This is a genomic window from Leclercia sp. AS011 (genome assembly GCF_037152535.1).
Classification (GTDB): Bacteria; Pseudomonadota; Gammaproteobacteria; order Enterobacterales; family Enterobacteriaceae; genus Enterobacter.
The window spans coordinates 1376006-1433676 of sequence record NZ_JBBCMA010000001.1; the positions used below are offsets into that span (position 1 = coordinate 1376006).

53 protein-coding genes and 1 pseudogene (2 of these 54 running past the window's edge) are annotated in these 57671 nt (G+C 55.4%); 33 read left to right on the forward strand and 21 right to left on the reverse strand.

Annotated features, from left to right (window positions below):
• The 3 genes from bioD to WFO70_RS06405 all read right to left on the reverse strand — a co-directional run.
• Nucleotides 1-368 carry the 5' portion of a dethiobiotin synthase gene (bioD, locus tag WFO70_RS06395; RefSeq protein ID WP_337015225.1) on the reverse strand. It extends 328 nt beyond the left edge of the window, so 368 of the gene's 696 nt are visible here — the first part of the coding sequence; it begins with the start codon at nucleotides 366-368; the stop codon falls past the left edge of the window.
• 125 nt (nucleotides 369-493) lie between these two features.
• Complete coding sequence (mlc, locus tag WFO70_RS06400; protein ID WP_337015226.1) at nucleotides 494-1714, reverse strand: sugar metabolism global transcriptional regulator Mlc; 1221 nt, start codon at nucleotides 1712-1714, stop codon at nucleotides 494-496.
• Between the two features lie 127 nt (nucleotides 1715-1841).
• A complete protein-coding gene (locus WFO70_RS06405) occupies nucleotides 1842-2741 on the reverse strand; it encodes a LysR substrate-binding domain-containing protein (RefSeq protein ID WP_337015227.1) in 900 nt (299 codons plus the stop codon).
• Nucleotides 2742-2863: 122 nt separating this feature from the next.
• Here WFO70_RS06405 and WFO70_RS06410 point away from each other — a divergent pair, with 122 nt between their 5' ends.
• From WFO70_RS06410 to WFO70_RS06420, 3 genes are all read left to right on the forward strand, one after another.
• Nucleotides 2864-4117: an MFS transporter gene (locus tag WFO70_RS06410; protein WP_337015228.1), complete on the forward strand. Its 1254-nt coding sequence runs from the start codon at nucleotides 2864-2866 to the stop codon at nucleotides 4115-4117.
• Nucleotides 4118-4359: 242 nt separating this feature from the next.
• On the forward strand, nucleotides 4360-4689 hold the full coding sequence (locus tag WFO70_RS06415) for a DUF1493 family protein (RefSeq protein ID WP_337015229.1): 330 nt from the start codon (nucleotides 4360-4362) through the stop codon (nucleotides 4687-4689).
• A gap of 494 nt (nucleotides 4690-5183) precedes the next feature.
• A complete protein-coding gene (locus WFO70_RS06420; RefSeq protein ID WP_337015230.1) occupies nucleotides 5184-5720 on the forward strand; it encodes a hypothetical protein in 537 nt (178 codons plus the stop codon).
• A 398-nt stretch (nucleotides 5721-6118) separates the two neighbouring features.
• Here the strand turns inward: WFO70_RS06420 and WFO70_RS06425 are convergent, their stop codons facing one another.
• Nucleotides 6119-6691 carry a tyrosine-type recombinase/integrase gene (locus WFO70_RS06425; protein ID WP_337015231.1) on the reverse strand — a complete coding sequence of 191 codons (573 nt, stop codon included), beginning with the start codon at nucleotides 6689-6691 and terminating at the stop codon, nucleotides 6119-6121.
• A gap of 26 nt (nucleotides 6692-6717) precedes the next feature.
• A complete protein-coding gene (locus WFO70_RS06430; protein WP_337015232.1) occupies nucleotides 6718-7356 on the reverse strand; it encodes a hypothetical protein in 639 nt (212 codons plus the stop codon).
• Between the two features lie 42 nt (nucleotides 7357-7398).
• Here WFO70_RS06430 and WFO70_RS06435 point away from each other — a divergent pair, with 42 nt between their 5' ends.
• The 3 genes from WFO70_RS06435 (at nucleotide 7399) to WFO70_RS06445 (ending at nucleotide 10765) form a co-directional block, all read left to right on the forward strand.
• On the forward strand, nucleotides 7399-8886 hold the full coding sequence (locus WFO70_RS06435) for a carboxypeptidase M32 (RefSeq protein ID WP_337015233.1): 1488 nt from the start codon (nucleotides 7399-7401) through the stop codon (nucleotides 8884-8886).
• Nucleotides 8887-9268: 382 nt separating this feature from the next.
• Nucleotides 9269-9661 (forward strand): acid resistance repetitive basic protein Asr, encoded by a 393-nt coding sequence (gene asr / locus WFO70_RS06440; protein WP_337015235.1) that lies wholly within the window; start codon nucleotides 9269-9271, stop codon nucleotides 9659-9661.
• Between the two features lie 279 nt (nucleotides 9662-9940).
• The gene (locus WFO70_RS06445; RefSeq protein ID WP_337015236.1) at nucleotides 9941-10765 is read left to right on the forward strand and encodes a trypsin-like serine peptidase; all 825 of its coding nucleotides are present in this window, start codon (nucleotides 9941-9943) and stop codon (nucleotides 10763-10765) included.
• A 1-nt stretch (nucleotide 10766) separates the two neighbouring features.
• On the opposite strand, the gene WFO70_RS06450 is transcribed toward WFO70_RS06445, so the two are convergent.
• From WFO70_RS06450 to WFO70_RS22475, 4 genes are all read right to left on the reverse strand, one after another.
• A complete protein-coding gene (locus WFO70_RS06450) occupies nucleotides 10767-12929 on the reverse strand; it encodes a bifunctional diguanylate cyclase/phosphodiesterase (RefSeq protein WP_337015238.1) in 2163 nt (720 codons plus the stop codon).
• An 86-nt stretch (nucleotides 12930-13015) separates the two neighbouring features.
• On the reverse strand, nucleotides 13016-13345 hold the full coding sequence (gene mdtI / locus WFO70_RS06455; RefSeq protein WP_337015240.1) for a multidrug/spermidine efflux SMR transporter subunit MdtI: 330 nt from the start codon (nucleotides 13343-13345) through the stop codon (nucleotides 13016-13018).
• Nucleotides 13332-13694: a multidrug/spermidine efflux SMR transporter subunit MdtJ gene (gene mdtJ / locus WFO70_RS06460; protein ID WP_337015241.1), complete on the reverse strand. Its 363-nt coding sequence runs from the start codon at nucleotides 13692-13694 to the stop codon at nucleotides 13332-13334. Before mdtJ ends, mdtI begins: the two co-directional genes overlap by 14 nt.
• A gap of 114 nt (nucleotides 13695-13808) precedes the next feature.
• On the reverse strand, nucleotides 13809-13976 hold the full coding sequence (locus WFO70_RS22475; protein ID WP_442913356.1) for a protein YdgV: 168 nt from the start codon (nucleotides 13974-13976) through the stop codon (nucleotides 13809-13811).
• A gap of 134 nt (nucleotides 13977-14110) precedes the next feature.
• On the opposite strand from WFO70_RS22475, the gene WFO70_RS06465 reads away from it, so the two are divergent.
• A complete protein-coding gene (locus WFO70_RS06465; RefSeq protein WP_337015243.1) occupies nucleotides 14111-15148 on the forward strand; it encodes an AI-2E family transporter in 1038 nt (345 codons plus the stop codon).
• Here WFO70_RS06465 and WFO70_RS06470 read toward each other — a convergent pair.
• From WFO70_RS06470 to WFO70_RS06480, 3 genes are all read right to left on the reverse strand, one after another.
• Entirely contained in the window at nucleotides 15145-16101 is a 957-nt protein-coding gene (locus WFO70_RS06470; RefSeq protein ID WP_337015244.1) for a zinc-dependent alcohol dehydrogenase family protein, read from the reverse strand. The two genes, WFO70_RS06465 and WFO70_RS06470, sit on opposite strands and share 4 nt — an antisense overlap.
• Nucleotides 16102-16103: 2 nt before the next feature.
• Nucleotides 16104-16667, reverse strand: a complete 564-nt coding sequence (gene smrA, locus WFO70_RS06475) for a DNA endonuclease SmrA (RefSeq protein ID WP_337015245.1) — start codon at nucleotides 16665-16667, stop codon at nucleotides 16104-16106.
• A gap of 346 nt (nucleotides 16668-17013) precedes the next feature.
• A complete protein-coding gene (locus WFO70_RS06480) occupies nucleotides 17014-17922 on the reverse strand; it encodes a LysR family transcriptional regulator (RefSeq protein ID WP_337015247.1) in 909 nt (302 codons plus the stop codon).
• A gap of 175 nt (nucleotides 17923-18097) precedes the next feature.
• On the opposite strand from WFO70_RS06480, the gene WFO70_RS06485 reads away from it, so the two are divergent.
• From WFO70_RS06485 to uspE, 6 genes are all read left to right on the forward strand, one after another.
• A complete protein-coding gene (locus WFO70_RS06485) occupies nucleotides 18098-19408 on the forward strand; it encodes a M20 family metallo-hydrolase (protein WP_337015248.1) in 1311 nt (436 codons plus the stop codon).
• Nucleotides 19408-20853, forward strand: a complete 1446-nt coding sequence (locus tag WFO70_RS06490; protein ID WP_337015249.1) for a M20 family metallopeptidase — start codon at nucleotides 19408-19410, stop codon at nucleotides 20851-20853. The genes WFO70_RS06485 and WFO70_RS06490 overlap by 1 nt, the downstream gene beginning before the upstream one ends.
• Before the next feature lie 41 nt (nucleotides 20854-20894).
• Nucleotides 20895-22421, forward strand: a complete 1527-nt coding sequence (gene abgT, locus WFO70_RS06495) for a p-aminobenzoyl-glutamate transporter (RefSeq protein WP_337015251.1) — start codon at nucleotides 20895-20897, stop codon at nucleotides 22419-22421.
• A 12-nt stretch (nucleotides 22422-22433) separates the two neighbouring features.
• Nucleotides 22434-22949, forward strand: coding sequence for a methylated-DNA--[protein]-cysteine S-methyltransferase (ogt, locus tag WFO70_RS06500; protein ID WP_337015252.1), 516 nt, complete (start codon nucleotides 22434-22436; stop codon nucleotides 22947-22949).
• 182 nt (nucleotides 22950-23131) lie between these two features.
• Nucleotides 23132-23884, forward strand: coding sequence for a fumarate/nitrate reduction transcriptional regulator Fnr (gene fnr / locus WFO70_RS06505; RefSeq protein ID WP_325929305.1), 753 nt, complete (start codon nucleotides 23132-23134; stop codon nucleotides 23882-23884).
• A gap of 135 nt (nucleotides 23885-24019) precedes the next feature.
• Nucleotides 24020-24970 carry a universal stress protein UspE gene (gene uspE / locus WFO70_RS06510; protein ID WP_337015253.1) on the forward strand — a complete coding sequence of 317 codons (951 nt, stop codon included), beginning with the start codon at nucleotides 24020-24022 and terminating at the stop codon, nucleotides 24968-24970.
• 35 nt (nucleotides 24971-25005) lie between these two features.
• Here uspE and WFO70_RS06515 read toward each other — a convergent pair whose 3' ends face one another.
• From WFO70_RS06515 to pntA, 3 genes are all read right to left on the reverse strand, one after another.
• Nucleotides 25006-26121, reverse strand: a complete 1116-nt coding sequence (locus WFO70_RS06515) for a mechanosensitive ion channel family protein (RefSeq protein WP_337015254.1) — start codon at nucleotides 26119-26121, stop codon at nucleotides 25006-25008.
• 111 nt (nucleotides 26122-26232) lie between these two features.
• Nucleotides 26233-27621 carry a Re/Si-specific NAD(P)(+) transhydrogenase subunit beta gene (pntB, locus tag WFO70_RS06520; RefSeq protein WP_337015255.1) on the reverse strand — a complete coding sequence of 463 codons (1389 nt, stop codon included), beginning with the start codon at nucleotides 27619-27621 and terminating at the stop codon, nucleotides 26233-26235.
• 10 nt (nucleotides 27622-27631) lie between these two features.
• Nucleotides 27632-29161, reverse strand: coding sequence for a Re/Si-specific NAD(P)(+) transhydrogenase subunit alpha (gene pntA, locus WFO70_RS06525; RefSeq protein WP_337016629.1), 1530 nt, complete (start codon nucleotides 29159-29161; stop codon nucleotides 27632-27634).
• 536 nt (nucleotides 29162-29697) lie between these two features.
• Between pntA and ydgH the strand changes: the two genes are divergently transcribed.
• The 3 genes from ydgH (at nucleotide 29698) to folM (ending at nucleotide 32979) form a co-directional block, all read left to right on the forward strand.
• Nucleotides 29698-30651: a DUF1471 family protein YdgH gene (gene ydgH / locus WFO70_RS06530; protein WP_337015256.1), complete on the forward strand. Its 954-nt coding sequence runs from the start codon at nucleotides 29698-29700 to the stop codon at nucleotides 30649-30651.
• Nucleotides 30652-30836: 185 nt separating this feature from the next.
• Nucleotides 30837-32219, forward strand: a complete 1383-nt coding sequence (locus WFO70_RS06535; RefSeq protein WP_337015257.1) for an amino acid permease — start codon at nucleotides 30837-30839, stop codon at nucleotides 32217-32219.
• A 37-nt stretch (nucleotides 32220-32256) separates the two neighbouring features.
• On the forward strand, nucleotides 32257-32979 hold the full coding sequence (gene folM, locus WFO70_RS06540) for a dihydromonapterin reductase (protein ID WP_337015258.1): 723 nt from the start codon (nucleotides 32257-32259) through the stop codon (nucleotides 32977-32979).
• Here the strand turns inward: folM and WFO70_RS06545 are convergent.
• The gene (locus WFO70_RS06545; protein ID WP_333849860.1) at nucleotides 32976-33311 is read right to left on the reverse strand and encodes a GlpM family protein; all 336 of its coding nucleotides are present in this window, start codon (nucleotides 33309-33311) and stop codon (nucleotides 32976-32978) included. The two genes, folM and WFO70_RS06545, sit on opposite strands and share 4 nt — an antisense overlap.
• Nucleotides 33312-33439: 128 nt before the next feature.
• Here WFO70_RS06545 and rstA point away from each other — a divergent pair, with 128 nt between their 5' ends.
• The 6 genes from rstA to tus all read left to right on the forward strand — a co-directional run bounded on the left by rstA (nucleotide 33440) and on the right by tus (nucleotide 39496).
• Nucleotides 33440-34156 carry a two-component system response regulator RstA gene (gene rstA / locus WFO70_RS06550; RefSeq protein WP_337015259.1) on the forward strand — a complete coding sequence of 239 codons (717 nt, stop codon included), beginning with the start codon at nucleotides 33440-33442 and terminating at the stop codon, nucleotides 34154-34156.
• A gap of 138 nt (nucleotides 34157-34294) precedes the next feature.
• A complete protein-coding gene (locus tag WFO70_RS06555) occupies nucleotides 34295-35299 on the forward strand; it encodes an ABC transporter substrate-binding protein (RefSeq protein ID WP_442913367.1) in 1005 nt (334 codons plus the stop codon).
• Between the two features lie 17 nt (nucleotides 35300-35316).
• Complete coding sequence (locus WFO70_RS06560) at nucleotides 35317-36348, forward strand: FecCD family ABC transporter permease (RefSeq protein ID WP_337016631.1); 1032 nt, start codon at nucleotides 35317-35319, stop codon at nucleotides 36346-36348.
• Nucleotides 36345-37103, forward strand: a complete 759-nt coding sequence (locus WFO70_RS06565) for an ABC transporter ATP-binding protein (protein ID WP_337015261.1) — start codon at nucleotides 36345-36347, stop codon at nucleotides 37101-37103. Before WFO70_RS06560 ends, WFO70_RS06565 begins: the two co-directional genes overlap by 4 nt.
• Nucleotides 37104-37194: 91 nt before the next feature.
• Nucleotides 37195-38493, forward strand: coding sequence for a two-component system sensor histidine kinase RstB (rstB, locus tag WFO70_RS06570; RefSeq protein ID WP_337015263.1), 1299 nt, complete (start codon nucleotides 37195-37197; stop codon nucleotides 38491-38493).
• Nucleotides 38494-38566: 73 nt separating this feature from the next.
• Nucleotides 38567-39496 (forward strand): DNA replication terminus site-binding protein, encoded by a 930-nt coding sequence (gene tus, locus WFO70_RS06575; protein WP_337015264.1) that lies wholly within the window; start codon nucleotides 38567-38569, stop codon nucleotides 39494-39496.
• On the opposite strand, the gene fumC is transcribed toward tus, so the two are convergent.
• Complete coding sequence (gene fumC, locus WFO70_RS06580) at nucleotides 39497-40891, reverse strand: class II fumarate hydratase (protein ID WP_337015265.1); 1395 nt, start codon at nucleotides 40889-40891, stop codon at nucleotides 39497-39499. It lies immediately after the preceding gene.
• 181 nt (nucleotides 40892-41072) lie between these two features.
• Nucleotides 41073-42719 (reverse strand): class I fumarate hydratase FumA, encoded by a 1647-nt coding sequence (gene fumA / locus WFO70_RS06585; protein WP_307762681.1) that lies wholly within the window; start codon nucleotides 42717-42719, stop codon nucleotides 41073-41075.
• Between the two features lie 199 nt (nucleotides 42720-42918).
• On the opposite strand from fumA, the gene manA reads away from it, so the two are divergent.
• A complete protein-coding gene (gene manA / locus WFO70_RS06590) occupies nucleotides 42919-44091 on the forward strand; it encodes a mannose-6-phosphate isomerase (RefSeq protein ID WP_337015266.1) in 1173 nt (390 codons plus the stop codon).
• Nucleotides 44092-44192: 101 nt separating this feature from the next.
• A complete protein-coding gene (locus WFO70_RS06595) occupies nucleotides 44193-45743 on the forward strand; it encodes a YdgA family protein (RefSeq protein ID WP_337015267.1) in 1551 nt (516 codons plus the stop codon).
• Between the two features lie 39 nt (nucleotides 45744-45782).
• Here the strand turns inward: WFO70_RS06595 and WFO70_RS06600 are convergent, their stop codons facing one another.
• Complete coding sequence (locus WFO70_RS06600; RefSeq protein WP_337015268.1) at nucleotides 45783-46637, reverse strand: alpha/beta fold hydrolase; 855 nt, start codon at nucleotides 46635-46637, stop codon at nucleotides 45783-45785.
• A 15-nt stretch (nucleotides 46638-46652) separates the two neighbouring features.
• Nucleotides 46653-47633 (reverse strand): MBL fold metallo-hydrolase, encoded by a 981-nt coding sequence (locus WFO70_RS06605; RefSeq protein ID WP_337015269.1) that lies wholly within the window; start codon nucleotides 47631-47633, stop codon nucleotides 46653-46655.
• A 108-nt stretch (nucleotides 47634-47741) separates the two neighbouring features.
• On the opposite strand from WFO70_RS06605, the gene WFO70_RS06610 reads away from it, so the two are divergent.
• A complete protein-coding gene (locus tag WFO70_RS06610; RefSeq protein WP_337015270.1) occupies nucleotides 47742-48638 on the forward strand; it encodes a LysR family transcriptional regulator in 897 nt (298 codons plus the stop codon).
• A 2-nt stretch (nucleotides 48639-48640) separates the two neighbouring features.
• On the opposite strand, the gene WFO70_RS06615 is transcribed toward WFO70_RS06610, so the two are convergent.
• On the reverse strand, nucleotides 48641-49669 hold the full coding sequence (locus WFO70_RS06615) for a Mal regulon transcriptional regulator MalI (RefSeq protein ID WP_337015271.1): 1029 nt from the start codon (nucleotides 49667-49669) through the stop codon (nucleotides 48641-48643).
• Between the two features lie 178 nt (nucleotides 49670-49847).
• On the opposite strand from WFO70_RS06615, the pseudogene malX reads away from it, so the two are divergent.
• From malX to WFO70_RS06655, 8 genes and pseudogenes are all read left to right on the forward strand, one after another.
• Nucleotides 49848-50987, forward strand: a pseudogene (gene malX, locus WFO70_RS06620) (PTS maltose transporter subunit IICB); the annotation flags it as partial.
• A 65-nt stretch (nucleotides 50988-51052) separates the two neighbouring features.
• A complete protein-coding gene (locus WFO70_RS06625; RefSeq protein WP_337015272.1) occupies nucleotides 51053-51706 on the forward strand; it encodes a hypothetical protein in 654 nt (217 codons plus the stop codon).
• A gap of 207 nt (nucleotides 51707-51913) precedes the next feature.
• Nucleotides 51914-52270, forward strand: coding sequence for a hypothetical protein (locus WFO70_RS06630; protein WP_337015273.1), 357 nt, complete (start codon nucleotides 51914-51916; stop codon nucleotides 52268-52270).
• A 40-nt stretch (nucleotides 52271-52310) separates the two neighbouring features.
• Nucleotides 52311-53192: a hypothetical protein gene (locus WFO70_RS06635; RefSeq protein WP_337015274.1), complete on the forward strand. Its 882-nt coding sequence runs from the start codon at nucleotides 52311-52313 to the stop codon at nucleotides 53190-53192.
• Nucleotides 53193-53242: 50 nt separating this feature from the next.
• Nucleotides 53243-54949 (forward strand): recombinase family protein, encoded by a 1707-nt coding sequence (locus WFO70_RS06640; protein ID WP_337015275.1) that lies wholly within the window; start codon nucleotides 53243-53245, stop codon nucleotides 54947-54949.
• Between the two features lie 242 nt (nucleotides 54950-55191).
• The gene (locus WFO70_RS06645; RefSeq protein ID WP_337015276.1) at nucleotides 55192-56577 is read left to right on the forward strand and encodes an FRG domain-containing protein; all 1386 of its coding nucleotides are present in this window, start codon (nucleotides 55192-55194) and stop codon (nucleotides 56575-56577) included.
• Between the two features lie 297 nt (nucleotides 56578-56874).
• Complete coding sequence (locus WFO70_RS06650) at nucleotides 56875-57552, forward strand: hypothetical protein (protein ID WP_337015277.1); 678 nt, start codon at nucleotides 56875-56877, stop codon at nucleotides 57550-57552.
• Between the two features lie 60 nt (nucleotides 57553-57612).
• Nucleotides 57613-57671: the beginning of a hypothetical protein gene (locus WFO70_RS06655; RefSeq protein WP_337015278.1), read on the forward strand. Its footprint extends 157 nt past the window's final position; 59 of the gene's 216 nt are visible here — the first part of the coding sequence; it begins with the start codon at nucleotides 57613-57615; its stop codon lies beyond the right edge, outside the window.

Genomic DNA, 57671 nt, shown 5'->3' on the forward strand with positions numbered 1-57671 from the left:
TCATTCATCAGGCTGCGCCAGCCGCCGGTCCCTTCCACCACCACGTGATCGACCTGCTCGCTCAGGCTGGCGAGCCCGTCCGACAACAGGGTGTAATTGACCCGCCCGCTGTGCGCCACGCTGCTCTCATCTTCACTGAGGGCAATCGGGTTGACGGCGTGATAAGGCAGTTCAATCGAGGAGACGCCTTGTAATACCAGCGCATCTTTATTGCGCAATCCCTCTGGCGTCTCTTTACTCCCTTTTGCTACCGGTTTGTACCCTGCAACGCGCTTACCGCTGGCCATCAGGGCTTGCAGTAAGGCGCGGGACACCACCGTCTTCCCGACAGAAGTATCAGTACCCGTTACAAAGAAACGCTTAAGCATCACTCACTCCACCGTTATGCTCTGGAAATATAAATCAAGGAAATAATTCAGTGGAGGAAGTCTAAGGCATGCGCTATCCGCTCAGTTTGAGATAGCGCAATTTTTGGTAAGACTACAGGGATCTGTTAACCCTGTAGCAGACGGATCAGCAGGGAGCCGTTGTACATTGCGTCTTTCACCAGCGCCGCACCGGCCATCGTCCCCTGATTGGTAAACTGGGTGCTCTCCACCACGATATGTTTACTGTAGGCCGGAAGGGACTGCTGGCGGATGGAGTCGGCAATCGCCGGGAAGAGGACATCCGCTGCCTGGCTCAGGGGCGAGCCAATCAGGATCTTTTGCGGATTAAAGAGGTTAACCATGATGGCAAGGATCCGCCCGACGTTGGTGCCGACGCCGGTAATGATATCTTTTGCCAGCAGATCGCCCTGCTGGGCGGCCGCACAGAGCGACTCCAGCGTCAGGGGCTGCCCGTGGAGCGTGGAGCTCATCGACTGGCTGAGACGGAGTTGGGCCAACTCCAGCACGCTATCCACGCTGGCGATGGTCTCCAGACAGCCGTGGTTGCCGCAGTAACAACGCTTGCCGTAGGGATCGACCTGCGTGTGACCAATCTCCACCAGGCTGCTGCTCCCGGCGTGTAACAGGCGACCATCGGTGATCACCCCGGCCCCCACGTTGTGGTCAATCACCACCTGAATCACGTCCCGCGCCCCGCGTGACGCCCCAAACAGCGCCTCGGCCATGGTCCAGGCGCTGATGTCATGCTGAATATAGACCGGCACGCCGGTGTGGTTCTTCAGCACCTCGCCCAGCGGCATCTCTTTGACGTCGTCATAGAAGGGCATCCGGTGGACAATGCCGTTTTCGGTATCGATGATGCCGGGCATGGTGATGGCGATGGCGGTGAGACGCTCCAGCTTCTGCTGGTGGTGAATAAAGAATTGATCGATAAGCGCGGTGATCCGCACCTCAAGGGGCTGTTCGGCCTTCAGCGCCAGCGGGAGTTTATCCTCCACCACCAGCTTGCTGCTGAGGTCGCGCAGCGCCAGGTAGATCTCCCCCCGGCTGATGCGCAACGAGAGGTAGTGCCAGGCTTCGGTTTCCACCACCAGCCCCACCGCCGGACGGCCACGGCTGCCCGGCTCCTGAATTTCCGTCTCCTGCACCAGATGCGCTTCGAGCATTTCTCGCACAATCTTGGTGATACTGGCAGGTGCCAGTTGCGCAAGGCGGGAAAGATCGATGCGCGAGACCGGCCCAAGCTGATCAATCAGGCGATATACCGCACCCGCATTGGTCTGCTTAATCTGATCGATATGCCCAGGCTGACTATCAGCAACCACCACGTACTCCCTTATTTTCGAGCTTCGAAATAAACTGTGGGCTATGGTGAAGCACTTCTACAGTAATCGTCAAATTTTTACTTAGCCTTGTGATTTACAGCACATTTTTACCCGCTTTTTTTGCGGCTTAGCCGCCTGATGCAGCGTTAAGTAAAAGGTTTTTGAAACGTTGTGCCGCGGCGCTGAGCTCGTGGTGCTTCGACCATACCAGCCACATCTCGGAGATCGCGTCCGGTTCGGCTATCGCCACCCAGCGCATTTCGTTCAGCTGCAGGCGCTTGAACGACGCTGGCAGGATCGACACCCCCAGCCCCGCCGCCACCAGCCCGATAATGGTCATCGCCTCGCCCACCTCCTGGGTGATGATCGGCGTGACTCCGTAGCGGCGCAGCAGCCCCAGGATATCGTCATACAGGCCGGTGCCGACATGGGGGTCGAAAAAGACAAACGGCTCATGGGCCAGCTCCGCCAGCGAAACTGCAGGCTTAGCCGCCAGGGGGTGGTCCCGGTGGATCATCGCCAGCAGCGGCTCGCGCAGCACCCGCTGCCAGGCCAGGGTGTCCGGCAGTTGGGTATTCCGCATCAGACCAAGGTCGAGGGAGCCTTCGCTCAGGGGGACGATCTGCTCCCGGGTGTTGATCTCCCGGGTCTGAATATGCACATCCGGCGAGAGGCGGCGAAACGACGACAGGGTTTGCGAGATGGCGCGGATAAAGGGCGCGGAGGAGGTAAACCCAAGGCGCAGCTCCCCGGTTTCGCCATGGTGCAGGCGTTCTGCCCGGGCGGCCGCCTCGTCCACCTGGCTCAGGATCTGGCGACTGTCGGCCAGAAACTGGCGTCCTGCCGCCGTCAGCGCCACGCTACGGTTGGTGCGCGCCAGCAGACGCGCCCCAACCTGCTGCTCCAGAGCCTGAATCTGCTGGCTCAGCGGCGGTTGCGAGATATTCAGCCGCGCCGCCGCGCGTCCAAAATGCAGCTCCTCAGCGACGGCGACAAAGTAACGCAGATGACGAAGTTCGATATTCATACTTTCAACATATCATTTGAGATTATTAATATATTAGACAGAATATTTACATTTTCCTACTCTGATCCCTGTGGTCATACCCGTCACCAGAAATCACGGGGATGTTGAAGCAAGGAACTTACGTGAGTCGTACAACAACGGCTGATATCGCCCCGACAGATGATATCGATCGCTTACCGGCCAAATCCCGGCCGGTGCAGTTAATCAAACGCGGCACCCCGCAGTTTATGCGCGTCACTCTGGCGCTCTTCTCCGCCGGACTCGCGACCTTTGCCCTGCTCTACTGCGTGCAGCCCATCCTGCCGGTATTATCCCAGGAGTTTGGCGTTACGCCCGCCAGCAGCAGTATCTCGCTCTCGATTTCCACCGGAATGCTGGCGGTGGGCTTACTCTTTACCGGCCCGCTGTCGGACGCCATCGGGCGTAAGCCGGTGATGGTTACCGCCCTGCTGCTGGCCTCGGTCTGTACCTTACTGTCAACCATGATGACCAGCTGGCACGGCATACTGATTATGCGTGCGCTGATCGGCCTCTCTCTTAGCGGCGTGGCGGCGGTGGGCATGACCTATCTCAGCGAGGAGATCCACCCCAGCTTTGTCGCCTTCTCGATGGGGCTCTATATCAGCGGGAACTCTATTGGCGGGATGAGCGGACGGCTGCTGAGCGGGGTCTTTACCGACTTCTTCAGCTGGCGGATAGCGCTGGCGGCGATCGGCTGTTTTGCGCTGGCATCGGCGCTGATGTTCTGGAAAATCCTGCCGGAATCACGCCACTTTCGCCCTACCGCGCTGCGGCCCAAAACGCTGCTGATTAACTTCCGCCTGCACTGGCGCGATCGGGGCCTGCCCCTGCTGTTCCTGACCGGATTCCTGCTGATGGGCTCGTTTGTCACCCTCTTCAACTACATTGGCTACCGGCTGATGCTCGCCCCCTGGCACCTGAACCAGGCGCTGGTCGGCCTGCTGTCCGTGGCCTATCTGACCGGCACCTGGAGTTCACCGAAAGCCGGGGCCATGACCACCCGCTTCGGACGCGGCCCGGTGATGCTGGCCTCAACGGCCATTATGCTGGCCGGGGTATTGTTGACCCTGTTGGGCAACCTGTGGGTGATTTTTGCCGGGATGCTGCTCTTCTCCGCCGGTTTTTTCGCTGCCCACTCGGTCGCCAGCAGCTGGATCGGCCCGCGCGCGCGTCGCGCCAAAGGCCAGGCGTCGTCGCTGTATCTGTTCAGCTACTATCTGGGCTCCAGCATCGCCGGGACGCTCGGCGGGGTATTCTGGCACCAGTATGGCTGGAACGGCGTGGGGGCGTTTATTGCGTTGATGCTGTGCGGGGCGTTGCTGGTGGGCAGGAGTCTTCATTGCCGTTTGAAATGAGATCATGGTCTGGTGAGCACCCTTTCCCTGGCTTAAATTACGACTCCGTGCTGGTGCCTAACGAGTCAGGGGTTTATCGTTTTTAATCTTACCAAACTATTTATCAAGCATTATTAAACAATGGCTTAATGCACATTGTTCATTTACTCATTATGGCTTACAGGTTAGGCTTTAAATGGATTCTCCACATTAAACCCAAGGGAAAGAGAATATGGCAATTCCGTCTTATCCCGGGCGACAAGATGATGACCGATGAAGATGTGATTACCTGGTACTGCGAACGCTTCAATAAGCCTGCCCTGATAACCAGGAAGACATGGCCCGTCTCCCTTGAAACAAGCCTCTCCACGGGTAATTACGTCTGGGCAAGTGAGACAGGGGCAGACATCATGAGTGAATATTTTAAACGCTTTGAAGTGGACCCTTCTAACTTCGACTTTTACAAATATTGGCCTGAGGAGACATTTATCCTTTACGCCTTATTTACTAGCGGAAAGGATGATGAAGCAGAACCCCTGACACTTGGCATGCTAGTTGAGTCTGCAAAAGCAGGCCGATGGTTGTATGACTGAAAAGGGGCATTTTTGCCCCTTTTTTATATTCGTGCTCTGGTTGTAGTCAGGTCCGTCATTCTCCTTGTCTAAGAAGAGCTGGCTCTTATGCAATTAAGCGTGTCATAGATGGTGCAATTAATCGTAATCTTGCTGAGACATCTCACATTCTTGAAGACATTGGATTAAAAGACCAAATCTGGAGCAAGGTAGAAGATTTTGCTAATGAACATGGTGGTGAATTACCATCAAAAGAACAGCTTAAATCTATTGTTCACGATGAAATTGATTCCTTCTTTGAAAATGAAGCTCGTACTACTGGTCAGAAAATACAGGATTCTATTAAGGCAAGTGGTAATGTTGCCAAGAAATACAGTAATGCTGTAGCGGCCTACTTCAGTAGCAATCAGAGTCAAAATTAAAACATTCATCAGAGTAATATTAGCCTCCTATCTACTTGGAGGCTATATGATTTGTTTAAATAATGATTTTGTTGTTAATAAGGTGTTAGGACTATGAGCGAATTGTTCCTGTCTGTATTTGGTGTTGCTGCTGCAATAGCTTTCATCTTCTATCGTATGGGCTACACACAGGGTCACAGAGGTGCTCATTGTGGTAATGCCACACGTTCTATGGCTGAGCTTGAAAAAGCTGTTAACAGTGCTTCTATGGTGCTTAAATCAGAACGTGAAACTGCTGATTTCTATAGAACTAGATGTAAGAACTTTGATGAAATAAATGACTTGTTTAATGAGAATATGGAAATCATTGAGAAGAGCCTCAATAATATTAGAGGTGATGTAATTGAAGCTGATACTTTCAATAGAGAGTTATTGGAAAGTATGCATAAAGTTCAGCATTTCATTAAAAGTGTAGTTCTTATGAATGGTGAACAACTTGAACAGGCTGACTTTAGAATCTCCAGAGAAGAATACCAAAGACTCTCTGAAAGTTATCGTTCACACGATAAAGAAGAGATAGAAGGTGATATTCAATCTGCTGAAAGTAGAGGTAAACGTAACCGTGATAGTTTCATGAATGCTTTAGAATAGCATCAATGATGCCTAGAATCGATTTAAATAGTTTCCAATGACTTGCTTGGGTAGTATAGAGAAAACCCCGTAGAGAGCGTTCTGGGTGCCTTAAAATCGATTCTAGAGCATGTTTACTGGCTATTATGAATATATGTCCTCTGAATAGTGCTCGGAAGAATTATATCGGAACTGGTGTACATACCAAGCGTAAGGGTTTCTTATTAAATACTCCCAGAAACAATAAATAAATATATATTTACTATAATACTCTTACTGTATAGGGGAAGGTATACGTTAGTATGCCTCTCCCCGTATAAGTCCTCTCAATTACACAATTCAATTCTTCCAATTTATCGCTGAACTGTTCATGTTCAAGCAATCTAACAAACAATTTAGCAAATCTTTCTCTGTACATATTAAATAAGCTCCAATGCTTTTTTCATTTGTAATAATGGCTTTCTAGTGGCATATACCCTATCAGTGGTCACTGTATTGGCGTGGCCTAATATTGCATATCTCACACTATCTTGTACTTCCAAATCATGTAGACGGTTACTCAGCGACATACGGAAATCATGTGTTGAATGGTCATATCCTAATTGCTTAAATGCGTTAGCTACACGGCTTGCTGCTGCATTATTCTTATTCCAACCCAATACAGCCTTCCCTTCTGGAAGTGCTCTCAGAACGTCGTATAGCTCGTTTAAATGGCTATTAATAGGGATAGCTCGTACACTACTAGCACATTTAACTGTTTTACCATTCTCAGTGTTAATGGAAATACATCTAACACCATCAATCTCTCTGAAGTCTTCAGGACGTAATTGAATAGCCTCCCCTATCCTCATTCCTGTATTCCAGAGAATCATTAGCATCTCCTTCAATCTTCCTTGATAGTTCTGAACGTACAAGCTATTCAGTGCTTCTGTATAAATCTCTGGTTTAATCTCAGTCTTGGTGTTAACAGTTTCAATCTTATTAAACAACATACCCCTCACTGGATTTTTCGCTTCGCTTAGATAGTCACGTTATTAATGCAGAATCCAAACAATGCTTGTAGCTTAATCAATGCATCCTGACGGCTTCTAGGAGCTTCATAGCGTGTCATTGACCATTCTTTATAATCAGCTACCACTTGTTTATTAACGTCCTCTACGTGGCGTATATGCTGCTTATTAGCCCACTCCATAAACAATTCAATACCTTTACGGTTAAGCTTCTCAGTACGTGGTTTCCATTCTGTTCTCATGTCTCCCACCCATTCTTCCAGAACGTCAGAAAGCAGGTGCTTAGGTGAACAAATTTGTTCATCTATTTCTGATTCTCGAATCTGAGCATCAGACTCAATATTTTGACTTTGGGAAACAGTCCCCAAAAGTGGGGAGTGAGACATAGAAACAAGGAACGCTGTATCAACAATCTGATCACGATAAGCCTTTAATGTCCCCTGTATTGCATCCTTACTCAGAGCAAGATGTTTCAATTGAATGAAACGTACTGTCAATGCTGTAGCTCTTGTCAGGGCTATCCCTTTGTATTGTGTTCTCAGTCCTACCCACAATGTCTGTTTACCGTGTCTCTTTCTCCATACATACCCATCCCTTTTGGTGAAGGAAATGTGCAGGATTTGTGCTGCTTCTTTGTTACTATCCACTAATGCTCCTTAGAACATTCCCAACTAGACAGAGAATAAAGAATGGAAAAATCACCCGCCTATCAGTCACTTGTGACGACCTTCCAGCGTCTCTCCCGCTTCTCTCACCTCTCCGCCATCGCCAGCTGGGACATGCTCACCATGATGCCCGCTGGCGGCAGTGCCGCACGTGGCGAAGCGCTGGCGGAGCTGAGCGTCCTGCAACATCAGATCCTGACCGACGTAAAGGTGGCCGAGTGGCTACGGAATGCGGAAAGCGAAGATCTTAACGACGTCGAACAGGCCAACCTGCGGGAAATGACCCGCCACTATCAACAGGCCGCGCTGCTGCCGGAGTCGCTGGTGGAAGCCAAATCGCTGGCGGGCAGTAAATGCGAGCACGCCTGGCGCACCCAGCGTCCCGCGAATGACTGGCAGGGCTTTGCCGCCAACCTGAAAGAGGTCGTGAAGCTGAGCCGGGAAGAGGCCCGCCTGCGCGCCGAGGCCAAAGGCTGTACGCCATACGATGCGCTGCTCGATATCTTCGAGCCGGACATGACCAGCGCCCGGCTTGACGACCTGTTTGGCGATCTCAAATCCTGGCTGCCGGACCTGCTGAATCAGGTTGTCGAGAAGCAGGCGCAGCAGTCCTTCGTGCCGCCGCAGGGTCCGTTCCCGACGGCGATCCAGCGCGAGCTGGGGCTTGAGGCGATGAAGACCTTCGGGTTTGACTTTAACGCCGGTCGGCTGGACGTCAGCGCCCACCCGTTCTGTGGCGGCGTGCCGGAGGACGTGCGCATTACCACCCGTTACGATGAAGACGAGTTGCTCAGCGCCCTGTTCGGCGTGATCCACGAAACCGGCCACGCCCGCTACGAGCAGAACCTGCCGCGCAACTGGCTCGGCCAGCCCATGGCCCTGGCGCGATCCACCGCCATTCACGAATCCCAGAGTCTGTTCTTTGAGATGCAGCTCGGGCGCAGCCAGGCGTTCCTCAACCATCTGCTCCCGGCGGTGCAGGAGCGCTTCGGTAGCCAGGCGGCCTTCACCCCGGAGAACTTTGTCGCCTGGAACCAGCGCGTCAAGCCCGGCTACATCCGCGTGGATGCCGACGAAGTGAGCTATCCGGCGCACGTGGTGCTGCGCTACGAAATCGAGCGGGCGCTGATTAACGGCGAGATCGAGGTGGATGACATCCCGGCGCTGTGGGATGAAAAAATGCAGGCGTGGCTGGGCCTGTCGACCAAAGATAACTACCGCAACGGCTGTATGCAGGATATCCACTGGACGGACGGCGGCTTTGGTTACTTCCCGTCGTACACCCTGGGGGCGATGTATGCCGCTCAGCTATTCGCTGCGGCCAAAAAAGCCCTGCCGGGGCTGGACGATGCCATTGCCGTCGGGGATTTCAGCGCCCTGTTCGACTGGCTGCGCCAGAACATCTGGCAGCACGGCAGCCGCTTCACCACCGCCCAGCTGATCGAGCAGGCGACCGGGGAAGATCTCAACAGCCGCTACTTCCGCGACCATCTCACCTCCCGTTATCTGTAATACCTTACGCCGGAGCCTGATCCGGCGTTCTCTTTTCCCTTTATGCATTAAGAAGATGATTTTGCTCATATCTTCGTGTCGTAACGCGTCAGTCCGCGCTGGCAGACAGGCTGGGCATCAAGGTTACGCCGGTTATGGTGGTGGTCGAGCCCGAAACACGCTCGATTGTAGGCAGTCAGCCACCTGAAGCCATCCTCATAGCGCTGAAGAAATAACGATAACGCGTACGAGCGGGCTTGTTCGTGCGCGTTACGCTCGCCTTTGTACATTGCGTTACACGTCGTCACCAATCACTCACGGAAGCCCCGCAATTTCAGGGATATAGTTCTTTCAACGGCCCCGCAGTGGGGTTAAATGAAAAACCAAATTCGAGGGTAGGATGATGAATAAAGTATTAGCTCTGGTTGTTGCCGCTGCAATGGGTCTCTCTTCTGCTGCATTCGCTGCTGACACCGCGACCACCACCGCTGCACCAGCTGCAACTGCGACCACCACCACCGCAGCACCGGCTGCGAAAACCGTGCACCACAAAAAACACAAAAAAGCGGCCGTACAGAAAGCGCAGGCTGCTAAAAAACACCACAAAAAAGCGGTGAAGAAAGAAGAAGCTGCCCCGGTTGAGCAGAAAGCTCAGGCAGCCAAAAAGGTTCACAAGAAAGAAGTGAAAAAAGCTGAAGCCGCTCCGGTTGCCCAGAAAGCCCAGGCTGCTAAAAAACACCATAAAAAACCAGTGAAACACGACGCTGCAGCCCCGGCAGCGAAACCGGCTGCCTGAGCCGCCTTACCTTAACGTGCCCTGATGGGCACGTTGGTCCCCGGCGCTGAACCGGCATGGTTGCAGCGCCGTTTTTTTATCCGGAGGGCGTTATGTTTCAGCGCTATCGGTTTGAGTTCATTCTCATCACGCTTATTTTGTGCGCACTTGTCGCCAGTGTGTTTTATATTTCCTGAGTGTAGCACGCTGATTTTACTCCCACTTTCGCGCTGTCCCGTCTATAGTTAATAACCAGGGTTCATATTTAATAATCATAATTATCCCCCTTCAGAGTGTGATATGCGTAAATCTGTTGTGGCTGTACTGGGAACGTTTTTTCTCTTTTCTGGGCTGAGTCATGCGGACGATGGCAGCGCCGACGCTGCGACCGTCAAAAAAGAGGTACAAACGCTGTTTTTTGGTCATGACGACCGTACGCGTGTTACCGATCCTGCCCGCTCACCGTGGGATGCCATTGGCCAGCTGGAAACCGCCAGCGGGAATCTGTGTACTGCGACCCTCATCACCCCTCAGCTGGCCCTGACCGCCGGCCACTGCCTGCTGGTACCGCCGAACGGGAAACCGGATACCGCCGTTGCCCTGCGCTTTGTGTCGCAGAAAGGCAGCTGGCGCTATGAGATCCACGGCATTGAGGGGCGCGTCCCGGCGTCGCTGGGCCGACGGCTGAAAGCCGACGGCGATGGCTGGATCGTGCCGCCGTCTGCCGCCTCGTGGGATTTTGGTCTGGTGGTGCTGCGTAATCCGCCGTCGGGGATCACCCCGCTGCCGCTGTTTACCGGCGATAAAGATGCCCTGACCGCCGCCCTGAAAGAGGCCGACCGTAAGGTGAATCAGGCGGGCTACCCGGAAGATCACCTTGACGTGCTCTATACCCATCAGGACTGCATTGTCACCGGGTGGGCGCAAACCGGCGTCCTGTCGCATCAATGCGATACGCTGCCCGGCGACAGCGGCTCGCCGCTGATGCTGAAAACGGCCGAAGGCTGGCAGGTTATCGGCGTGCAAAGCTCCGCTCCGGCGGCGAAAGATCGCTGGCGGGCTGATAACCGCGCCCTGTCGATCACCGGCTTCCGTGACAAACTGGAAGAGCTGGCTCAGCAGTGATTTAACACTGGCGCTGCTGACGTAGCGCCATAATCGCCTCGATCGGCATCGGCTGGCTGTACCAGAAGCCCTGCAATTGATCGCAGCCCGCCAGCCGCAGCAGCTTCATCTGCTTTTCGTTCTCTACCCCTTCGGCCACCACGGTCATCCCAAGGGCGCTGGCGATGCGCACCGTGCCGCTGACCAGAGCCGATGCCTGGGCATCATGATCCACCAGCCCGGCCAGGGACTTGTCGATCTTGATAGTGTCGAAGTTAAAGCGCCTGAGATAGCCGATGCTTGAGTAGCCGGTCCCAAAATCGTCCAGCGCCACCGCGATCCCCTGCGCTCTGAGGTTATTGATGGCCGAGCGCGCCCGCTCCGGATTTTCCAGCACGTAGGTTTCCGTCACCTCCAGCTGCAGGCGCGTGGCCGGGAAGCGGCTGACCTCGAGGGCGCCCTCCACTTTGGCCTCAAACTCCGGGTCGCGGAACTGTGCGGGCGAGATATTCACCGACAGCTTGAGATCCGCGTAGGGCTCCAGATCCTGACAGGCCCGGCGCAGAACAAACTGCCCCAGGCCATAAATCAATCCGCTGGTCTCCGCGACGGTGATAAACAGATCCGGCGGTAGCGGCCCCTCCGGGCGGCGCGGCCAGCGCACCAGCGCCTCCACGCCGACCATCTTCTGGCTGCGCGCATCGATGATCGGCTGATACCAGACATCAAACTCGTCGCGCTCAAGGCCGCTGCGGATCTGGCTCTCAATCGCCATCTTGCGCTCACGCTCGCTGTTCAGCTCCGTGTCGTAGTGCGTCACCCGCCCCTTGCCGGTGATTTTCGAGTGGTACATGGCGATATCGGCGCGACGGAACAGCTCCGAGCTGGGGCACTCCACCAGGGTGCCGCTGGCGATCCCAATGCTGGCACCAATATGGATGGTGCGCTCCCCGACGCGGATTGCATTGTGGAGATAATCGAGCACAAAGCCCGCAAAGGCCGAGGCCAGCGCTTCGCCGTTCTCTCCGCCGATGGTCATGGCAAATTCATCCCCACCCATGCGGGCCAGCATGCCATCTTTGGGCACGTTGTCGCGTAACGCGCCAGCGATGATGACGATCAGCTCATCCCCCACCTCGTGGCCGTAGATGTCGTTAACGTCTTTAAAGCCGTCGAGGTCGATAAACACCACGCTTTTGCGATCGGTATCGCCGCGCAGGCTCACCCGCTCCAGCTCTTCAATCAGCGCCCGCCGGTTCGGTAAATGGCTCAGCCAGTCGGTACGCGCGACCTTGCGTGCCAGGTTTTCACCGCGCGCCAGTTTGTACAGCCCCACGCAGCTGAAGAGGATGAACAGCAAAATCAGCGCCGCGGTGAACAGCACGATCTGGGTGATATCCAGCGAGGCGGCTTTCGCCGCGGCGACGCCCGGCAGGCGCGGCGACCACGACAGATAGCCCAGCACCTCCCCCGAAGCGCTTTTCAGCGGCACGCTAACGTCGCCGATCTTCTCCGGCGTAAAGGTCAAATCGTCGATCTGAAAGGTATTTCCCAGATCGCGTAAAATTTGTGGATTGATATGGCGGGTGATGACCAGAAAGCGCCGGGCGCTGTCCCCCGGCGGCAGGTTGCCAATCGTCGGGCGGATCAGACCAACGCCCACGAAGGCAATCCCCGCGCGGGTGCGGGTGATCCCGGCGTAGATGTTTTTTTCCGACCTGAGAGCGCTGCCGTGCAGCTGGATCAGCGACGTTAAGCCCTCGCCAAAGAAGTCGAGGCTTTTTTCTGCAAAAGGCTGGCTTTTGAATGACCCCCACAGCACCTGAAAACGTTCGTCGAGCACAAAGGTGCCGTCATAGAGATTATTGACCTTATAGCCCGCCCCCCAGGTGTTGTAGAGCCAGTCCACGTCCAGCGCCGGACGATAGGCTTCGCGCACCGCGTCATCCCAGACGGCATTGTCGATGACCAGCGACCAGACCCGGTTTATGGAGGTCTGAACGGCACCCTGCACCGAGAGGGCCGTGCGCTGCTCGTCGATTTCATTGGCTTTACTGCTGATGAGGTTCAGGGAGAGGTACAGCAGGGTGACAACAGAGAAAATTAAGCCGATCCCTGCCATAAAAATCATGACAAACAGGGTCTTAGCAGAAGGGATTTTACGCCAGCTTAAAGGGGTATGCATTCATTCCTCATCTTTTTTAATACCTTCAGTCTAAGCGTAATACAGGAGATGAATTTCGCTGCCTGGAATGGCAGGCAGCGACGTTATCAGGCCAGTTTTATCATAATCATCCCGGCGAGGAGCAGCAGCAGGCCGATCCAGCCCTTGCGGTTCAGCCGCTGACCGAACAGGATCCAGCCCGCCGCCAGCGTTGCCGCAATCCCGAATCCGCCCCACAGAGCATAGGCCACCGACAGCTCAATGCCTTTTACCGCCTGCGACAGGGCGCTGAACGCGCCGAGTACCGCGGCAATCGACAGCAGACCATAGGTTTTGCGGCGAAAACCGTCAGAAAACTTCAGCAGCACGTTGGCCGCAATCTCAAGGACGATCGCCAGCGTCAGCCAGGCACCATGAACCCACTCAAACTGTTGCATGGGTCACCTCCTTGCGCGGCTTCGCCGGTTTGCGGGTACCGGATTTGATAAATATTATTCCCGCAACCAGCGTGGTCAGTCCGGCCATTTTCATCAATGACAGGGACTCATCAAACAGTAACACGCTAAAAAGAGTGATTAAGAAAATACCTATCCCTTCCCATAATGCATAGGCTACGCCCAGCGCGATTTTTTTAACCGCAAATGACAAGAAAATATAGGACAGGGCAATCATCGACAGCATTAAAATATAGCCGGTGTGGCCGCCGCTGACGCTGGCCCATTTCATTGAGAGGGTACCGGTTATTTCAGCAACGATAGCCAGGGCTAAGAGGATCCAGTAAAACATGTTTTTCTCCTGCTTGAGAATATAATCCTTCGCGGCTCGCCAGGGTTGGCAGCCGGGTAAAAACGAATGAAAAATCAGCCGGGCGCAAGGCGCCAGCTCAGGCAGAGAGAGGGTCTACAGCGCGTTGCGCCAGTGCTGCTCGCCAGACGGCAGGCAAAAAGAGGAGAGTGAAACAGAGAGGTTTGAAAAATAGGTCCTGAACAGATTGTCCATAAAATTACAATTATCTGCGGTGTTGCTTCTCGTCAGTGCAGATGAACATTGTCTCCGGTAGTTAAACACAGCTGATTTTTACCATACGCCAGGATTTTACTCAAAGCCTTTTCATTTCTTTACCCTTCCCGTTTGCGTTTGGTTAATTTATTCAACGCGCAGCGCCGTTAGAATATATAAAACGGACGATATCAGGAGCCAGCGTGGCCAAACCCATTATTACCCTTAACGGATTAAAAATAGTCATCATGCTCGGCATGCTGGTGATTGTGCTGACGGGGATCCGCATTGCGGCGGATATTATTGTGCCCTTTATTCTGGCGCTGTTTATCGCCGTGGTGCTGCACCCGCTGGTGCGCTGGCTGGTGCGCCTGCGTCTTCCCCGGGTGCTGGCGATCGTCCTGCCGATCCTGCTTATCGTGGTCTTTATGGCGCTGCTGGTGGCTTATCTGGGTACCTCGCTGAATGAGCTGGCGCGCACCCTGCCGCACTACCGCTCCTCGCTGGCCGTGCCGCTGCTGCATCTTGAACCCTGGCTGCAGCGGGCCGGGATTGAAGTGTCGATGGAGGAGCTGCTGAAGTACATCGACCCCAATGCCGCCATGACGCTGGTGACCGCCCTGCTGGCCCAGCTCTCCAGCGCCATGACCGCCATCTTTTTACTGCTGCTGACGGTGGTGTTTATGCTGCTGGAAGTGCCGCAGCTGCCGGCCAAGATCCGGCCCCTGATGTCCCGCCCGGAGGAAGGCATGGCCGCCATTCAGCGTGCCCTCGACAGCGTCTCGCACTATCTGGTGCTGAAGACCGCCATCAGCCTGGTGACCGGGCTGGTGGTCTGGGGAATGCTGGCGGCGCTGGAGGTACGGTTCGCCTTCGTCTGGGCGCTGCTGGCCTTTGCCCTGAACTATATCCCCAACATCGGCTCGGTGCTGGCGGCTATTCCGCCGATTGCCCAGGTGCTGGTGTTCAGCGGCTTTTACCCGGCGCTGGTGCTGCTGGCCGGATATCTGGTCATCAACCTGATCTTCGGCAACATCCTCGAACCCCGGTTAATGGGGCGCGGGCTGGGCCTCTCTACGCTGGTGGTCTTCCTGTCGCTGATCTTCTGGGGCTGGCTGCTCGGGCCGGTGGGGATGCTGCTGTCGGTGCCCCTGACCATTATCGTCAAGATTGCCCTCGAGCAGACCGCGGGCGGCAAAAGCATTGCCCTGTTGCTGAGCGATATGAGCCGGGCGAGCTAAGGATTGTCCCGGGTTAAGTCCAGTAGCGGCTTATGGGTTCGCCCCGCCTGGCGGTAGTCGGCCAGGGCCGACAGCCAGGCGCTAAAGGGTAACTGCCGGGCGCTGCTGTACTGGCTCTCCATCAGCAAAGGCCAGATGTCGTGAAACGCCGCATGCCACGCCTGTGGGGTAAGCGAATCGAAATGGTTACGAATATGGAACCAGTGCATCGGCGGAAAGTGACGTTGTAACGCGAAAGGTTGACCGGAAAGCAGCCCGTAGCAGATAAAGCGGGCGCTGCTGCGCATTGCGCTGAGGATAGCCTGCGCCAGTTCTCCCCCGGTGGCGTCGTAGACGATATCGCTCGCCGCAGCGGCCGCGCGCACGCTATCGCTGTCCTGCTGCGCAACCGGGACGATCCCCATCCCCCGCAGCCTGTCGGCATGGATGGCCGAGCGGTGAATGCCCACCACCTCCGTTGCCCCCCGCCGCAGCGCCCACTGCCCGAGCAGAATGGCGCAGTCCGATCCGGCGGCGGTAAGAAGCACCCGTTTTCCCTGCACAGGCCAGAGGTTGAGCATCAGCCAGGCCGCCAGCGGATTGATAAATGCCCGCGCCGCCAGGGTAGTCTCAATGGCATCCGGAACCGGGATCGCCATCGCCGCCGGGCAATCAACGTATTGCTGCCAGGTTCCTTCCCCGCGCAGGGGCAAAACCCGCCTATCCAGCAGATGGGCGGCGTCTTTCGGGGCGGCAATCACCCGCCCCACGCCCTCATACCCGGCGATGGCAGGCAAGGTGATGCGGTGGCGATAGGCACCGGTAATGGGGATCAGATCCGAGGCGTTGACCGGGGAAAGCAGCATCTGCACCCGCAGCATTCCCGGCTGCAGGGCTGCTTTTACGGCGGTTTCCCGGTGCAGAACAGACTCGGGTTCACCAAACTGGCGGTAGCATAAGGCGGTGTTGTCCATGTTCAACGGCTGCGTTTGGCCAACCGCTCGCGGGTTTCGAGCTTCGCCTCGCTGGACTTGCGCAGCGCCACATAACAGGCCCCGCTGCCGCCGTGGTGCGGTTGGGCCGCGCAAAACGCCTGCACCGCCTCGAATTCTGTCAGCCAGCGCGCCAGATAGCTGCGCACAATGTTGGCGTGAGACTTATCGTCGCGCCCCTTACCATGGATGATGATCAGGTTACGCAAGCCGTCGCGTTCCGCCTGATTGATGAAACTGAACAGCTGCTGGCGACACTGCTCCACGGGCTGGCGCAACAAGGTCAGGCTCGCCTGGCGGGGATATTTACCCGAGCGCAGCTTGTCGAACACCCCCTGCTGCACCCCGTCCCGCTGAAACGCCAGCGGCTCTGCCAGGGGAATGACATCCAGAAAACCGGTGGTAAGAAAGTTATCGAGCTGGCTGGTGTCCACAGACTGGCGGGTACGCGGGGTTGAGGCGGGCTGCCAGTGGACGTCGCTACAGCGCCTGAGAGGCTGGACATCCTCCATCGCGTCGAGAAAAAGCGATTTATCTTCGGGGTTCATGGCATCCTCCTGCTTAACTGACAGGGTACTATACCTGCCCCTTTCACCGGGCTCAATGCGGGGTTGTGCCCCCGGTCGATCATTTCAAAAACAATAATTAATAAACTAAATTTAATTGATAATGTATGCGAGCTTACATTAATTTTTATTAAGGTTTAACTTTATGACTTACATTAAATTTTTATGATCCCGTTACGTTAATTCCTTTATTTATCGCTAAAAGGTGTTATATATGAAGTTATCTGCAGAATGGAAATAATAAGCAGAGTTGCATGTGGAGCAATGCTGTGTGTACTGTGGAGTCTGTTGGATGTCGACGGGCTCCATTTTTTTATCTCCATCCTGCTTAATAAATAACCTGCCGGGCCTCGCGTCTGAATTGTGTGATTAATGAGGTGGTCAGGGGAGTTTGTCGGGAATCCCTTCTTTGAATAAGGTAATAGGTCGCCTTCGGTAATGGCTCTTTCACCGGCAACATCACCAGCCTGTTGGCCAGAAGCGGGTCGCAGCCCAGCTCCTGCGGCAGAATGCTGAGAAAATCACTCTGCGCCACCAGACTAATACAGGACGAAAAGGTTTCGCATACCACGCCAATATGGGGGATCTGATCCCGGTGGGTAAACATCTCCTCCAGCTGCTTATAATAACTGCCTCGCGGCGTCGGCATCGTCCAGCTATATTTCAGTAATTCATTAATAGTAGTAGCCCCTATTGCCGGATGATTTGCCCGACAAAATATCGCAAAAGGCTTCTCAAACAATTTTTCGAACGTGAATTCATGATCATAGGGACCCTGGTAATAGGTATTGATGGTAAAATCAAGTTCCCCCTGACGTAATTCATTAATCATCGACACTAATTGCCCTTCCATAATACGCACCTTGACCTGCGGATGCTGCTGGTGGAAGCGGTTAATAACCGCGGGCATTAACAGGCGGGCGATACTGGCTCCCATACCGATATTAATCTGCCCGGCCTGTTGCCCTTGCCGCTGGCGGATATCGTCCTGGGCGCTGCGTAACTCTTCGAGGATCAGCCTGGCGTGCTGGTAAAAACTCTCGCCACACTCGGTTAAAGTCACCCCTTTGCTGCGGCGGATAAACAGCTGTGCCGCAATACCCTCTTCCAGCTCTTTAATCGATTTGGTCAATGCCGGTTGCGACAGGTTCAATACCCGGCCCGCCCCGCGGATGCTCCCCTGCTGTGCCACTTCTACAAAGGCCCGCAGCTGATGAAATTTTACCTGGAATGTCATGTCGGCACCGATAACCGTTGTTTATCAGAGTAAAGAAACTGTCATCTACTGTAATGGAATTGATTGTGCCAGGGTAAGCCGTGAACGGTTAAATCTGTGAAAAAACGGTTAGTGATAAGTAAAAACTATCACAGTGTGAAGGAGTTCACATATTCTAATGATGACAGGAAACGATATGCATACACTGGCGCAGGACCTGAAAACCCTCTTCCCGCAACTCACCGCCTGGCGACGTGATTTCCATCACTTTGCCGAATCCGGCTGGGTGGAGTTCCGCACCGCGGCAAAGGTCGCAGAGGTGCTGGATCAACTGGGCTACACGCTGGCAATGGGCCGCGACGTGGTCGACGCTGACAGCCGGATGGGCCTGCCTGACGAGGCAACCCTGGCGCAGGCGTTTGACCGGGCACGTCAGCAAGGCGCGCCGGAAAAATGGCTCAGCGCGTTTGAAGGCGGTTTCACCGGCATTGTCGCCACCCTCAATACCGGCCGTCCGGGGCCGACCCTCGCCTTCCGGGTCGACATGGACGCGCTGGACCTGGATGAATCGACCCAGAATGATCATCTGCCTGCCCGGGAAGGCTTCGCCTCCTGCAACAGCGGCATGATGCATGCCTGCGCCCATGACGGGCATACCACCATTGGCCTCGGGCTGGCGCACCTGCTGATGCAGCACCGCGCGCAACTGAACGGCACCATCAAACTCATCTTCCAGCCTGCCGAAGAGGGCACCCGCGGCGCACGGGCCATGGTTGCCGCTGGCGCGCTTGACGGCGTGGACTATTTTACCGCCATCCACATCGGCACCGGCGTGCCGACGGGCACCGTGATTTGCGGCAGCGATAACTTTATGGCGACCACCAAATTTGACGTGCGCTTTACCGGCGTGGCGGCGCATGCGGGCGGCAAACCCGAAGAGGGTCGCAATGCCCTGCTGGCCGCCGCTCAGGCCGCCATTGGCCTGCACAGTATCGCCCCGCACAGCGAAGGCGCGTCCCGCGTCAACGTCGGCGTGATGCAGGCGGGCAGCGGCCGTAACGTCGTCCCTGCCAGCGCGTTGCTGAAGGTGGAGACCCGCGGCGAGAGCGAAGCCATTAACCGCTATGTGTTTGAGCGCGCAAAAGCGGTGATTGACGGCGCGGCGACGATGCACGGCGTCAGTGCCGAGCTGCGTCTGATGGGGGCGGCGACCTCCAGCGCGCCCTCTCCGGCGTGGGTGAACTATCTGCGCGAGCAGGCTTCCCGGGTGGCCGGTGTTGAACAGGCCATCGACAAAGTGAAAGCTCCTGCCGGGTCAGAAGACGCCACCCTGATGATGGCCCGGGTTCAGCAGAACGGCGGCCTCGCCTCCTATATGGTCTTTGGCACTACCCTCAGCGCCGGACACCACAACGAAAAATTCGATTTCGACGAGTCGGTGATGCTGATCGCTATCGAAACCCTGGCGCGTACCGCGCTTAACTTCCCGTGGACGCGAGGTGTGTAATGGAGAGCATTTACCGTTTTGTTGAGGACGCCATCGACACCCGATGTCAGGAATTTACCGACATTGCCGATGCGATCTGGGATCACCCGGAGACCCGTTTTGAAGAGTTCTGGTCCGCCGAGCGGCTGGCCAGTGCCCTGGAAGAGGCCGGTTTTAGCCTGACCCGCGAGGCGGGCGGCGTACCGAATGCCTTTATTGCCAGCTACGGCGAGGGTAAACCGGTGATCGCCATTCTGGGGGAGTACGATGCCCTGGCAGGCCTGAGTCAGCAGGCGCACTGCGCCACCCCGCAAACCGACACGCCGGGGGCCAACGGCCACGGCTGCGGGCATAACCTGCTCGGCACCGCCGGGCTAGCGGGCGCGGTGGCGGTGAAAAACTGGCTGGAGCAGCACGGCGGCAGCGGCACCCTGCGCTTTTACGGCTGCCCTGGTGAAGAAGGTGGCTCGGGCAAAACCTTTATGGTGCGCGAAGGGTTGTTCGACGACGTGGATGCCGCCGTTACCTGGCACCCGGAAGCCTTTGCCGGGATGTTTAACGTCAGCACCTTAGCCAACATACAGGCGGCGTGGCGTTTTTACGGCACCGCCGCCCATGCCGCCAACTCCCCGCATCTGGGGCGCAGCGCGCTGGATGCGGTCACGCTGATGACCACCGGCACCAACTTCCTCAATGAACACATTATTGAAAAAGCCCGCGTCCACTACGCCATCACCGATACCGGCGGGATCTCCCCGAACGTGGTGCAGGCCCAGGCGGAAGTGCTGTATCTGATCCGCGCCCCGGAAATGGCCGATGCGCAGCAGATCTACGAGCGGATCGAAAAGATTGCTCAGGGCGCAGCGCTGATGACCGAAACCACAGTCGAACGCCGCTTCGATAAGGCCTGCTCCAGCTACCTACCCAACCGCACCCTGGAGGCCGCCATGTACAGTGCCCTCCAGCATTACGGCACCCCGGCATGGAGCGATGAAGAACGCGCCTTTGCTGCGGAGATCCGCGCCACCCTGACCGATAACGATCTGCAAAACAGCCTGAAAAATATCGCCGCTACCGGCGGGGAAGACGGCAAGCAGTTTGCCCGTCGGCATCAACAGACCCTGCTGGTGGATGAGGTGGCCCCGTACGCCGTCACCGATAACGTGCTGGCGGGCTCTACCGACGTGGGCGACGTCAGCTGGAAAATGCCGGTCGCCCAGTGCTTCAGCCCCTGCTTTACCGTCGGCACGCCACTGCACACCTGGCAACTGGTGGCCCAGGGCCGTACCACCATCGCCCATAAAGGGATGCTGCTGGCCGGTAAAGTGATGGGGGCTACCGCCCTGGCGCTGTTGCAGGATCCGGCGCTGCTGGCCGCCTGCCGCGAGGAATTTACCCAACAGATAACCGAAAAACCGTACCTTTGCCCGATCCCTGATAACGTGACACCGTCACCTTTAAAATAATAAAACACAACATAACAACATAACACTCCCGAGGAACGCCCATGAGTATGTCATCCATACCTTCGCATTCCCCATCCGGCAAGCTCTATGGTTGGGTTGAAAGGATCGGCAATAAAGTGCCGCACCCTTTCCTGCTATTCGTCTATTTGATTGTGATCCTGGCCGCGGCTACCGCCGTGCTGTCGGCTTTTAACGTCAGCGCCCGCAATCCGGCCGACGGTAGCATGGTGGTGGTGAAAAACCTGCTGAGCGTTGAAGGTCTGCACTGGTTTTTACCCAATGTGATTAAAAACTTCAGCGGCTTCGCCCCCCTGGGGGCGATCCTGGCCCTGGTGCTGGGTGCCGGTCTGGCCGAACGTTCCGGCCTGCTGCCTGCCCTGATGGTGAAAATGGCGTCCCACGTCAGCGCGCGCTACGCCAGCTACATGGTGCTGTTTATCGCCTTCTTCAGCCATATCTCGTCCGATGCGGCGCTGGTGATCATGCCTCCGATGGGCGCGCTGATCTTCCTCGCCGTCGGGCGTCATCCGGTGGCGGGCCTGCTGGCCGCTATCGCCGGGGTGGGCTGTGGTTTTACCGCCAATCTGCTGATCGTCACCACCGACGTGCTGCTCTCGGGTATCAGCACCGAAGCGGCCAAAACCATTGATGCCGCGATGCACGTCAGCGTGATCGACAACTGGTACTTTATGGCCAGCTCGGTAATTGTGCTGACGATTGTCGGGGGGCTGATCACGGACAGGATCGTCGAGCCGCGTCTGGGCAAGTGGCAGGGCAGCAGCGATGAGAAGCTGGATGCGTTGTCGCCGGAGCAGCGCCGCGGGCTGCGGGTTGCCGGGGTGGTATCGCTGCTGTTTATCGCCGCCATTGCCCTGATGGTGGTGCCGGAGAACGGCATCCTGCGCGATCCGGTGCTGCACACCGTGCTGCCTTCGCCGTTTATCAAAGGCATCGTGCCGCTGATCATCCTCTTCTTCTTCGTCGTCTCGCTGGCCTACGGTATTGCCACCGGGAAAGTGCGGCGTCAGGGCGATCTGCCCCAGCTGATGATCGAGCCGATGAAAGAGATGGCCGGGTTTATCGTGATGGTGTTCCCGCTGGCGCAGTTTGTCGCCATGTTTAACTGGAGCAACATGGGCATGTTTATGGCGGTGGGCCTGACCGACCTGCTGGAAACCGCCGGGTTAAGCGGCGTACCGGCATTCGTCGGCCTGGCGCTGCTCTCCTCCCTGCTGTGCATGTTTATCGCCAGCGGCTCGGCTATCTGGTCGATTCTGGCTCCTATTTTCGTGCCGATGTTTATGCTGCTTGGTTTCCATCCGGCGTTTGCGCAGATCCTGTTCCGCGTGGCGGATTCGTCGGTGATCCCGCTGGCCCCGGTGTCGCCCTTTGTTCCGCTGTTTTTAGGTTTCCTCCAGCGCTACAAGCCCGAGGCCAAACTGGGTACCTACTATTCGCTGGTGTTGCCGTATCCGCTTATCTTCTTAGGAGTATGGTTGCTCATGCTGGTGGCATGGTATCTTGTCGGCCTGCCCATCGGGCCGGGCGTGTACCCGCGACTGAATTAAGGAAGAGCACCAATGCTGAGATTACTCGAAGATAAAATTGCCACCCCGCTGGGGCCGCTGTGGGTGATTGCGGATGAGCAATTTAACCTGCGCGCCGTCGAGTGGGAGGAGCACAGCAACCGGATGGTGGAGCTGCTCAATATCCACTACCGGGCGCAGGGCTACGAGCGTATCAGCGCCAGCAATCCGGGCGGGCTTAGCGACAAGCTGACCGCCTGGTTCGAGGGCGATCTCAGCATTATCGACACCCTGCCGACCGCCACGGCCGGCACCCCTTTTCAGCGTGAAGTGTGGCAGGCGTTGCGCGCCATTCCCTGCGGTCAGGTGATGCATTATGGTCAGCTGGCGGAACAGCTCGGACGTCCGGGCGCAGCGCGTGCAGTGGGTGCCGCTAACGGCTCCAATCCGGTCAGTATTGTGGTGCCCTGCCACCGCGTGATTGGCCGTAACGGCACCCTGACCGGCTATGCGGGCGGGGTGCAGCGCAAGGAGTGGTTACTGCGTCACGAAGGGTATTTACTGCTGTAGCTCCAGGCTTTTAGTGCTTAATTTTCCTTAAGTTAGTGATAAAGTCCGTAGCTAATTTGTGGAATTTCAAGAAGATGCTAGCGCATTCACGGTTCTTGTCCTGATTGATGGTTTACCAGGCTTACGCAGGGTCCAAAAAGATGTTAAAATTGACCAATATCAATTAAGGCTTGAGCAAACCTATGATCCCGGAAAAGCGAATTATTCGACGCATTCAGTCTGGCGGTTGTGCTATCCATTGTCAGGACTGCAGCATCAGCCAGCTCTGTATCCCGTTTACCCTGAATGAGCACGAGCTTGACCAGCTTGATAATATTATCGAGCGCAAAAAGCCGATTCAGAAAGGGCAGACGCTGTTTAAAGCGGGAGACGAACTGAAATCGCTGTACGCTATCCGTTCTGGCACCATCAAGAGCTATACCATCACCGAACAGGGCGACGAGCAGATCACCGGCTTCCACCTGGCGGGTGACCTGGTGGGCTTTGATGCCATCGGTACCGGTATCCATCCGAGCTTTGCTCAGGCGCTGGAAACCTCTATGGTTTGCGAAATCCCCTTCGAAACCCTGGACGATCTGTCGGGCAAAATGCCAAACCTGCGTCAGCAGATGATGCGTCTGATGAGCGGGGAGATCAAAGGCGACCAGGATATGATCCTGCTGCTCTCCAAGAAGAATGCGGAAGAACGTCTGGCGGCCTTTATCTATAACCTGTCCCGTCGTTTCGCCGAGCGCGGATTCTCACCGCGTGAGTTCCGTCTGACCATGACCCGTGGCGACATCGGTAACTACCTGGGCCTGACCGTGGAGACCATCAGCCGTCTGCTGGGTCGTTTCCAGAAAAGCGGGATGCTGGCGGTGAAAGGCAAATATATCACCATTGAAAACGGTGAAGCGCTGGCGGTGCTGGCGGGCCACTCGCGTAACGTGGCATAACCTCCTCTGATTCCCCTGCCAGATCGATAATTTTACTGATTTATTGATCTGGCAAATCTTCCCCTCTGTTTCATTTCAGATATATAGGTTACTCTTTTACTTACAGACTGTGGTGACAGTAGTAAGGAGACCTGTATGGCAAAGTATCAAAACATGCTGGTGGCCATCGATCCTAATCAGGACGATCAACCGGCGTTACGACGAGCTGTCTATTTACATCAACGGATTGGTGGCAGGATCAAAGCGTTTCTGCCGATATATGACTTTTCTTACGAAATGACCACCCTTCTGTCGCCTGACGAGCGCACCGCTATGCGTCAGGGAGTGATCAGCCAGCGTACCGCCTGGATCCGCGAGCAGGCAAAATTCTATCTTGAGGCCGGTGTCCCCATTGAGATCAAAGTGGTGTGGCACAACCGTCCGTTTGAAGCCATCATCCAGGAAGTGGTGAGCGGCCAACACGACCTGCTGCTGAAGATGGCCCACCAGCACGACAAGCTGGAAGCGGTGATCTTCACCCCAACCGACTGGCACCTGCTGCGTAAATGCCCGTGCCCGGTGTGGATGGTGAAAGACCAGCCGTGGCCGGAAGGCGGTAAAGCGGTGGTGGCGGTGAATCTCGCCAGCGAAGAGAACTACCACAACGCCCTGAATGAAAAGCTGGTGAAAGAGACCCTTCACCTTGCCGAGCAGGTTAACCATACCGAAGTCCACCTGGTGGGCGCCTACCCGATTACCCCCATTAACATTGCCATCGAACTGCCAGAATTTGATCCGAGCGTGTATAACGACGCCATTCGCGGCCAGCACCTGCTGGCGATGAAAGCGCTGCGGCAAAAATTCGGTATTGACGAGAAGTTGACCCACGTTGAGAAAGGGCTGCCGGAAGAGGTGATCCCGGATCTGTCAGAGCATCTGCAGGCGGGCATTGTGGTGCTGGGCACCATCGGCCGCACCGGTATCTCTGCCGCCTTCCTCGGCAACACCGCGGAGCAGGTCATCGATCACCTGCGCTGCGACCTGCTGGTGATTAAGCCGGACCAGTACCAAACCCCGGTTGAGCTGGACGACGACGAAGACGATTAACAGCGAAAAAGCCCGCCATAAAGGCGGGCTTTTTTTTAGCTCTGCGTGACGGGCTGAGGCGACTGTTGCGCTCTCTCCCCCTCTTTCATCCAGGGCGCATGCAGCACCATGCTCGGCAGTGCCAGCTTGACCCCCTCATCATTCAGACTCTCCAGAATACGGATATTGATCTCCTGCTGGATATCCATGTACTTGTTGTAATCCGCCGTGTTGACGATATGCACCACTTCAAAGGTGAGCCTGTCCTTATCAAAGCCAAGCAGATGGGCACGGTCGAAGCGCGTTTCGCCAATATCGGTGATGATTTTCTTCACGTTATCGCCAATGATCCGCAGCTTTTCCGGCGGCGTATCGCTGGCAACACCAAAGGTAAAGACGATACGACGGGTCTGCATCCGCTTGTAGTTATGCAGCGTCTGCTGAAGCAGGATAGCGTTGCCACAGACAATCTGCTCCCCGCTCAGGCTGCGGATACGGGTGGTCTTAAGACCGATATGCTCTACCGTCCCGGCAACGTCGTTAAACACCACGAAATCGCCGATCTCAAAGGGCTTGTCGAAGCCAATGGAGAGCGAGGCAAAAACGTCGCTAAGGATGGTCTGTACCGCCAGCGCAATGGCAATACCCCCTACCCCCATGCTCGCCACCAGCGCCGTGATGTTGACCCCTGCGTTGGCCAGAATCGACAGCAGCATCACCGACCAGACGATGGCCCGCAGGATCATCCCGGTGATCACCAGGGTAACCGGGTTTTTATGACTTCCCGGCGCGAGCATCACGTGCCGCAGCCAGGAGACCACCCCCTGATCCATCCACAGCGCCACCTGGATCGCCAGCACCAGGAACCAGGCGTGGCTCAGGGCTCCGTAGAGGCGATCCGGCAGTTCGACAAAGCGCAGGCTAAAAAGAAAAGCGACCACAAACAGCAGCACCCGGCTGGTTCTGTTGAGTATCTCCGTGAGGATAAAATGCATTTTGTGGGTAGCGGGATGTTTGTCACCCCAGCTGGTAATGCCCTTATGGACAAAGGTGATGAGGCGTTTCAGTAGCCAGTAAATCAGCAGGGTCATCACCGTCACGGTGGCAAAGCCGATCCAGAATCTGGGGGTCATCATTAACGTCAGAACATTAAAATGCGACAAGAACTGCATTCTCCCTCCTCCCTTTACGCAAAAAAGGAAAGTATAGACAGTGAGGGTGAGTAGCCTGCAGAAATGAGAAAACCGCCCAGATGGGCGGTTTTATTAGAGTGCGTTGTCGAATTACAGCGCTTTCAGGATCGCATCCACGCTGGCTTTGGCGTCGCCAAACAGCATGTGGGTGTTCTCTTTGAAGAACAGCGGGTTCTGCACGCCCGCGTAACCGGTGTTCATGGAGCGTTTGAAGACGATAACGTTCTGCGCCTTCCACACTTCCAGAACCGGCATACCGGCGATCGGGCTCTTCGGATCGTCCTGCGCCGCCGGGTTAACGGTATCGTTCGCGCCAATCACCAGCACGGTATCGGTATCAGAGAAGTCGTCGTTGATCTCGTCCATCTCCAGCACGATGTCGTAAGGCACTTTCGCTTCCGCCAGCAGCACGTTCATGTGGCCCGGCAGACGCCCGGCAACCGGGTGAATACCGAAGCGCACCTTGATGCCGCGAGCCCGCAGACGCTCGGTGATTTCCGCTACCGGATACTGAGCCTGCGCCACCGCCATGCCGTAGCCCGGGGTGATGATCACCGAGTGGGAGTTTTTCAGCAGGTCAGCGGTATCTTCGGCGTTGATCTCACGATGCTCACCCACCTCTTCGTCGCCGTCGGACGTTTGTCCGTCGGTACCAAAGCCCCCGGCAATCACGCTGATGAACGAGCGGTTCATCGCCTTACACATGATGTAGGAGAGGATCGCACCGCTGGAGCCCACCAGCGCACCGGTGACGATCAGCAGGTCGTTGCTCAGCATAAAGCCCGCCGCCGCTGCCGCCCAACCGGAGTAGGAGTTCAGCATCGAGACCACCACCGGCATATCCGCACCACCGATGGAGGCCACCAGGTGCCAGCCGAAGGCCAGCGCGATGATGGTCATCACCAGCAGCGCCAGCACCTGCATCCCCACGCTGTCGGTACGCACGAACACCACCAGCAGCACGAAGGAGACGACCAGCGCGGCCAGGTTCATTTTGTGACGGTTTGGCAGCATCAGCGGCTTAGAGGAGATCTTGCCGCGCAGTTTGCCGAACGCCACGATGGAGCCGGTAAAGGTCACCGCACCGATGAAGATCCCAAGGAACACTTCGGTCAGGTGGATGTTTACCAGAATCGGCTCCATCCCCGGCTCGTGATACAGGTAGCTGTTAAAGCCCACCAGCACCGCCGCCAGACCCACGAAGCTGTGCAGAATCGCAACCAGCTCCGGCATCTCGGTCATTTCGACACGTTTCGCAAGACGGATACCAATTGCACCGCCGATGATCATCGCCACCAGGATCCACGCAACGTTGCCGGTGTCCGGCCCGAAAATCGTGGCAATCAGCGCAATCGCCATCCCGGCGATACCAAAGTTGTTACCCTGCTGCGACGTTTCATGCTTTGAAAGCCCCGCGAGGCTGAAAATAAACAGGACCGCGGCAACGATGTATGCAGCTGTAACTAATCCTCCAGACATAGGTTACCCCTTATCCCTTACGAAACATTTTCAGCATGCGCTGAGTCACGGTGAAGCCACCGAAGATATTGATACTGGCGATCAGTACCGCGATAAAGCTGAGGAAACTGACCCAGCCGCCGTGACCAATCTGCAACAACGCCCCGACCACGATGATCCCGGAGATGGCGTTAGTCACAGACATCAGCGGCGTATGCAGCGCATGGGAGACGTTCCACACCACGTAGTAACCCACTACGCAGGAGAGCGCGAAGACGGTGAAGTGGCCGAGGAACTCTTTTGGAGCCACGTCTGCCAGCCAGCCGAACAGGATGATTGCCAGCGCCATAAAGGCAAACTTGCGCCACGGCGAAGCGGGTTTTTCAGGCTCTTTCGGGGCCGGAGCGGCTTTGGCTGCCGCCTGCGGCTGAGCGGAGACCTGAATTGGCGGTGCCGGCCAGGTGATTTCACCTTCGCGAACCACGGTCACGCCGCGCACCACCACGTCGTCAAAATCAACGGTGATGGTGCCGTCTTTCTCTTTACACAGCAGCTTCAGCAGGTTGACCAGGTTGGTGCCGTACAGCTGGGAAGACTGGGTCGGCAGACGGCCCGGCAGATCGGTGTAGCCGATCACCTTCACGCCGTTAGCGGTGGTGGTGACCACGCCCGGGACGGTGTATTCGCAGTTGCCACCGTTTTGCGAGGCCAGATCGACGATCACGCTCCCGGCTTTCATGGAATCGACCATTTCACGGGTGATCAGCTTCGGTGCCGGTTTACCCGGGATCAGCGCGGTGGTGACAATGATGTCCACCTCTTTCGCCTGGGCGGCGAACAGCGCCATCTCGGCTTTGATAAAGGCCTCGGACATCACTTTTGCGTAGCCGTCGCCGCTGCCTGCCTCTTCTTTGAAGTCCAGCTCAAGGAACTCGGCACCCATACTCTGGACCTGTTCTTTCACTTCCGGACGGGTATCAAAGGCACGAACGATAGCACCGAGGCTGTTTGCCGCGCCGATGGCGGCCAGACCGGCAACGCCTGCCCCGATCACCATCACCTTCGCCGGAGGGACTTTACCCGCCGCGGTGATCTGCCCGGTAAAGAAGCGACCAAATTCGTGCGCGGCTTCGACGATGGCGCGGTAGCCGGCGATATTCGCCATCGAGCTCAGGGCATCCAGCGACTGCGCACGCGAGATGCGCGGCACGGAGTCCATCGCCATTGCGGTGACGCCGCGCGCCGCCAGCTTCTCCATCAGCTCCGGGTTTTGCGCCGGCCAGACGAAGCTCACCAGCGTGGTGCCCGGATTGAGCAGCGCGATTTCATTCTCTTCCGGTGCGTTGACCTTCAGAATGATGTCCGAATGCCAGACGTTAGCGCCGTCTACAACCTCTGCGCCAGCCTGAATAAACGCCTCGTCATCGAAACTTGCCAGCTTGCCCGCGCCGCTTTCAACCGCGACGGTAAAACCCAGTTTGAGCAGCTGCTCCACCGTTTTTGGTGTCGCCGCTACGCGGGTTTCATTGGCAAACCGTTCTCTTGGTACCCCAATACGCATAGTAATCCCTTCCATCGGTTTTTGATGATGGTTTGTCGAACATTCATCACGGGTAGACGCCAGCTGCGGCATGTCGGAACGTGCCACTGGCGTTTACCCGCAGAAAATAAAACGGTAACAAACTTTCTATAACCTACTGAAAATACCGCCTGTGATCCACAGCAAGAAAACACTATTTATGACTTTAACTGTCAAAAATAAGCGATCGGCGTCTCAGACAGGCATATCTGCCTTTATTTACCCGCCAGGGCCGATATTTAGCTCAGTCGAAGCGGCAAAAACACGATATAGCCCCAGCCAGAAACAACTTATTAACATTAAATCAACCAGTGGAAGTTATATGCTTTATGAGTTTTACTGGTCAAACGCGTGTTTTTTCAACATATCACTAAATGTTATATATTTTGGCGACTTACTTCCCACCCGCCGCAAAAAATGCCGCAGACAGCAGCGGGTGTTAAATGCCATAATCGACGACGTTTTCAAATTAACAACTACACCAGTACCTGGTTTGCGTAAGGCGAAGGATTATTTTTATGAAGCTTAAGAACACTCTCCTGGCGTCCGCACTCCTTGCTGCGACCGCCCTGTCTGCCAATGCCGCGACAGAGTTAACGCCGGAGCAAGCGGCTGCAACGAAACCTTACGATCGCGTGTTGATCGTAGGTCGTTTTAACGCAATTGGCGATGCGGTTGCTGCCGCCTCCAAACGCGCCGATAAAGAGGGCGCCGCCGCCTTTTACGTCGTGGATAACTCCGATTATGGCAACAGTGGCAACCAGCGCGTGCTCGTTGCGCTGTATAAAGACAATGCCCCGAAAGCGGATGAGCAAAAAAACCGCGTTATTAACGGCGTAGTTGAGCTGCCGAAAGACGAGGCCGTTCTGCTTGAGCCGTACGATACCGTTACCATCCAGGGCTTCTACCGCAGCCAGCCGGATGTGAACGAAGCCATCACCAAAGCCGCGAAGGCGAAAGGGGCTGACGCCTACTACATCGTTCGTCAGATCGATGCCAACGATGGCGGCAACCAGCGCATCACCGCTTATATCTACAAAAAAGACGCCAAAAAACGCGTTCTGCAGAGCCCGGATGCCATCCCGGCTGACTCTGATGCCGGTCGCGCAGCCGTTGCCAAAGGCGGCGAAGAAGCGAAGAAAGTGGAGATCCCGGGCGTGGCCACCAGCGCCGCACCAGGTGCTTCCGTTGCCGGTGTGGGTCGTTTCTTTGAAACCCAGACCACCAAAGGTGGCCGTTACAGCGTGACTCTGGCTGACGGCACCAAAATTGAAGAGCTGAACAACGCCACTGCCGCGCAGATGGTGCCGTTCGACAGCATCAAATTCACCGGTAACTACGCCAACATGACCGAAGTCTCCCACCAGGTGGCGAAGCGTGCGGCGAAGAAAGGGGCCAAGTATTACCACATCACCCGCCAGTGGCAGGAACGCGGTAATAACATGACCATCAGCGCCGACCTGTACAAATAAGTCAACAGTTACCCAGAGGCGGCATCATGCCGCCTTTTTTTCGCTTTTTACGCAGAATTCCGCCCTTCCTGATTGCATGCCTTCGTGACACTCCGTAAAATCCCGCGCCTTAGTGTGATCCACCATTTTTATGCGTTTCGACAAAATAATTATTCTGGATCTGACCCTTTTTAAAAAGGAAGCCAATGGAAAAGAAACTTGGCCTGAGCGCTTTGACTGCGCTTGTTTTGAGCTCCATGCTCGGCGCGGGTGTATTCAGTCTGCCGCAGAATATGGCCGCCGTTGCCAGCCCGTCCGCGCTGCTTATCGGCTGGGGGATCACCGGTGCCGGGATCCTGCTGCTGGCCTTCGCCATGCTGCTGCTGACGCGCATCCGTCCCGATCTCGACGGCGGCATTTTCACCTACGCCCGTGAAGGCTTTGGTGAGCTGGTGGGCTTCTGTTCCGCATGGGGTTACTGGCTGTGCGCGGTGATCGCCAACGTCTCTTATCTGGTGATCGTCTTCTCAGCGCTGAGTTTCTTTACCGATACCCCTGAACTGCGCCTGTTTGGTGATGGCAATACCTGGCAATCCATCGTGGGCTCCTCGGTGCTGCTGTGGTTCGTCCATTTCCTGGTGCTGCGCGGCGTGCAGACCGCGGCGAGCATCAACCTGGTCGCCACGCTGGCGAAGCTGGTGCCGCTGGGGCTGTTTATCGTGCTGGCGTTTATCGCGTTTCGTCTCGATGTCTTTAGCATGGACTTTACCGGCGTGGCGCTGGGCGTCCCGGTCTGGGAGCAGGTGAAAAACACCATGCTTATCACCCTGTGGGTGTTTATCGGGGTGGAAGGCGCGGTAGTTGTCTCGGCCCGGGCGCGCAATAAACAGGATGTCGGTCGCGCCACGCTGCTGGCGGTGCTGGCCGCGTTGGGGGGTTATCTGCTGGTCACCCTGCTCTCCTTAGGCGTGGTGGCGCGTCCTGAGCTGGCGGAGATGCGTAACCCGTCGATGGCGGGCCTGATGGTGAAAATGATGGGGTCCTGGGGCGAAGTGGTGATTGCCGCCGGTCTCATCGTCTCGGTGTGCGGGGCCTATCTGAGCTGGACGATTATGGCGGCAGAGGTGCCGTTCCTCGCTGCCACCCATAAAGCCTTTCCACGTCTGTTTGCCCGTCAGAACAAAAACAGTGCGCCTTCCGCCTCGCTGTGGCTGACCAACATCAGCGTGCAGGTTTGCCTGGTGCTGATCTGGCTCACAGGTTCGGACTATAACACGCTGTTAACCATCGCCTCGGAGATGATTCTGGTACCCTATTTCCTGGTGGGCGCATATTTGTTAAAAATAGCCACCCGCCCGATGCACAACGTCGTGGGAATGGGAGCCTGTATTTATGGCTTATGGCTGCTGTATGCCTCCGGTCCGATGCATCTGCTGCTCTCTGTGGTACTTTATGCGCCGGGGCTGCTGGTGTTTATTTACGCCCGTCGCACGCACCAGTTGGATCACGCGCTGAAACGCCGTGAAAGGGTGTTGATTGGAATGTTACTGGTTGCCGCATTACCGGCAACGTGGATGCTGATGGGATAAGTCGCTTTCCCATCGTCGAACGGTTAAGGAGATTACGATGGGACACGCAAAGCCGCACCCGATCCTGATTACTGGCGGAGGCCGACGCATCGGCCTCGCGCTTGCCCACCACTTTCTGAATCTTCACCAGCCGGTGATCGTCAGCTATCGCACCGATTATCCGGCAATCGCCACCCTGCGCGAGGCGGGCGCGGTCTGTATTCAGGCCGACTTTGCCACCGACGATGGGATTCTGGCCTTTGCTGAACGGGTGAAAGCCGAAACCCCGGCGTTACGCGGCATCATCCATAACGCCAGCGCCTGGATGTCTGAAACCCCGGGGACCTCGCTCAGCGAAACGCTCTCCTGCATGCTGCAGATCCACGTTCACGCCCCCTATCTGCTGAACCATGCCCTGCAGGATCTGCTCCGCGGGCACGGCCATGCCGCCAGCGACATCATCCACTTTACCGACTATGTGGTGGAGCGCGGCAGCGATAAGCACATTGCCTATGCCGCCAGCAAAGCCGCGCTGGATAACATGACCCGCTCGTTTGCCCGCAAGCTCGCGCCGGAAGTGAAGGTGAACGCCATTGCCCCGTCGCTGATCCTGTTTAACGAGCACGACGATGCCGACTATCGCCAGCAGGCGCTGAATAAATCGCTGATGAAGATCGCCCCCGGCGAGAAAGAGGTGATCGACTTAATCGACTACATTCTGACCAGCTGCTACGTGACCGGCCGGTCGTTTGGCGTCGACGGCGGGCGTCCGTTACGTTAGTGGAAACGGCTCCAGCAGAAGATTAATACCCAGGCGCTGAGGCACCAGCAGACCACCGCCCCGCCCAGCGCCAGGGGCAGACGCATCACCCCGACGAAGTACCAGAGCGAGAGCAGATAGAGGAAGTACGGAATAATCGCCCACATGCCGAAGATGATGGTGGTGCGCAGGGCCTCGATGCCGCGCTCGGAGGCGACAATATAGTGGGCAATCAGGGCAAAGGTCGGAAACAGCGGGAGCAGCCCGGCTATGTAGTAATTTTTCGTTTTTGCCAGTATCCCAATCAGTAATACCACCAGCGCGCCAATCGCCGCTTTAATCAGCAATCCCATCCCTTTTCCCTTAACAACAAAATAACAATGCCAGGCAGCATAACGGAACGGCAATTATTTGCGAATGATTAATGGAAGGTTAAGGTTTCGCGGTGTATGTTGGCCTTTTCCGCAGACACAGTCGTGCTATGAACAAGATCGTATACGTTGAGGATGAACCCGAAGTTGGCCAGCTGATTGCGGCCTATCTGGGTAAACATGATATGGAGGTCATCGTCGAACCGCGCGGCGACCGGGCTGAAGAGGTAGTAGCGCGGGAAAAACCCGATCTGGTGCTGCTGGATATTATGTTACCCGGAAAAGACGGTATGACCCTGTGCCGCGATCTGCGTGCCCGCTGGCAGGGCCCGATTGTGCTGCTGACCTCTCTCGACAGCGATATGAACCATATCCTGTCGCTGGAGATGGGTGCTAACGACTATATTCTTAAAACCACACCCCCGGCGGTCCTGCTGGCGCGCCTGCGTCTGCATCTGCGCCAGCACGTCGTCTCTTCCAGTGACACTCCCGCTCCGCTGCTAACCCCGCACAAAGCCCTGCGCTTTGGCACCCTGTCCATCGACCCTGTGAATCGCCAGGTGCTGTTATCTGGCGAGCAGGTGGCGCTGTCGACCGCAGATTTCGATCTGCTGTGGGAGCTGGCGACCCATGCCGGACAGATCATGGACCGTGACGCGCTGCTGAAAAACCTGCGCGGCGTCAGCTACGATGGCATGGATCGCAGCGTCGACGTGGCCATCTCTCGCCTGCGCAAAAAACTGCTGGATAACGCCACCGAACCCTTCCGCATTAAAACCGTGCGTAACAAAGGTTATCTTTTCGCGCCGCACGCCTGGGATATCTGAATAGCTCGGCCCGCACTGCGCCAGGCGCTGCGGGCAACTCCCTGCCGTTTTCACCCCTCTGTTAATTAATCTTTTGCTCCCGCCCGCACAGCATGTATTATGTTATAACATAACAATTACGAGGATGGGATTGTGTTAATCAGAAATTGGGTACTGGCGTCAGGGCTCGCGGCCCTCGCGAATTCGGTTGTTGCAGCACAGACTTATCCGCTGACGGTTGAGAACTGTGGCGTCAAGGAGACCTTTACGCACGCCCCGCAGCGGGTGGTAACTGTCGGGCAACACGAAACGGAACTCATGCTGGCGCTGGGGCTTGAAAAAAGAATCAGCGCGACCTCCGTCTGGTTTGGCCTGCTGCCCGATGCGCTGGCTGAGCGCGGCAAAGGGTTAAAAAAGCTGGCAGATAACGCCCCTTCCTTTGAGGCCGTCACCGCTCAGAATCCCGATCTGGTGCTGGCGCAATATCACTGGCATATCGGGCCGCAGGGGGAAACCGGCACCCGCGAGCAGTTTGCTTCGCTCGGCATCCCGACATGGGTATCCCCGGCCGACTGCATCGGCAAAAGCGTTACCGACAGTTCGAATGGTGACGGGGCGCGTAGCACGCCTTTCTCCATCGCAGAGATCGCGCGTGAGATCAGCGAGCTGGCGACCATTTTCGATGTTCAGCCGCAGGGGGAAAAACTCAACGAGGCACTGAAGCTGCGTATCCAGAAGGCTCAGGCACGCTCGCAGCACGCGAGGCCACTGAAAGTGGTGTTCTGGTTCTCCAGCAGCCGTCTGCAAGGCGATCCCTGGGTGGCAGGTGATTATGGCGCGCCGGGCTGGATCAGCCACACCCTGGGACTCAAAAACATTATTGATTCCCATGACGAATGGCCTGCCGTCACCTGGGAACACATCGCTCAGGCGCAACCTGACATCATCGTGATTGCGGAGATGTCCCGACGGCTTTACCCCGCAGATGATGTGGCAGTTAAAAAAGCCTTTTTAAACAACGATCCGGTGACCAGAAACCTGCCCGCCGTAAAAAACGGGCACATCATTGTCGTCCCGGCGATGTCACTGAACCCCTCATTGCGTAATGTCGATGCCGTCGAGGCGATCGGCGACAAACTGGCGACGTTCCAGGCTGAACCATGAGCTTACTGACTCTCCGTATGCCTTTGACGCTGCCGCGATGGCGGCAACATAGCCTGACGGTGGTCGGCTTACTGACCCTGCCGTTAATGCTGGTGTTTGCCGCCACCGTTGGTGATATGCCGGTTTCATACACGAATGCGGGTAAAGCCATTCTCAACGGCCTGGGGCTGGGCACCTGGCCGCTGCCGCAGGTTGAGGAAGGTATTGTCTGGCAGTACCGCATGAGCCGGGCCCTGATGGCAGCCTGCAGCGGAGGGGGGCTGGCGCTGTGCGGCCTGGTGATGCAGGCGATCCTGCGTAACCCACTGGCTGAACCTTATCTGCTGGGGATCTCCTCCGGTGCCTCGCTGGGCGCGGTCTGCGTCATGTTGTTGGGGATAGGTGGCAGCACGCTGGGCATCAGCGGCGGTGCCTTTCTGGGAGCCTGCTGCGCCTTTGGGCTTATCATGCTGATCACCCACGGTATGACCGACAGCCCGCCACGCATATTGCTGGCGGGCATCGCCGGCACCCAGTTGTTCAACGCCATAACCGCGTACATTGTCAGCACTTCCGCAAATGCAGAGCAGTCGCGTAGCGTGATGTTCTGGCTGCTGGGCAGTCTGAGCGGCGTGCGCTGGCCGGATGCGATCCTGGCCCTGGGTGTGGTACTGGCCGGATTTATGGTGATATTCGCCTTTTCACGATCCCTTGATACCTTCACCTTTGGCGATGAGGTTTCAACCACCCTCGGGGTGCCGGTCACCCTGGTGCGCATTATCCTGCTGCTCACCTGCGCCCTGGTGACGGCAGTAATGGTCAGTATCATCGGTGCGGTAGGGTTTGTCGGACTGGTGATCCCGCATGTGACCCGGATGCTGTGCGGCCCCGGCCACCGACGCTCTATTCCCCTGACCTTTTTGATCGGCAGTCACTTTATGATCCTCGCCGACGTGGTTTCCCGCACCCTTATCACTTATCAGGTGCTCCCCATCGGCGTGGTGACCGCGCTGGTGGGCGCACCTGCTTTTGTCGTCCTGCTGTATCGCAGCCGGGCGAAAAGAGTATGACCCTGTCATTAAGCGGACTGCAGGTCTCCCTGCAGTCCCGAAAAGTGCTGCACGATATCGATCTGGAGCTGGCGACGGGTGAAGTCGTCGGCCTGCTGGGTCCGAATGGTTCCGGTAAATCCACCCTGCTGCGTTGTCTGGCGGGGTTATTTCCACGTCATGCGCACCATATCCGCCTTGACGGCACCCCGCTCAGTGAGATCTCCCTGCGGGAACGGGCCAAACAGCTGGCGTTTGTTCCCCAGCATGCCGAGGTCGACGGCGATCTGTGCGTTGAGCAAATCGTCCGACTTGGGCGGACTCCGCACCGCCGCGGCCTTTTTGGCTGGAACGAAACCGACGATAGTGCGGTTGAGCACGCGATCCGACTGATGAAACTCTCCAGCCTGCGTCGGCGGCTGTGGCGACAGCTTTCCGGCGGCGAGCGGCAGCGCGCGCAAATCGCCCGCGCCCTGGCCCAGCAGCCAGGACTGCTGATCCTCGATGAGCCCACCAACCACCTGGACATTGAGTATCAGCTCGAGCTAATGGCCTTAATTACGCAGCTGCCCGTTACGGTGGTGGTGGCGCTGCACGATCTTAATCTCGCGGCCAACTACTGCCAGCGGCTGGTCCTGCTGAAAGCCGGAAAAGTGATGGCCAGCGGGCCGCCTGCTGCTGTGCTTACTCCGGATCTGATCGAGAGTGCCTGGCATGTTAAAGCGAACGTCATAAAGCGAGGCAACACCTTAAATATTCGCTATGCCATGAGGTAGCCGATTGCGTAAAGTGTGCCATGCCCCGCCGGAGAATGTGAATTGTCTGGCGGAGCTGCATCATTAACGCGTGGTATTTGGGTGATATGTAATGAAAAAACTGTTCGTGCAGTTTTACCTCCTGCTGTTTGTCTGCTTTCTGGTGATGACCATGCTGGTCGGGCTGGTCTATAAGTTCACCGCCGAGCGGGCGGGCAGACAGTCGCTGGATGATTTGATGAAAAGCTCGCTCTATCTGATGCGCAGCGAACTGCGTGAGATCCCCCCTCACGACTGGGCGCGCACCATTAAACAGCTGGATCTGAACCTGTCATTCAAACTGCGCATCGAACCGCTGAAAAAGTACGACCTGGACGAGCCAACTATGCAGCGTCTTCGCGGGGGTGACATCGTGGCGCTGGACGAGCAGTACACCTTTATCCAGCGCATTCCGCGCAGCCACTACGTGCTGGCGGTCGGCCCGGTGCCCTATCTCTACTTCCTGCACCAGATGCGCCTGCTGGATATCGCCCTGCTGGCCTTCATCGCCATTTCGCTGGCCTTCCCGGTGTTTATCTGGATGCGCCCGCACTGGCAGGACATGCTGCGCCTCGAGGCGGCCGCTCAGCGCTTTGGCGACGGGCACCTGACCGAGCGGATCCACTTCGACAGCGGGTCCAGCTTCGAGCGACTGGGGGTGGCCTTTAACCAGATGGCGGACAACATTAACGCCCTGATCGCCAGCAAAAAGCAGCTGATCGACGGTATTGCCCACGAGCTGCGCACGCCGCTGGTGCGCCTGCGCTACCGGCTGGAGATGAGTGAGAACCTGACAGCGGCCGAGTCGCAGGCGCTGAACCGCGATATCAGCCAGCTTGAGGCGCTGATTGAGGAGCTGCTGACCTATGCCCGCCTCGACCGGCCGCAGAACGAGTTAAAGCTCACCACCCCGGACCTGCCGGCCTGGCTGCGCAGCTACGTGGAGGATGTGCAGAGCGTTAACCCGCAGCGCACCCTGCTGATCGACAGCATGAACGGCGACTATGGCGCGCTGGATATGCGTTTAATGGAGCGAGTACTGGATAACCTGGTTAATAATGCCCTGCGCTACAGCGATAACACCCTGCGTATCTCGCTGCAATTGAACGGCAGCCGCGCCACGCTGGCGGTAGAAGATGATGGCCCGGGCATCGCGCCGGATGCGCGCCAGCGGGTGTTTGAGCCCTTTGTCCGCCTCGATCCGAGCCGGGACCGCGCCACCGGCGGTTGCGGCCTCGGGCTGGCGATCGTCCACTCTATCGCCCAGGCGCTGGGGGGCGATGTCCGCTGCGAAGCGAGCGACCTCGGCGGGGCCCGGTTCTGCTTCAACTGGCCCGTCTGGCATCATATCGCCCTGCCCATCCCTGACTGACCTAAACCGCACGCTGGCCTTACCCGGCGTGCTGTGCTATATATTGAGTATGTTGTAACTAATGTGGTGCACTATGGCAACTTACGACCTTATCGAACGCTTAAACTCAACCTTTCGCCAGATGGAACACGAGCTGGCGCAACTCACGGACGATCTGCAAACCTGCCGGTTGCTGGCGGGCCGCGTCTTTTCCCTGCCGGACGTCGCCAAAGGGGCCGAACACGATCCGCTCAACGCCATCGCGGTGAAGCAGCACCTCGGCCAGGAGGCGCTGACCATGGCGCTACAGCACTATCGTCACCTGTTTATTCAGCAGCAGTCGGAAACCCGCAGCAGCAAAGCCGCCGTGCGCCTGCCGGGGGTGATCTGCCTGCAGAGCGATGCCGCCCATCGGGCACGGCTGACGGACCAGATCGCCAGCATTAACGCCTTAAAAGCGGAATTTGAGAAAATCGTCACTGAGGAGTCAGGCCTCGCCCCCGCCGCCCGCTTTGAGTGGGTGCACCACCAGTTGCCGGGTTTGATCACCCTCAACGCCTATCGCACCTTAACGGTGATCAACCATCCCGCCACCCTGCGCTTCGGCTGGGCCAATAAGCACATCATCAAGAATTTCACCCGCGATGAGGTGCTGGCGATGCTGGAAAAAAGCCTGAAGTCGCCGCGCGCCGTCGCGCCCTGGTCCCGGGACCAGTGGGTGGAGCGGCTGGAAGCAGAATATACCGCCATCCACGCCCTGCCCGCGGAGGCACGGCTGAAGATCAAACGGCCAGTGAAGGTGCAGCCTATTGCCCGGGTCTGGTATGCCGGACAGCAAAAGCAGGTGCAGTACGCCTGCCCGACGCCGCTAATTGCCCTGTACGATGCTGACCAGGGGGCGGTGATCCCGGACATCGGTGAGCTGTTGAATTACGATGCTGACAACGTTCAGCACCGTTATAAGCCGCAGGCGCAGCCGCTGCGCTTAATCATCCCGCGGCTGCACCTGTACGTGGCAGAGTAGCTATTTCAGACTGCCGACCATCTCTTCCGGGCGGACCCAGGCGTCGAACTCGGCTTCGGTGAGATACCCCAGCGCCAGGGCAGAGGCTTTCAGGGTCAGCCCCTCTTTGTGCGCTTTCTTGGCGATTTCCGCCGCCTTGTCGTAGCCGATATGGGTATTGAGCGCTGTCACCAGCATTAACGACTCGTTAAGCAGCTGGCTGATGCGCTGGCGATTCGGCTCAATGCCCACCGCGCAGTGCTCGTTAAAGCTCTCCATGCCGTCCGCCAGCAGACGCACCGACTGGAGGAAGTTATGGATCACCATCGGGCGATAGACGTTGAGCTCAAAGTTGCCCGAGGCACCGCCCATGTTCACCGCCACGTCGTTGCCCATCACCTGACAGCAGAGCATGGTCATGGCTTCGCACTGGGTGGGGTTGACCTTGCCCGGCATGATGGAGCTGCCCGGCTCGTTCTCGGGAATGCCGATCTCGCCGATACCGCAGCGCGGCCCGGAGGCCAGCCAGCGTACGTCGTTGGCAATTTTCATCAGCGAGGCCGCCAGCCCTTTCAGCGCCCCGTGGGCGTGCACCAGCGCGTCGCAGGTCGCCAGCGCCTCGAACTTGTTCGGCGCGGTGACGAACGGCTGCCCGGTGAGGGTCGCCAACTCTTCCGCCACCCGTACCGCATACTCGGGATGGGTGTTGAGCCCGGTGCCCACCGCGGTCCCGCCCAGCGCCAGCTCCGCCAGGTGCGGCAGGCTGTTGTCGATATGGCGCAGGTTATGCTCGAGCATTGCCACCCAGCCGGAGATCTCCTGGCCGAGGGTCAACGGTGTGGCATCCTGCAGATGGGTACGACCAATTTTGACGATACCGGCGAAGGCCTGGGCTTTGTCGTCGAGGGTCTGCTTCAGCACGTATAGCTGGGGGATCAGCTGCTCGCGCAGGGCAATCACCGCCGCCACGTGCATCGCCGTCGGGAAGACGTCGTTGGAGCTCTGGCTTTTGTTGACGTCATCGTTGGGGTGGATTTTGCGCTCCATTCCGCGCACGCCGCCGAGCAGCTCGCTGCCACGGTTCGCCAGCACCTCATTCATGTTCATGTTGCTCTGGGTGCCGGAGCCGGTCTGCCAGATGGCGAGGGGGAATTCATCAGGATGCTTGCCCGCCAGCACTTCATCAGCGGCGCTGATAATCGCGGTGGCCTTTTCCGCCGCCAGCAGGCCGAGATCCTGGTTGACTTTGGCGGCTGCACGTTTGGTCAGCGCCAGGGCCTGGATCAGCGAGACCGGCATTTTTTCAGTGGAAATACGGAAATGTTCCAGCGAACGCTGGGTTTGCGCGCCCCAGAGTTTGTCCTGCGGGACGTCGATGGCACCCATCGAATCTTTCTCACTGCGTGAGGTGGTCATTACTTTCTCCTTGATAACACTGAAGTGGATTGCTCACAGCTCAAAGAAACAAGTATTGATGAGAACGGGGAAAGGGTATGGCGCTTTGTGCGCTCTTTTTGGTGTCGGGTGGCGCTGACGCTTACCCGACCTACCGAACACGTAGGCCGGGTAAGGCGCAGCCGCCACCCGGCTGTTTAGCTTACTTCACACAGGCCGAGCACTGGGAAGACTGGATCTGTTTGAAGAAGTCGTTGCCCTTGTCATCCACCAGGATAAACGCCGGGAAATCTTCCACTTCAATTTTCCAGATAGCTTCCATACCCAGCTCCGGGTACTCCACGCACTCGAGGCTCTTGATACTGCCCTGGGCCAGGACCGCAGCCGGGCCGCCGATGCTGCCGAGGTAGAAGCCACCGTGCTTGTGGCACGCGTCGGTGACCTGCTGGCTGCGGTTGCCCTTCGCCAGCATGATCATGCTTCCGCCGTTAGCCTGGAGCTGATCAACGTAGGAGTCCATACGCCCGGCGGTGGTTGGGCCTAAGGAGCCGGAGGCATAGCCGTCAGGCGTTTTCGCCGGGCCTGCGTAGTAGATCGGATGATCCTTGATGTACTGCGGCAGCCCTTCGCCGTTATCCAGACGCTCTTTCAGCTTGGCGTGCGCGATATCGCGGCCAACGATAATGGTGCCGTTCAGAGAGAGACGTGTAGAAACCGGATACTGAGACAGCTGGGCGAGGATCTCGCTCATGGGACGGTTCAGGTCGATACGTACCGCCTCGCCCTCGCCCGCTTTACGCAGCGCTTCCGGGATGTATTTGCCTGGGTTGTTTTCCAGTTTTTCGATCCAGATGCCGTCGCGGTTGATTTTGGCCTTGATGTTGCGGTCTGCCGAGCAGGAGACGCCCATGCCCACCGGGCAGGATGCACCGTGGCGCGGGAGACGGATCACGCGGATATCGTGGGCGAAATATTTGCCGCCAAACTGCGCGCCGAGGCCGAGATTCTGCGCTTCCACCAGCAGTTCCTGCTCCAGCTGCACGTCGCGGAACGCCTGGCCGTGCTCGTTACCTTCGGTTGGCAGGCCGTCGTAGTATTTGGTGGATGCCAGCTTGACGGTTTTCAGGGTGCTTTCCGCCGAGGTGCCGCCGATAACAAAGGCGATGTGGTACGGCGGACAGGCCGCAGTGCCGAGCGTGCGCATCTTCTCCACCAGGTAGTTCTTCAGCTTGCCCGGAGAGAGCAGCGCTTTGGTCTCCTGGTAGAGATAGGTTTTGTTGGCTGAACCACCACCTTTGGCGATGCAGAGGAATTTGTATTCGTCGCCATCGACGCTATAGAGGTCGATCTGCGCCGGCAGGTTGGTGCCGGTATTCACCTCTTTGTACATATCCAGCGCCGCGTTTTGCGAGTAGCGCAGGTTATCTTCGATATAGGTGTTATACACGCCGTGGGCCAGAGCCGCTTCATCGCCGCCGCCGGTCCAGACGCGCTGGCCTTTTTTACCGGTAATGATGGCGGTGCCGGTGTCCTGACAGGTCGGCAGAATGCCTTTTGCCGCGATATCAGAGTTACGCAGGAACTGCAGGGCGACGTATTTGTCGTTCTCACTGGCCTGCGGGTCGCTCAGGATATCGGCCACCTGCTGCTGGTGCGCCGGGCGCAACATAAAGGAAGCGTCGTGGAAGGCCTGTTGTGCCAGTAAGGTCAGCGCCTGCGGCTCGACTTTGAGGATCTCCTGACCTTCAAACTCAGCAACGGACACGTGATCGCGGGTTAACAGATAATATTCGGTCTGATCCTTCGCCAGCGGGAAAGGATCCTGATAATGGAAGGGTTTATTCGACATTGATCTCTCACTTACTGCCTTGGTCTGATTATGTAGAGCAGATGTTCCGCTGCTCCGATTAAAAGCGAGTTGGCTTATCCTACACAATTTTTTAACAAAAACTGAGACTAGTACGACTTTTTCCGTGCGCAGGTTACTTCCGCGCGGTTTATTGCTTTAATACGGGCAGTTAATTCCACATTTGAAACAGGGCTTGATAATGCAAAAACTCATCAACTCAGTGCAGAACTACGCCTGGGGAAGTAAAACTGCGTTAACGGATCTCTACGGTATCGCCAACCCGGACAACCTGCCGATGGCAGAGCTGTGGATGGGCGCGCATCCGAAGAGCAGCTCAAAAATCGACGATGCCCAGGGCGTGCGCTCCCTGCGGGACGTTATCGACGGGGATAAGGCCGGGCTGCTGGGCACGAAAGTCGCGGATCGTTTTGGCGAGCTGCCGTTCCTCTTTAAGGTGCTGTGCGCCGATCAGCCCCTGTCGATTCAGGTTCACCCGAACAAACAGGCCTCCGAAGCGGGTTTTGCCAAAGAGAATGCGGCCGGTATTCCACTGGATGCCGCCGAGCGTAACTATAAAGATCCCAACCATAAACCGGAGCTGGTCTTCGCGCTGACGCCGTTCCTGGCGATGAATGCCTTCCGCGAATTCTCTGAGATTGTCTCCCTTCTGCAGCCGGTGGCCGGGGCTCACAGCGCCATTGCCCACTTCCTCGAAAAACCGGATGCCGATCGCCTGAGCCACCTCTTTGCCAGCCTGCTCAATATGCAGGGCGAGGAGAAATCCCGCGCGCTGGCGGTGCTGAAAGCGGCGCTCAACAGCCAGCAGGGCGAGCCGTGGCAGACCATTCGTCTGATCTCGGAATTTTATCCGGACGATAGCGGTCTCTTCTCGCCGCTGCTGCTGAACGTGGTGAAACTGGCGCCGGGCGAAGCGATGTTCCTGTTCGCCGAAACTCCACACGCCTACCTGAAGGGCGTGGCGCTGGAGGTGATGGCTAACTCCGATAACGTGCTGCGTGCAGGCCTGACGCCGAAGTATATCGACATTCCGGAACTGGTAGCTAACGTCAAATTCGTTGCCAAACCGGCGGCAGAGCTGCTGACCCAGCCGGTGAAAAACGGCGCGGAACTGGACTTCCCGATCCCGGTAGATGATTTTGCCTTCTCGCTGCACGACCTCAGCAGCGCGGAAACGCAGGTTGCCCAGCAGAGCGCGGCGATCCTGTTCTGCGTCGAGGGCGAAGCGGTGCTGAGCAAGGGCGACGAGCGTCTGGTCCTGAAGCCGGGCGAGTCGGCGTTTATTGCTGCCAGCGACTCCCCAGTCAGCGTCAGCGGCGTCGGCCGTCTGGCCCGGGTTTTCAACAAGCTATAGTGACCTGCTGAATTTTTTAACAATTATTGCTAAGCTATTGGTAATCTTATGACCTCACCGGGCGGTTTTCACCGCTCGGTTTCATTTTAGGGATAATCACGATGAAGAAATCGGTTATAGCTGCAGGCGTTATTGTTGCATTAGGGGTGGTCTGGACGGGAGCTTCCTGGTACACCGGGAAACAGCTGGAGAGCCATCTGGCAGAGATGGTGGCGCAGGCGAACAGCGAACTTAAGCGCAGCGCACCGGAAGCCGGGCTGGAGTTGAGCTATCAGGATTACCAGCGCGGTCTGTTCAAAAGCCATCTGCAGCTGGTACTTAAACCGGTTGCTGGCACCCAGAACCCGTGGCTGCAGCCAGGACAGAGCCTGGTGCTGAACGAGGTGGTGGACCATGGTCCCTTCCCTCTGGCACAGCTGAAGACCTTCAACCTGATCCCGTCTATGGCCTCGGTAAAATCGACGCTGGTGAACAACGAAGCCTCTAAACCGCTGTTCGATCTGGCGAAGAATGAATCCCCGTTCGAAGCCAATACCCGTATCAGCTATGCCGGTGATACCAGCACCGATCTGGCGCTGAAGGCGTTGAATTACGAGAATGGTGACGAGAAAGTGGCCTTCAGCGGCGGTAATTTCCAGCTGGACGCCGATCGCGATGGCAAGAGCTTCTCCCTGAAAGGTGAAGCGGCCAGCGGCCTGGTGAATGCGGTGAACGAGTACGGTCAGAAGGTGCAACTGACCTTCAACAACCTGAAAACCGACGGCAACAGCCGCCTGACCGACTTTGACGAGCGGATCGGCGATCAGAAGCTCACGCTCGATAAGCTGGCTATCGCCATTGAAGGCAAAGAGATGGCGGTGCTGGAAGGGACAGATTTGAACGGTAAGGCTGAGCTGTCGAAAGACGGCAAAAGCGTTAACAGCCAGGTGGATTACAGCCTGAAGAGCCTGAAAGTGCAGAATCAGGATCTGGGTACCGGCAAGCTGACGCTGAAAATCGGCAATATCGACGGTCAGGCGTGGCACCAGTTCAGTCAGCAGTATCGCGCCCAGAGCCAGGCGCTGCTGGCGGATAAAACCCTGATGGAAAACCCGGCCCTGTATCAGCAGAAAGCGGCGGAAGCCTTCTTCAGCAACCTGCCGATCCTGCTCAAAGGCGAGCCGGTGGTTACTCTGGCACCGTTGAGCTGGAAAAACAGCAAAGGCGAGACCAACTTTAACCTCTCCCTGTTCCTGAAGGATCCGGCCACCGCCACGGGTGAAGCCCAGACTCTGGCCCAGGAAGTGGATCGCAGCGTGAAATCGCTGGAGAGCAAGCTGACCATCCCGATGGACATGGCGACCGAGTTCATGACCCAGATTGCGAAGCTGGAAGGTTATAACGAGGATGACGCCGGTAAACTGGCCAGCCAGCAGGTGAAAGGCCTGGCGGCGATGGGCCAGATGTTCCGTATCACCACCGTGGAAGATAACGTCATCAGCACCAGCCTGCAGTACAGCAACGGTCAGGTGACGCTCAACGGCCAGAAAATGCCGCTGGAAGAGTTTGTCGGCATGTTTGGTGTTCCGACGCTGAACCTTGCTGTCCCGGACGAGCCTGCCGCACCGGCGGTGCCGGCTCCTGCGCCAGCGCCTGCCGTTCCGCAGCAGTAAACAGCAAAACCCCTCTGCGGAGGGGTTTTTTATTGCCAATCATCCTTTCCAGCCGGTCAGGAAATCCATCAGCAGGGCGTTTACCTTCTCAGGCTGTTCCTCCTGGGGCAGATGACCGCACTCTTCGATGGCATAAGCCCGGAGATCGTCCGCCATCTCCGCCCAGACGCTCTGCATATCGAACAGCTTACCCACGGCGTGGAAGTCATTGCCCCACAGGGACAGCACCGGGCAGGCGATTTTAACCTCCGCGTCGGCCAGATCCTGCGCCACATCCTCGGCGTTGGCGCGATAGTCCGCCATCGCCCCGCGCACGGCACCGGGGGCCTGATAAGCGCGGACATAGGTATCAAACGCCTCGCCGCTGATGGTCGAGGGATCGAAGGTCCAGTCTGAGAAGAAATGGCGCAGCCAGATATGCTCCCGACCTGCAATCAGGGCTTCCGGCAGATCCGGCACCAGATGGAACAGGAAGAACCAGTAGGCGCGGGCGATAGAGGCGTTCAGATCCCGCGCCACGATACGGGTGGGCACGTTATCCATCACCACCAGGCGATCCACCAGCTCGGGATAATCTTTCGCAAAGCGGGTGGCGACACGCGCGCCGCGGTCATGCCCCACCAGCACTACTTTGTTCAGCCCCAGGGCGCGCATCAGCTCCCGGATATCCCGCGCCATGTTGCGTTTATCGTAGCCGGAGGCGGGCTTATCGGTCTCGCCGTAGCCGCGCAAATCCGGCGCAATTACCCGGTAGTGTTTAGACAGAACCGGAATTTGATAGCGCCAGGCGTAATTGGTCTCCGGGAAACCGTGGAGCAGGATCACCGGAGCACCTTCCCCCTCCTCAACCACAAACTGACGAATGCCATTAGCCGTTACAGTGTAACTTTTCATTGTGCTTTCCTCGTCTTATTTCAGCAGCGGCACATTGGCTGCACGTTGATACGGGCCGTAGATCGCCGGGTTCCAGCTGTAGCCCTGAGACTCAGGGGTAATGTGTCCGATACCCGGGAAGGCCAGGTGCGCTGCCGCCATCCACTCGCCATCTTTCGCCAGGGCATTAAATTCCTGGCCGCGGGATGAGGTGGCTCTCTTCGCATCCACGTCAAAGCGAATCGACACTTCCGGATGCGGGAACTGCACGGCCGGGGCGTGGATCAGATCCCCGATAAAGTTGATGGCCTCTCCTTCTGAGGCAAACCGATACACCGTGCTGCCAGGGGTGTGGCCGACGGCATAGGTGGTCTGGACTTCGGGGATCGGCGAGGCCGGCGGCACGAAGGTTTTCAGCTTTCCGGCTGCTTTATAGGCGGCCAGGGCGTGCCGGGCGATAGCAAAATACTCTTTTGCATTGGCCGGGGCGCTGGCCTCTTTGGCCGGATCCAGCCAGTAATCGGCTTCCCCCTGCGGCACCCAGACGGTGGCATTGGGGAACAGCGCCTTACCCAAGGCATCGCTCAGGCCGCAGACGTGGTCCAGGTGGAGGTGGGTCAGGAAGATGGTATCCACCTGCTCAGGCCGATACCCGGAGGCCTCCATGTTGGGAATTAACTGCCCTGCGGTTTGCGGCACGCAGTGGCCCGCCCCGCTGTCAATCATCACCAGATGTGTACCGGTATTCACCAGAAAAGCGTTAAAGGAGGTGGGCATGCGCTCGGCATCAATCTTATGTTGCGCCAGCAGTTCGCGGATTTTGTCCGCGGAGAGCCCTTTTAGCAGCCCAGGCGAGAGATCGTTGTAGCCATCGAAAAGCGCCGTCACCTCATTTTGCCCTACCGCCAGGCGGTAATACCCTGGCACCTGCTGGCGCACCTGCGCGGGGGCATCAGCCCAGACGTTGCTCACTAAAAACAGGCTGCTGAGGGCTAACACCGTGGTCATCTTTTTCATCGTCACTCCGAATTCACTGTTTATCAGGATGTGAAGTGACTATGGCGCTATAACGATAATTAGTGTAGATGTGTAATTTGATACGCCAGTATAACGGGAAGCGAGATAATGCGGCTGGAGGATGTGGAAGTGTTCGTTGAAGCGATAAAAGCGGGTAGCCTGGCGGGAGCCGCGCGTCGGCTCTCGATGAGCGCTATGGCAGCGTCGCGATGCCTTAATAACCTGGAAGCGGAGCTGGGGGTCCGGCTGGTGCATCGCACCACGCGCTCCCTGTCACCCACCAGCGACGGCGAGGTCTTTTTGCCCCATGCCCAGGCGCTGCTGGAAGATAAAACCAATGCCCTGGCCGACCTGTTTCCCGATGGTGCCCACCTCTCCGGGCGGCTGCGTATCACCGCCTCGGCGGCGTTTGGCCGCAAGATCGTCGCCCCGCTGCTGCCCGACTTTATGCGCCAGCATCCGGCCCTGCAGGTCGATCTGCTCGCCACCGATGAGCAGGTGGATATTGTCGGGAAAGGCATCGACGTGGCGTTACGTATCGCCCCGCTGCGGGACAACCGGCTGGTTGCCCATCGCCTGTGTGACAATCCCCGCGACCTGTGCGCCAGCCCTGACTATCTGGCGGCGAACGGCTATCCGCAAACGCTCAGCGATCTGGCAACGCACAGCTGCCTGACCACCTCTGATACCACCCACTGGTGGTTTGAGCAGGCCGGGCAGCGGAGCAGAAAAAAGGTATCCGGGCGATTTTCAGCGAATTCCATTGAGGCGATCTTTGAGGCCTGCCAGGGGGGAATGGGGATCGCCAACTTATCCCGCTGGTACGTGGGTCCCGCTATTGCCCGGGGCGAGCTTAAGCGGATTGTGCTGGCGGACGCCGAACCGGAAGCCCTTGCCGTCTGGGCCGTTTATCCGACTTCGCGGCTGATCCCGGCTAAGGTGCGTAAGTTTGTCGAGGCGCTGGAGGCGCGGCTGGTGCAGAACCCGCTCACGCCAGGAGCCTGAGGCTATTTCACCGTGACTAAGCGGGCGGAGACAATCTGATGCCCGGCCTGCACGTCTGATTTCTCAATCCGCTGCATAATGCGATCTGCCAGGGTGTAGCCCATCTCCCGTGCCGGAGTGGTCGCCCAGACGATAGGCAGATCGTCCAGCGCGTTTTCTGACACATCCGCAAAGGCACCAAGGGCCACCTGATGGCCAAAGAAGGTTTCAACCCCGCCTTCGCCGCTCTGACGTCCGGCGCGGATCAAGCCAAACCAGGCCCCCATGGCAATCACGTCGTTATAGCAAATCACGGCGCTGATGGTCGGGCTGGCGCGGAGTAAGGCCCCGATCGCCTCTGCCGCCTGCTTCTGGCTGGAGCCACACTCCACCACCCATTCACTGTGGAACGGCAACCCGTATTTGATCAGCGTCGAACAGTAGCCGCCCACCCGCTCGGCGCGGGTCAGGGACGAGCTTTGCCCGCCCAGCCAGGCGATCCGCTGATGGCCGCGACGGATAAGATGTTCGGTCAGCATTTGTGCCGCCTGCATGTTGTCCGGGCGCAGGGTGTCGGCTTCGTCGAGATAGCTGGCGCGGGAGGCAAACACCAGCGGGACGCCCTTCTCCGCTGCCCGCTCGCAGAGTTCATTGCTCACCCCGGAGGCCCCGGCAACGATCACCCCGTCCACTCCCTGGGTCAGGAGCATGTCGAGGCGCTGAAGCAGCTGATCGGCCTCGCGACCGCCGTGCAGTAAAAAGACCATCCGCCCCTGGGCTTCCAGCGCCTCCGTCAGGCCCGCGGTCAGTTCTGCGTAGAACGGCGAAGTGAGGTCGCGGACGATCAGGCCAATCACCCCGCTCTGCCCGCCGCGCAGCGCCGAGGCCTGGCGATTACGCACAAAACCCAGCTGCTCAACCGCCTCGTTAACCCGCTGACCGGTTGCGGGCGAGATACGCCCTTTCCCGCTCAGCACCAGAGAAACGGTGCTGACGGAAACGCCCGCCGCCAGGGCGACGTCATTGATAGTGATCTTTTTCGCTACAGCCATGTGGTGGCGTGTCTCCCTGATAATGAGATCGGTAAAACGTTTTATCAATACGTTATCTTTATACTCTTTGCCAAAGCCTGAGAATGTGATTTAGCGCGCACTAAACTTTGATAAAACGTTTTATCTTCTCGCAGCACTGAGGCAGGTAAACCTATTTTAACAATAAAGGAGTCGTTTTATGACGGCGAAAGCAGCACAAAAAATCTCGCTATGGGAATTTTTCCAGCAACTGGGTAAGACCTTTATGCTGCCCGTGGCTCTGCTCTCCTTCTGCGGGATCATGCTGGGGATCGGCAGCTCCCTCAGCAGCCACGATGTCATTACGCTGATCCCGTTCCTCGGCAACCCTGTGCTGCAGGCGATCTTTATCTGGATGAGCAAGGTCGGCTCCTTTGCCTTTAGCTTCCTGCCGGTGATGTTCTGTATCGCCATCCCGCTGGGGCTGGCCCGCGAAAACAAAGGCGTGGCGGCGTTTGCCGGTTTCGTTGGCTACGCGGTGATGAACCTGGCGGTTAACTTCTGGCTGACCGCGAAAGGCATTCTGCCCACCACCGATGCGGCGGTGCTGAAAGCCAACAACATCCAGAGCGTGATCGGGATTCAGTCTATCGATACCGGGATCCTGGGCGCAGTGATTGCCGGGGTGATCATCTGGATGCTGCACGAGCGTTTCCACAATATTCGCCTGCCGGACGCGCTGGCCTTCTTCGGCGGCACGCGCTTTGTGCCGATTGTTACTCTGGTGGTGATGGGTCTGTTTGGCCTGGTGATCCCGCTGATCTGGCCGGTCTTCGCCATGGGCATTACCGGCATTGGCCGGATCATTAACAGTGCCGGTGATTTTGGCCCGATGATTTTCGGTACCGGCGAACGTCTGCTGCTGCCGTTTGGCCTCCAGCATATTCTGGTGGCGCTGATCCGCTTCACCGAAGCGGGCGGCACCATGGAGGTGTGCGGGCACGACGTGAGCGGCGCGCTGACCATCTTCCAGGCGCAGCTGAGCTGCCCGACCACCCACGGCTTCTCCGAGAGCGCCACCCGCTTCCTCTCTCAGGGTAAAATGCCGGCCTTCCTCGGCGGCCTGCCGGGAGCCGCGCTGGCGATGTACCACTGCGCCCGTCCGGAAAACCGTCATAAGATTAAAGGCCTGCTGATCTCCGGCGTCATTGCCTGCGTGGTGGGCGGCACCACCGAACCGATCGAGTTCCTGTTCCTGTTCGTCGCCCCGGTGCTGTACCTCATTCACGCCGTGCTGACCGGGCTGGGCTTCACCGTGATGGCGGTGCTGGGCGTGACCATCGGGAACACTAAAGTAAATTGGCCCTCATTGAACGGGGGATAACAATTTAATCCCCTGAATCTTAATTTAATCAAGGGGTTAACATGAACACTGTCACTCTCAGCAACGGCAAAACCTACCGCAAAACCTCCGCTAACATCTACGAAGTTAAAACTATCCGTGTTCACGCTGAAACTGGTTTAGCGATTTGGGCGCGTGTTACCTCTGAAAAAATCAAAGCAGAACTCGAAACTGTTTTAGCTATAGAAGCTGTTGAAATCGATAAAGCGTTTGTTGCTTTCTGGCGTGAGTGCGAAACCACTGATGTGCTTAAAGCCGCTACTTTATACGCACAGATTCTTGATGAAGCGACCGCTATCAACAACGAAATTGATTCGATTGTTTCTTACGCTGGCAACACCTCCCCTGTTCAGATCGACGGTGATATTAACTGGATTTTCGATGCCGCTGTTTCTGTGTGGCACCGTCATCAGGGAATTGAAATCGTTCACACGGTAGAAACGGTTGTAACCACTACCACAACCACTATTACCGAGATCAAGCCTGTAATCGCTTCTACTAACGATTACGACAACCTGGTTAAAACGGTTGAGGAATCCACTCACCAGAACAAGGTAAAGCTGTTCTGTGAGGTTACAGGCCAATCCTCCGAAATGGCTGAACTGATGCTTTCCCGTTCTGATGGGTTCCTTCTGGGGGCAATCAAAAGCTTTCAGGGGGTGCGGGATGCAGGCTAAACGACGGGCGGTGATGGTTCCCCGTTACCAACTGATTCTTCTGGTACTCCTGATTCTGATGGCCTGCACCGATCTGGTGTAAACAAAAGCTGTTGAAGTACGTAAATAATTAATGGTCAAACTCATTAAACAGAATAATAACCAAACTCGATATCTCTAGCGCCGTTTTAATAACATGCACGGCAAAATTACATAAGGTACATTAAAGTGAATAAATTCAAATTATCCATTCTGTTGGCGGCTGTTGTTTTGTCTGGTTGCGCTAATACAGGTAAACATTTTACTGGGAAAATGGAAGAAACTAGCGTTATCTGTACTGCTAAATTACCAACTAAAGCATTAGGTACAAGTGTTGATACTTATTACAACGCAAAAATTAAACGTGTTCGTGTTGACCACAACGGGGTTATTTGGGTTCGTCCTAAATCAGATTTTACTTTGCACTGGCAGAGTGGATGGCAGAAAGCTGAAATCTTCCGTGATATTAAATGTGACGGATTCGATTTTGAAAAAGAAACCCAATCAGCGATTAATAAAAATTGGGTTAATGGAGAGTGGAAGTAATTAAATCCGTTCACCCCTGATTGTTTTCAGAGAAAAAAATATGAAAATGAATAAACTGATGCAGAAAGCACTGAACGAAATTAACCAGAAATATGCTGTTCCTCTGGATAACCTCAATATCAACTTGACCAATCATGTACACCGCAAGCTGTTGAATCTGATCGGGTCTGTAGATAAAAACGCGGTAATGAGTACGCAAGAAATAGCGCAAATGGCTACCGAGTTTAATGAAGAAGGTAAATCTATCGGCGTGTTTACTATTAACCGTTCTGTTCATTCCATGATCAAAAACAATTACGGGATTGTTGTTGCCGAACTTGATGAACTGTTATCAAAAGGTTATCAGCATACCTTACAGTATGCTGATAACATCTCGTTCACAATCGACACAAAATATAAACTTATTGAAGGTGTCGAGTTCTCGTATAACTCACGTGGATTTATTACGTTTTACCTGGATCAGGTTCATACAATGTTCGTTATTACGAACTACTCCGACCGTGTGAAAATGGCAATCCTTCGAACGTTCCAGATGGTGAAGGAGATCAACGAAGAGTATCAAGCGTTACTCCTAGAACATTCTAACCGGGTGATTGGTGCTTATCGGGTGTTCGCAGGTCATAACGATTGGCTCCGGGTTAACGACCGTATGCGCCAGGCTATGAAGGTTTCGCGTAAAACTTTTGGTTCGGTGTTACTGGATATCGGAACGAGTCCAACATTGAAAGATTTCAAGTTTAACGAGAAAGTGATCGGGTCTACTCATGCACGAATGCTCCCGCAACACGCGAGTTATGGAAACGATGCAATGGTTTCGGTTGGTATGAATCCTTATATTTCGATTGAATTGTTTAATGCATTACAGCGAAAATATCCAGAAGAAACCGTTGATATCGACGCGGGTGAATTGATCGGGATTTGATTATCAGAGGGGTTAATGATAACCCCTTTTCTGATTCGGTAGGTTTAATTATGCAAAAACCACGATTATATAGTTACGTCCGATTCAGTTCGGAACGGCAGGCAAAAGGGCAATCGGTTGAACGTCAGAAATCGAACATCGACCAGTTGGTTAAAAAGATAGCACTGGAACACAATCTTGAAATCTTCGAAGAATATCAAGATTTCGGCGTATCAGCTTTCAAAGGGAAGAACGCAACCGAAGGGGCTTTATCCGAATTCATCCAGCATGTTGATTCTGGCAAAATTCCCCGTGGTTCGTACCTGTTGATCGAATCCTTAGACCGTTTCTCCCGTGCTAACGCAATGAGAGCGGTTAACATGTTCACTAGCCTGTTGCTCAAAGGAATCGTTGTTATCACTGGTATTGATAACCAGATCTACAAAGAATCCGATGTAAACAACGATACCCTGCAACAGTTGATGTTTTCGGTGATGCTGTTCAGCAGGGCAAACGAAGAATCAGCAACTAAATCACACCGAACTGTTGCTAGTGCGTTGAGCAAGATTAAACGCCACCAGCAGCGGCAACCAGGGGATCCGGTCGTAGCGATAAAGGAACTAGGTCAGGATAAATGGTGGATTGATTCGTCGTCTGGGTTCGTTAAACCTCACCCGGTTTACTACCCTATCGCGCAGAAGCTGATCGAACTGAAACAGAAAGGTTATTCGAACCGGTTGATCCTGGCTTACCTGCATGAAAATCACCCTGCCCCGAACGAAGGACGTTCACGCGGTAAGTGGAACATGCAACACGCATCAAGGATCATCGAGCCAGCGATCCACGGCCAGAAGGTGATAAACGTTAATGGTGAAACGTTCACCCTTGATGACTACTACCCGGCTATTGTGACAAAGGACGAATACGAGCGGTTGAAGTTCCAGATCGGAAACAAGTCATTCGCCCCGCTCAGAGAGAAGAACCCAGAGATCCCTTTGTTATCGGGTATCGGGATTCTGTACTGCAAACATTGCGGTTGTCACATGTTCAAGCAGAAATCCACGTTGAAGAACCATCCTTATGCTTACAGGTACGTTTGTTCATCGAGGGATTCACACCGGGATTGTAATAAATGGGGATTCAGGGCAAGTACCTTAGAAATCGCCCTGTTGCAGTTGTTAGCGGATCGGGTGTTCGTTGAATCCTCCCCGGTACAGTCAGGCGTTGAACACCTGATCGCTGAAATCGATGAACAGATCCAGAACTACATGGTTGCTATCGGTTCTGCGAAATCAGCCCAGATGATCAACAAGCTAACTGAAACCATTGACCAACTGGAAACCCAGAAAGCTGATTACCTCAAACAGAAACAGATTCACGATGATCAAATGGTCAGAATGAACACCGCCGGATGGGATAGGTTCAAGAAGCTAGATATCAACGATACCCAGAACCCAGACCGATTAGAGATCCGGGCGAGTATCAAGACGGTAATCAAACGGATCGACTGTGCGAGAATAGATCCAGCGCACAACTATGTTTTCGTAACGTACCGGGATGAACGTACACAAAAGCTGGTTATCAAGAAAGATACCGCGTGGACTAAAGGCCGGGTGTACGTTGATTCAACCACTGTGACCAACGAACAGTTGCTAGAGTCCGAAGGTTTAGTGATGCACTCTCATATCGAAATCATGATCGACCGTGAGAAGTTCCTCAAAGAACACCAGGAACGAACCAAACACGAACCGACGATAATCGACAAGTTAACCGAATAACCGACCGACTAACCAGAAGCCTCCTAACGGGGGCTTTTTTATTGGGTTAGATATAAAAGTAATCAACAAAGAATGAAGCCGTGTGAGCTAAATGATCTATATCAGCACCTCTCAGTAAAGGAGGTAAATTTTGTGTAGGAGATCTAAATCTATAGAGTGGGTGTTTGAATAGTATGTGATCACACTGTACAGTAAGATGATCTAAAGTCAGCGTTTATTGTTAACATCCTTAAGGCATAAATATGTTTAATTTAATCATGGGTGGTAGTCCTGATGTATTCGAATATTGGCCGATGTTTCAACATGATCGAGGAGAAGCTAATTTTTCAGTATCTAGAATGTTTGAAAATACGTCCGAGGAGATCAGACAAAAATTAACACCACTCAATGAGACAGCATTTTTAGTTTTAGAAGCATTACCAGTGCTATTCATGACTGAAAGCTATAGCGAGTATATTAATGATGCATGGCATGAGTTTGTAGATGTTCGCGTTGGTAAAATATCAAATCTAAAAATATACAAAAAAGATATCCACTTCCATTATGAAATCACCCAGAAATATCCTAGACATGAAATACTTCATAAAAGTGAAGTTGAACATATATTGGAACTAGGAGGGTTTGGGCTTAACCGTACTCACTGGGGCGTAAAAGATAAAGACCTCGAAGAAACGATGAGGCGTATTGGTTTTCAGGCAGTCAACACTGTTGAGCTTTTGAAACCAGCGCTTCCAGATGAACAACATAACTACAAAGAAATAAGTGATGTTCAAACATTTCTAAAATATGTACTTGAACAAGTCTCAAACGAAAATGAAGAGATATTTTACCGTGGGCATTCCGATGCATCATATGAACTCGCTCCATCTTTATTCAGGAAAACTAAAATAAATGGAGTTTATAAACATTTGAATAGTGAGGCTAGTTTAGTCAGAGAGGCATTAACAGCGAGACCAAGTGAATTTAGTGATGATAGAACCATGTTAGACAAGTTGGTAAGAATGCAGCACTACGGCATTCCAACACGTTTATTGGATATTACTTCCAACCCACTGATCGCATTATACTTTGCTTGTAACAGCATCAAATATGATGAAAGCAAAAATGAAATTGATGGGCATGTTATTATATTCAAAACCAATAGAGAGAAAATTAAATATTTTGATTCTGACACTGTGAGTTGCATAGCAAATTTATCAATGCTTAGTGATAATCAGAAAAAGGAACTAGATTTTAAAATTAGTACAGAAGAATTTAATAGAATAGATGCTTGTAAAAAACTCGTTCAACATATTAGAGGTGAAAAACCATATTTCGATAATGCCATAATCCCAACAGATCTTGAGAAAATAATTTTTGTTAAAGGTCGCGTTAGCAATGAGCGAATATCTTCACAATCAGGTGCCTTTTTGCTTTTCGGAAACGATGCTGTTTTCCCGGAAATGGTTTCAGATGAAATCTCAGAAGATACGCAAGAATTTAAAGTTGATAGATTTGTAATCAAAAATAAAGATGGGATTATGAAGGAACTTGCGAAGCTGAATATTACTGATGCAACCGTTTATCAAGGTATGGAAAGAACAATGCAATTAATTGCAAATAAATATGAAGTTAAGGATCACGGGTAAAATTAAATCAATAGCTTATGTAGAACCCCATGCAATCGGGGTTCTGTTTTCAAAAAAAATATTTTTAGGTTCCTTCCGACCGATTGAAAACTGCGTAATTTCGAAACGGCGTTGTTTTTAACACGTATATCTTTTTAGAATGAGTCCTGTCCTATCGGTGAAACCTATCACCCGAATCAAAACTTCTTCGATAATATAACATCAGGTTTACATTTGTTTCGATTGTTCAGAATTCCCTCAAATATTTTCGTTATAAATAAACGTACAAAGTTACGTAAAATATAGAGAGAAAATTACGTGGAATATACGACAAAATCCCAACTGGCGAAGCGGTACGGGTTCGACCTTAAGTCGGTAACGAACTGGATGGAACGAGGCGCTAACCAGTGCTGGTGTACAGACAAACGAAAGTTCCGTGAACCGGAAATTACTGAATGGGTTGTAAAGAACATCATCACCCCGTTACGCGAAGTCGATAACAAGGAACTGATGGATCTGGCGAAGCTACGCAGACTTAACGCAGAAGCCCAAATTATGGAAATGAAAGCGCGGGAAACAGCCGGAACGTTAATCCCTGTTCAACTGGTCGAATCCAGCATTTCTAAATTTTCGAGTATGGTTCGTACCAGTATGCTCCAGATCCCTAATACGCAAACCCAACAACTGTTAGAAGCCGCTACCGATACCCGAACACTCAAGAAAGAATTAACCGAAATCATTACTGAACGATTAACAGAAATCGGGCAGGCGATGAAAGAAGCCGAATTTTTGAATGATCCCCTAATTACTCAACATTCCGAGGATACCGAAGATGGACATACCGACTTTACTACAAGTAATGAAAGCGCTAGTTCTGATATTAGTGATATCGATATCCTTAGTTCTGATGATGGACTTGATCCAGTGGATATTAACGAAGGTTCATTTGAAGATTCAGAAACAGATAACGAACAACCCGAATTTTTCAACGTATAAATAGATGCATCAGGAAAACAATTTCCTTCCCTAATTTAATTTTATCTCAGAGAGAAAACAATGAATCAAGAAATCCAACAGCAGATCCAGCAGTACCAGGCAACTATCAACCAGATGGA

What these genes read in the sequence shown, in the direction of transcription:
- WFO70_RS06595 (WP_337015267.1), top strand. Translation starts at nt 44,193, where the DNA reads ATGAAGAAATCGGTTATAGCTGCAGGCGTTATTGTTGCATTAGGGGTG.
- mdtJ (WP_337015241.1), bottom strand. Translation starts at nt 13,694, where the DNA reads ATGTTTTACTGGATCCTCTTAGCCCTGGCTATCGTTGCTGAAATAACC.
- smrA (WP_337015245.1), bottom strand. Translation starts at nt 16,667, where the DNA reads ATGAACCCCGAAGATAAATCGCTTTTTCTCGACGCGATGGAGGATGTC.
- WFO70_RS06600 (WP_337015268.1), bottom strand. Translation starts at nt 46,637, where the DNA reads ATGAAAAGTTACACTGTAACGGCTAATGGCATTCGTCAGTTTGTGGTT.
- WFO70_RS06420 (WP_337015230.1), top strand. Translation starts at nt 5,184, where the DNA reads ATGAGCGAATTGTTCCTGTCTGTATTTGGTGTTGCTGCTGCAATAGCT.
- WFO70_RS06565 (WP_337015261.1), top strand. Translation starts at nt 36,345, where the DNA reads ATGACCCTGTCATTAAGCGGACTGCAGGTCTCCCTGCAGTCCCGAAAA.
- WFO70_RS06450 (WP_337015238.1), bottom strand. Translation starts at nt 12,929, where the DNA reads ATGCATACCCCTTTAAGCTGGCGTAAAATCCCTTCTGCTAAGACCCTG.
- WFO70_RS06490 (WP_337015249.1), top strand. Translation starts at nt 19,408, where the DNA reads ATGGAGAGCATTTACCGTTTTGTTGAGGACGCCATCGACACCCGATGT.
- WFO70_RS06535 (WP_337015257.1), top strand. Translation starts at nt 30,837, where the DNA reads ATGGAAAAGAAACTTGGCCTGAGCGCTTTGACTGCGCTTGTTTTGAGC.
- ydgH (WP_337015256.1), top strand. Translation starts at nt 29,698, where the DNA reads ATGAAGCTTAAGAACACTCTCCTGGCGTCCGCACTCCTTGCTGCGACC.
- WFO70_RS06405 (WP_337015227.1), bottom strand. Translation starts at nt 2,741, where the DNA reads ATGAATATCGAACTTCGTCATCTGCGTTACTTTGTCGCCGTCGCTGAG.
- WFO70_RS06425 (WP_337015231.1), bottom strand. Translation starts at nt 6,691, where the DNA reads ATGTTGTTTAATAAGATTGAAACTGTTAACACCAAGACTGAGATTAAA.
- fumA (WP_307762681.1), bottom strand. Translation starts at nt 42,719, where the DNA reads ATGTCGAATAAACCCTTCCATTATCAGGATCCTTTCCCGCTGGCGAAG.
- WFO70_RS06545 (WP_333849860.1), bottom strand. Translation starts at nt 33,311, where the DNA reads ATGGGATTGCTGATTAAAGCGGCGATTGGCGCGCTGGTGGTATTACTG.
- WFO70_RS06615 (WP_337015271.1), bottom strand. Translation starts at nt 49,669, where the DNA reads ATGGCTGTAGCGAAAAAGATCACTATCAATGACGTCGCCCTGGCGGCG.
- rstB (WP_337015263.1), top strand. Translation starts at nt 37,195, where the DNA reads ATGAAAAAACTGTTCGTGCAGTTTTACCTCCTGCTGTTTGTCTGCTTT.
- fnr (WP_325929305.1), top strand. Translation starts at nt 23,132, where the DNA reads ATGATCCCGGAAAAGCGAATTATTCGACGCATTCAGTCTGGCGGTTGT.
- pntB (WP_337015255.1), bottom strand. Translation starts at nt 27,621, where the DNA reads ATGTCTGGAGGATTAGTTACAGCTGCATACATCGTTGCCGCGGTCCTG.
- uspE (WP_337015253.1), top strand. Translation starts at nt 24,020, where the DNA reads ATGGCAAAGTATCAAAACATGCTGGTGGCCATCGATCCTAATCAGGAC.
- tus (WP_337015264.1), top strand. Translation starts at nt 38,567, where the DNA reads ATGGCAACTTACGACCTTATCGAACGCTTAAACTCAACCTTTCGCCAG.
- WFO70_RS06640 (WP_337015275.1), top strand. Translation starts at nt 53,243, where the DNA reads ATGCAAAAACCACGATTATATAGTTACGTCCGATTCAGTTCGGAACGG.
- WFO70_RS06635 (WP_337015274.1), top strand. Translation starts at nt 52,311, where the DNA reads ATGAAAATGAATAAACTGATGCAGAAAGCACTGAACGAAATTAACCAG.
- folM (WP_337015258.1), top strand. Translation starts at nt 32,257, where the DNA reads ATGGGACACGCAAAGCCGCACCCGATCCTGATTACTGGCGGAGGCCGA.
- WFO70_RS06605 (WP_337015269.1), bottom strand. Translation starts at nt 47,633, where the DNA reads ATGAAAAAGATGACCACGGTGTTAGCCCTCAGCAGCCTGTTTTTAGTG.
- abgT (WP_337015251.1), top strand. Translation starts at nt 20,895, where the DNA reads ATGAGTATGTCATCCATACCTTCGCATTCCCCATCCGGCAAGCTCTAT.
- WFO70_RS06560 (WP_337016631.1), top strand. Translation starts at nt 35,317, where the DNA reads ATGCCTTTGACGCTGCCGCGATGGCGGCAACATAGCCTGACGGTGGTC.
- asr (WP_337015235.1), top strand. Translation starts at nt 9,269, where the DNA reads ATGAATAAAGTATTAGCTCTGGTTGTTGCCGCTGCAATGGGTCTCTCT.
- WFO70_RS06485 (WP_337015248.1), top strand. Translation starts at nt 18,098, where the DNA reads ATGCATACACTGGCGCAGGACCTGAAAACCCTCTTCCCGCAACTCACC.
- WFO70_RS06645 (WP_337015276.1), top strand. Translation starts at nt 55,192, where the DNA reads ATGTTTAATTTAATCATGGGTGGTAGTCCTGATGTATTCGAATATTGG.
- ogt (WP_337015252.1), top strand. Translation starts at nt 22,434, where the DNA reads ATGCTGAGATTACTCGAAGATAAAATTGCCACCCCGCTGGGGCCGCTG.
- manA (WP_337015266.1), top strand. Translation starts at nt 42,919, where the DNA reads ATGCAAAAACTCATCAACTCAGTGCAGAACTACGCCTGGGGAAGTAAA.
- WFO70_RS06515 (WP_337015254.1), bottom strand. Translation starts at nt 26,121, where the DNA reads ATGCAGTTCTTGTCGCATTTTAATGTTCTGACGTTAATGATGACCCCC.
- WFO70_RS06480 (WP_337015247.1), bottom strand. Translation starts at nt 17,922, where the DNA reads ATGACATTCCAGGTAAAATTTCATCAGCTGCGGGCCTTTGTAGAAGTG.
- mdtI (WP_337015240.1), bottom strand. Translation starts at nt 13,345, where the DNA reads ATGCAACAGTTTGAGTGGGTTCATGGTGCCTGGCTGACGCTGGCGATC.
- fumC (WP_337015265.1), bottom strand. Translation starts at nt 40,891, where the DNA reads ATGACCACCTCACGCAGTGAGAAAGATTCGATGGGTGCCATCGACGTC.
- pntA (WP_337016629.1), bottom strand. Translation starts at nt 29,161, where the DNA reads ATGCGTATTGGGGTACCAAGAGAACGGTTTGCCAATGAAACCCGCGTA.
- WFO70_RS06625 (WP_337015272.1), top strand. Translation starts at nt 51,053, where the DNA reads ATGAACACTGTCACTCTCAGCAACGGCAAAACCTACCGCAAAACCTCC.
- WFO70_RS06445 (WP_337015236.1), top strand. Translation starts at nt 9,941, where the DNA reads ATGCGTAAATCTGTTGTGGCTGTACTGGGAACGTTTTTTCTCTTTTCT.
- WFO70_RS06435 (WP_337015233.1), top strand. Translation starts at nt 7,399, where the DNA reads ATGGAAAAATCACCCGCCTATCAGTCACTTGTGACGACCTTCCAGCGT.
- WFO70_RS06470 (WP_337015244.1), bottom strand. Translation starts at nt 16,101, where the DNA reads ATGGACAACACCGCCTTATGCTACCGCCAGTTTGGTGAACCCGAGTCT.
- rstA (WP_337015259.1), top strand. Translation starts at nt 33,440, where the DNA reads ATGAACAAGATCGTATACGTTGAGGATGAACCCGAAGTTGGCCAGCTG.
- WFO70_RS06415 (WP_337015229.1), top strand. Translation starts at nt 4,360, where the DNA reads ATGATGACCGATGAAGATGTGATTACCTGGTACTGCGAACGCTTCAAT.
- WFO70_RS06610 (WP_337015270.1), top strand. Translation starts at nt 47,742, where the DNA reads ATGCGGCTGGAGGATGTGGAAGTGTTCGTTGAAGCGATAAAAGCGGGT.